Source organism: Arthrobacter sp. 10T425, assembly GCF_056393985.1.
On sequence record NZ_JBFTGZ010000015.1, the window covers coordinates 57,672 to 113,532 of the forward strand.

At 66.6% G+C, this 55,861-nt stretch carries 53 protein-coding genes (2 of these 53 only partly in view); 26 read left to right on the plus strand and 27 right to left on the minus strand.

Annotated features, from left to right (window positions below; translation table 11 throughout):
• A protein-coding gene (locus tag AC1DDH_RS16395) for an alpha-amylase family glycosyl hydrolase (RefSeq protein ID WP_476955852.1) crosses the window boundary here: on the plus strand, positions 1–998 show its 3' portion. It extends 670 nt beyond the left edge of the window; the window shows 998 of its 1,668 coding nt (coding positions 671–1,668); its start codon lies off the left edge, out of view; the stop codon is at positions 996–998.
• Positions 999–1,151: 153 nt separating this feature from the next.
• Here the strand turns inward: AC1DDH_RS16395 and AC1DDH_RS16400 are convergent, their stop codons facing one another.
• Positions 1,152–1,742: a hypothetical protein gene (locus AC1DDH_RS16400; RefSeq protein WP_476955853.1), complete on the minus strand. Its 591-nt coding sequence runs from the start codon at positions 1,740–1,742 to the stop codon at positions 1,152–1,154.
• Between the two features lie 680 nt (positions 1,743–2,422).
• Here AC1DDH_RS16400 and AC1DDH_RS16405 point away from each other — a divergent pair.
• The 4 genes from AC1DDH_RS16405 to AC1DDH_RS16420 all read left to right on the plus strand — a co-directional run bounded on the left by AC1DDH_RS16405 (position 2,423) and on the right by AC1DDH_RS16420 (position 6,979).
• On the plus strand, positions 2,423–3,349 hold the full coding sequence (locus AC1DDH_RS16405) for an Ltp family lipoprotein (protein ID WP_476955854.1): 927 nt from the start codon (positions 2,423–2,425) through the stop codon (positions 3,347–3,349).
• A gap of 64 nt (positions 3,350–3,413) precedes the next feature.
• Complete coding sequence (locus tag AC1DDH_RS16410) at positions 3,414–3,827, plus strand: hypothetical protein (protein WP_476955855.1); 414 nt, start codon at positions 3,414–3,416, stop codon at positions 3,825–3,827.
• Positions 3,828–4,162: 335 nt separating this feature from the next.
• Positions 4,163–5,896, plus strand: a complete 1,734-nt coding sequence (locus tag AC1DDH_RS16415; protein WP_476955856.1) for a hypothetical protein — start codon at positions 4,163–4,165, stop codon at positions 5,894–5,896.
• 189 nt (positions 5,897–6,085) lie between these two features.
• Positions 6,086–6,979 (plus strand): potassium channel family protein, encoded by an 894-nt coding sequence (locus AC1DDH_RS16420; protein WP_476955857.1) that lies wholly within the window; start codon positions 6,086–6,088, stop codon positions 6,977–6,979.
• Positions 6,980–7,153: 174 nt separating this feature from the next.
• Here the strand turns inward: AC1DDH_RS16420 and AC1DDH_RS16425 are convergent, their stop codons facing one another.
• Positions 7,154–7,534, minus strand: a complete 381-nt coding sequence (locus tag AC1DDH_RS16425) for a VOC family protein (RefSeq protein WP_476932125.1) — start codon at positions 7,532–7,534, stop codon at positions 7,154–7,156.
• A 374-nt stretch (positions 7,535–7,908) separates the two neighbouring features.
• On the opposite strand from AC1DDH_RS16425, the gene AC1DDH_RS16430 reads away from it, so the two are divergent.
• From AC1DDH_RS16430 to AC1DDH_RS16440, 3 genes are all read left to right on the plus strand, one after another.
• Positions 7,909–8,391: an SRPBCC family protein gene (locus AC1DDH_RS16430; protein WP_476932126.1), complete on the plus strand. Its 483-nt coding sequence runs from the start codon at positions 7,909–7,911 to the stop codon at positions 8,389–8,391.
• A gap of 209 nt (positions 8,392–8,600) precedes the next feature.
• The gene (locus tag AC1DDH_RS16435; protein WP_476955858.1) at positions 8,601–9,680 is read left to right on the plus strand and encodes a glycerophosphodiester phosphodiesterase family protein; all 1,080 of its coding nucleotides are present in this window, start codon (positions 8,601–8,603) and stop codon (positions 9,678–9,680) included.
• 169 nt (positions 9,681–9,849) lie between these two features.
• Entirely contained in the window at positions 9,850–11,094 is a 1,245-nt protein-coding gene (locus AC1DDH_RS16440) for a flavin-containing monooxygenase (protein WP_476857457.1), read from the plus strand.
• Between the two features lie 111 nt (positions 11,095–11,205).
• Here the strand turns inward: AC1DDH_RS16440 and AC1DDH_RS16445 are convergent, their stop codons facing one another.
• On the minus strand, positions 11,206–11,625 hold the full coding sequence (locus AC1DDH_RS16445) for an ester cyclase (RefSeq protein ID WP_476955859.1): 420 nt from the start codon (positions 11,623–11,625) through the stop codon (positions 11,206–11,208).
• Positions 11,626–12,112: 487 nt separating this feature from the next.
• On the opposite strand from AC1DDH_RS16445, the gene AC1DDH_RS16450 reads away from it, so the two are divergent.
• From AC1DDH_RS16450 to AC1DDH_RS16470, 5 genes are all read left to right on the plus strand, one after another.
• Positions 12,113–13,522, plus strand: a complete 1,410-nt coding sequence (locus AC1DDH_RS16450; RefSeq protein WP_476955860.1) for an MFS transporter — start codon at positions 12,113–12,115, stop codon at positions 13,520–13,522.
• Positions 13,523–13,628: 106 nt separating this feature from the next.
• Positions 13,629–14,333, plus strand: coding sequence for a FadR/GntR family transcriptional regulator (locus tag AC1DDH_RS16455; protein WP_476955861.1), 705 nt, complete (start codon positions 13,629–13,631; stop codon positions 14,331–14,333).
• A 52-nt stretch (positions 14,334–14,385) separates the two neighbouring features.
• Positions 14,386–15,531: an acetamidase/formamidase family protein gene (locus AC1DDH_RS16460; RefSeq protein ID WP_476955862.1), complete on the plus strand. Its 1,146-nt coding sequence runs from the start codon at positions 14,386–14,388 to the stop codon at positions 15,529–15,531.
• Positions 15,528–16,796: an amidase gene (locus tag AC1DDH_RS16465; protein WP_476955863.1), complete on the plus strand. Its 1,269-nt coding sequence runs from the start codon at positions 15,528–15,530 to the stop codon at positions 16,794–16,796. The genes AC1DDH_RS16460 and AC1DDH_RS16465 overlap by 4 nt, the downstream gene beginning before the upstream one ends.
• Positions 16,789–17,517, plus strand: coding sequence for a YoaK family protein (locus tag AC1DDH_RS16470; RefSeq protein WP_476955864.1), 729 nt, complete (start codon positions 16,789–16,791; stop codon positions 17,515–17,517). Before AC1DDH_RS16465 ends, AC1DDH_RS16470 begins: the two co-directional genes overlap by 8 nt.
• Before the next feature lie 78 nt (positions 17,518–17,595).
• Here AC1DDH_RS16470 and AC1DDH_RS16475 read toward each other — a convergent pair whose 3' ends face one another.
• Positions 17,596–18,006, minus strand: a complete 411-nt coding sequence (locus tag AC1DDH_RS16475) for an ester cyclase (RefSeq protein ID WP_476851623.1) — start codon at positions 18,004–18,006, stop codon at positions 17,596–17,598.
• 242 nt (positions 18,007–18,248) lie between these two features.
• Between AC1DDH_RS16475 and AC1DDH_RS16480 the strand changes: the two genes are divergently transcribed.
• On the plus strand, positions 18,249–19,337 hold the full coding sequence (locus AC1DDH_RS16480; RefSeq protein ID WP_476955865.1) for a sigma-70 family RNA polymerase sigma factor: 1,089 nt from the start codon (positions 18,249–18,251) through the stop codon (positions 19,335–19,337).
• 26 nt (positions 19,338–19,363) lie between these two features.
• Here AC1DDH_RS16480 and AC1DDH_RS16485 read toward each other — a convergent pair whose 3' ends face one another.
• The 7 genes from AC1DDH_RS16485 to AC1DDH_RS16515 all read right to left on the minus strand — a co-directional run bounded on the left by AC1DDH_RS16485 (position 19,364) and on the right by AC1DDH_RS16515 (position 26,432).
• Positions 19,364–20,725 (minus strand): MFS transporter, encoded by a 1,362-nt coding sequence (locus AC1DDH_RS16485; protein ID WP_476955866.1) that lies wholly within the window; start codon positions 20,723–20,725, stop codon positions 19,364–19,366.
• Between the two features lie 86 nt (positions 20,726–20,811).
• A complete protein-coding gene (locus AC1DDH_RS16490) occupies positions 20,812–21,621 on the minus strand; it encodes an alpha/beta fold hydrolase (protein ID WP_476955867.1) in 810 nt (269 codons plus the stop codon).
• 220 nt (positions 21,622–21,841) lie between these two features.
• Positions 21,842–22,303, minus strand: a complete 462-nt coding sequence (locus AC1DDH_RS16495) for a class I SAM-dependent methyltransferase (RefSeq protein ID WP_476955868.1) — start codon at positions 22,301–22,303, stop codon at positions 21,842–21,844.
• 83 nt (positions 22,304–22,386) lie between these two features.
• Entirely contained in the window at positions 22,387–23,154 is a 768-nt protein-coding gene (locus AC1DDH_RS16500) for an amino acid ABC transporter ATP-binding protein (RefSeq protein WP_275959779.1), read from the minus strand.
• Positions 23,151–24,170, minus strand: a complete 1,020-nt coding sequence (locus AC1DDH_RS16505) for an amino acid ABC transporter permease (protein WP_476955869.1) — start codon at positions 24,168–24,170, stop codon at positions 23,151–23,153. Before AC1DDH_RS16505 ends, AC1DDH_RS16500 begins: the two co-directional genes overlap by 4 nt.
• 6 nt (positions 24,171–24,176) lie before the next feature.
• Positions 24,177–25,079: an ABC transporter substrate-binding protein gene (locus AC1DDH_RS16510; protein WP_028277463.1), complete on the minus strand. Its 903-nt coding sequence runs from the start codon at positions 25,077–25,079 to the stop codon at positions 24,177–24,179.
• Positions 25,080–25,157: 78 nt separating this feature from the next.
• Positions 25,158–26,432: an alpha-hydroxy acid oxidase gene (locus tag AC1DDH_RS16515; RefSeq protein ID WP_476851628.1), complete on the minus strand. Its 1,275-nt coding sequence runs from the start codon at positions 26,430–26,432 to the stop codon at positions 25,158–25,160.
• Between the two features lie 134 nt (positions 26,433–26,566).
• Here AC1DDH_RS16515 and AC1DDH_RS16520 point away from each other — a divergent pair, with 134 nt between their 5' ends.
• Entirely contained in the window at positions 26,567–28,195 is a 1,629-nt protein-coding gene (locus AC1DDH_RS16520) for a PucR family transcriptional regulator (RefSeq protein WP_476955870.1), read from the plus strand.
• 37 nt (positions 28,196–28,232) lie between these two features.
• On the opposite strand, the gene AC1DDH_RS16525 is transcribed toward AC1DDH_RS16520, so the two are convergent.
• The 3 genes from AC1DDH_RS16525 to AC1DDH_RS16535 all read right to left on the minus strand — a co-directional run bounded on the left by AC1DDH_RS16525 (position 28,233) and on the right by AC1DDH_RS16535 (position 30,430).
• A complete protein-coding gene (locus AC1DDH_RS16525; RefSeq protein ID WP_476851630.1) occupies positions 28,233–29,609 on the minus strand; it encodes a diacylglycerol/lipid kinase family protein in 1,377 nt (458 codons plus the stop codon).
• A 69-nt stretch (positions 29,610–29,678) separates the two neighbouring features.
• Positions 29,679–30,014, minus strand: a complete 336-nt coding sequence (locus AC1DDH_RS16530) for a cupin domain-containing protein (RefSeq protein ID WP_026538519.1) — start codon at positions 30,012–30,014, stop codon at positions 29,679–29,681.
• A 98-nt stretch (positions 30,015–30,112) separates the two neighbouring features.
• A complete protein-coding gene (locus tag AC1DDH_RS16535) occupies positions 30,113–30,430 on the minus strand; it encodes an acylphosphatase (protein WP_043436330.1) in 318 nt (105 codons plus the stop codon).
• Between the two features lie 230 nt (positions 30,431–30,660).
• On the opposite strand from AC1DDH_RS16535, the gene AC1DDH_RS16540 reads away from it, so the two are divergent.
• Positions 30,661–30,936: a YegP family protein gene (locus AC1DDH_RS16540; RefSeq protein ID WP_243182192.1), complete on the plus strand. Its 276-nt coding sequence runs from the start codon at positions 30,661–30,663 to the stop codon at positions 30,934–30,936.
• Between the two features lie 20 nt (positions 30,937–30,956).
• Here the strand turns inward: AC1DDH_RS16540 and AC1DDH_RS16545 are convergent, their stop codons facing one another.
• A complete protein-coding gene (locus AC1DDH_RS16545) occupies positions 30,957–31,895 on the minus strand; it encodes a hypothetical protein (RefSeq protein WP_476955871.1) in 939 nt (312 codons plus the stop codon).
• A gap of 15 nt (positions 31,896–31,910) precedes the next feature.
• The gene (locus AC1DDH_RS16550) at positions 31,911–32,702 is read right to left on the minus strand and encodes a hypothetical protein (RefSeq protein WP_476871886.1); all 792 of its coding nucleotides are present in this window, start codon (positions 32,700–32,702) and stop codon (positions 31,911–31,913) included.
• A 218-nt stretch (positions 32,703–32,920) separates the two neighbouring features.
• Between AC1DDH_RS16550 and AC1DDH_RS16555 the strand changes: the two genes are divergently transcribed.
• Both AC1DDH_RS16555 and AC1DDH_RS16560 read left to right on the plus strand, forming a co-directional pair.
• Positions 32,921–34,168 carry a mechanosensitive ion channel family protein gene (locus tag AC1DDH_RS16555; protein WP_476851634.1) on the plus strand — a complete coding sequence of 416 codons (1,248 nt, stop codon included), beginning with the start codon at positions 32,921–32,923 and terminating at the stop codon, positions 34,166–34,168.
• Between the two features lie 147 nt (positions 34,169–34,315).
• Positions 34,316–36,196, plus strand: a complete 1,881-nt coding sequence (locus tag AC1DDH_RS16560; protein ID WP_476955872.1) for an alpha-glucosidase — start codon at positions 34,316–34,318, stop codon at positions 36,194–36,196.
• Positions 36,197–36,497: 301 nt separating this feature from the next.
• Here the strand turns inward: AC1DDH_RS16560 and AC1DDH_RS16565 are convergent, their stop codons facing one another.
• Together AC1DDH_RS16565 and AC1DDH_RS16570 are read right to left on the minus strand one after the other, a co-directional pair.
• The gene (locus AC1DDH_RS16565; protein ID WP_476955873.1) at positions 36,498–37,295 is read right to left on the minus strand and encodes an alpha/beta fold hydrolase; all 798 of its coding nucleotides are present in this window, start codon (positions 37,293–37,295) and stop codon (positions 36,498–36,500) included.
• Between the two features lie 201 nt (positions 37,296–37,496).
• Positions 37,497–38,414: a pullulanase X25 domain-containing protein gene (locus AC1DDH_RS16570; protein ID WP_476955874.1), complete on the minus strand. Its 918-nt coding sequence runs from the start codon at positions 38,412–38,414 to the stop codon at positions 37,497–37,499.
• A 345-nt stretch (positions 38,415–38,759) separates the two neighbouring features.
• Between AC1DDH_RS16570 and AC1DDH_RS16575 the strand changes: the two genes are divergently transcribed.
• A complete protein-coding gene (locus tag AC1DDH_RS16575) occupies positions 38,760–39,587 on the plus strand; it encodes a CPBP family glutamic-type intramembrane protease (protein WP_476955875.1) in 828 nt (275 codons plus the stop codon).
• Between the two features lie 27 nt (positions 39,588–39,614).
• Here AC1DDH_RS16575 and AC1DDH_RS16580 read toward each other — a convergent pair whose 3' ends face one another.
• From AC1DDH_RS16580 to AC1DDH_RS16590, 3 genes are all read right to left on the minus strand, one after another.
• On the minus strand, positions 39,615–41,345 hold the full coding sequence (locus AC1DDH_RS16580; protein WP_476851639.1) for a SulP family inorganic anion transporter: 1,731 nt from the start codon (positions 41,343–41,345) through the stop codon (positions 39,615–39,617).
• Between the two features lie 227 nt (positions 41,346–41,572).
• Positions 41,573–41,998: a DUF302 domain-containing protein gene (locus AC1DDH_RS16585; RefSeq protein ID WP_476948200.1), complete on the minus strand. Its 426-nt coding sequence runs from the start codon at positions 41,996–41,998 to the stop codon at positions 41,573–41,575.
• Between the two features lie 28 nt (positions 41,999–42,026).
• On the minus strand, positions 42,027–42,284 hold the full coding sequence (locus AC1DDH_RS16590; protein ID WP_476851641.1) for a metal-sensitive transcriptional regulator: 258 nt from the start codon (positions 42,282–42,284) through the stop codon (positions 42,027–42,029).
• 189 nt (positions 42,285–42,473) lie between these two features.
• On the opposite strand from AC1DDH_RS16590, the gene AC1DDH_RS16595 reads away from it, so the two are divergent.
• Positions 42,474–43,883, plus strand: a complete 1,410-nt coding sequence (locus tag AC1DDH_RS16595) for an MBL fold metallo-hydrolase (protein WP_476955876.1) — start codon at positions 42,474–42,476, stop codon at positions 43,881–43,883.
• Positions 43,884–43,979: 96 nt separating this feature from the next.
• The gene (locus tag AC1DDH_RS16600; protein WP_476955877.1) at positions 43,980–45,284 is read left to right on the plus strand and encodes an MFS transporter; all 1,305 of its coding nucleotides are present in this window, start codon (positions 43,980–43,982) and stop codon (positions 45,282–45,284) included.
• Here AC1DDH_RS16600 and AC1DDH_RS16605 read toward each other — a convergent pair.
• The 4 genes from AC1DDH_RS16605 to AC1DDH_RS16620 form a co-directional block, all read right to left on the minus strand.
• Positions 45,281–45,724, minus strand: a complete 444-nt coding sequence (locus AC1DDH_RS16605; protein ID WP_230007318.1) for a universal stress protein — start codon at positions 45,722–45,724, stop codon at positions 45,281–45,283. The two genes, AC1DDH_RS16600 and AC1DDH_RS16605, sit on opposite strands and share 4 nt — an antisense overlap.
• Before the next feature lie 540 nt (positions 45,725–46,264).
• On the minus strand, positions 46,265–47,029 hold the full coding sequence (locus AC1DDH_RS16610; protein WP_476932143.1) for a sulfite exporter TauE/SafE family protein: 765 nt from the start codon (positions 47,027–47,029) through the stop codon (positions 46,265–46,267).
• The gene (locus tag AC1DDH_RS16615) at positions 47,026–47,634 is read right to left on the minus strand and encodes a rhodanese-like domain-containing protein (protein WP_476873556.1); all 609 of its coding nucleotides are present in this window, start codon (positions 47,632–47,634) and stop codon (positions 47,026–47,028) included. The genes AC1DDH_RS16610 and AC1DDH_RS16615 overlap by 4 nt, the downstream gene beginning before the upstream one ends.
• Positions 47,635–47,790: 156 nt before the next feature.
• Complete coding sequence (locus AC1DDH_RS16620) at positions 47,791–48,093, minus strand: rhodanese-like domain-containing protein (protein ID WP_476955886.1); 303 nt, start codon at positions 48,091–48,093, stop codon at positions 47,791–47,793.
• 220 nt (positions 48,094–48,313) lie between these two features.
• On the opposite strand from AC1DDH_RS16620, the gene trxA reads away from it, so the two are divergent.
• Positions 48,314–48,679: a thioredoxin gene (trxA, locus tag AC1DDH_RS16625; RefSeq protein WP_230007315.1), complete on the plus strand. Its 366-nt coding sequence runs from the start codon at positions 48,314–48,316 to the stop codon at positions 48,677–48,679.
• A 303-nt stretch (positions 48,680–48,982) separates the two neighbouring features.
• Entirely contained in the window at positions 48,983–49,957 is a 975-nt protein-coding gene (locus tag AC1DDH_RS16630; RefSeq protein WP_476955878.1) for an aldo/keto reductase, read from the plus strand.
• An 89-nt stretch (positions 49,958–50,046) separates the two neighbouring features.
• On the opposite strand, the gene AC1DDH_RS16635 is transcribed toward AC1DDH_RS16630, so the two are convergent.
• Entirely contained in the window at positions 50,047–51,108 is a 1,062-nt protein-coding gene (locus tag AC1DDH_RS16635; protein ID WP_476955879.1) for an adenosine deaminase, read from the minus strand.
• A gap of 48 nt (positions 51,109–51,156) precedes the next feature.
• Between AC1DDH_RS16635 and uvrA the strand changes: the two genes are divergently transcribed.
• Both uvrA and AC1DDH_RS16645 read left to right on the plus strand, forming a co-directional pair.
• Complete coding sequence (uvrA, locus tag AC1DDH_RS16640) at positions 51,157–53,745, plus strand: excinuclease ABC subunit UvrA (protein ID WP_476955880.1); 2,589 nt, start codon at positions 51,157–51,159, stop codon at positions 53,743–53,745.
• 367 nt (positions 53,746–54,112) lie between these two features.
• Positions 54,113–54,763 carry a transglycosylase family protein gene (locus AC1DDH_RS16645; protein ID WP_476948192.1) on the plus strand — a complete coding sequence of 217 codons (651 nt, stop codon included), beginning with the start codon at positions 54,113–54,115 and terminating at the stop codon, positions 54,761–54,763.
• 119 nt (positions 54,764–54,882) lie between these two features.
• On the opposite strand, the gene AC1DDH_RS16650 is transcribed toward AC1DDH_RS16645, so the two are convergent.
• Positions 54,883–55,410: a hypothetical protein gene (locus AC1DDH_RS16650; protein WP_084476203.1), complete on the minus strand. Its 528-nt coding sequence runs from the start codon at positions 55,408–55,410 to the stop codon at positions 54,883–54,885.
• A 290-nt stretch (positions 55,411–55,700) separates the two neighbouring features.
• On the opposite strand from AC1DDH_RS16650, the gene AC1DDH_RS16655 reads away from it, so the two are divergent.
• Positions 55,701–55,861, plus strand: the start of a protein-coding gene (locus tag AC1DDH_RS16655) for an MSMEG_6728 family protein (protein ID WP_476857480.1). Its footprint extends 736 nt past the window's final position; only the first 161 of its 897 coding nucleotides appear in the window; it begins with the start codon at positions 55,701–55,703; the stop codon falls past the right edge of the window.

The window sequence follows — 55,861 nt, forward strand, 5'->3', positions numbered from 1 at the left end:
TCGACAAGGGTGTGGACGGGCTGCGCATCGACGTCGCGCATGCGCTGTTCAAGGCCGACGGGCTGCCGGACTCGCCCTCCACGGGCGGGGTGGTGGACGGGCTGCGGTCCAACCCGCAGGTCTCGGACCAGGAGGACGTCCACGAGGTCTACCGCCGCTGGCGCACCCTCGCTGAGAAGTACGAGCCGCACCGGCTGCTGGTGGGCGAGGTCAACCTGGAGCCCGCCCGCGCCGCCCGCTACACTCGCGCGGACGAGATGCAACAGGCCTTCGCGTTCGCGTTCGTAAAACTCGGCTGGGATGCAGAGGCATGGGCCGCCGTCGGGAACGATCTCGAGGCCGCCCGGCAGCTCCACGGCGCCGCCCCCACCTGGGCATTGGAAAACCACGACATCGTCCGCACCGTCACGCGGTTCGGCGGCGGCGAGCTGGGTGCTCTTCGCGCGCGGGCGGCCGTCGTGGCTTTGCTCGGACTGCCCGGCGCCGCGTATCTCTACCAGGGCCAGGAGCTCGCGCTGCCCGAGGTCGACGTCCCGGTGGAGGCCCGGGTGGATCCGATGTGGGCCCGCGGCGGTGTCTGCCGCGACGGCGCCCGCGTGCCGCTGCCGTGGACCGACGCCGCGGCGCTGAACCACGGTTTCTCGCTCGCTGAAGCTGCGGGCGAGCCCTGGCTGCCGATCCCCGGGGACTGGGGAATCCACGCCATCGAGCGCCAGCAACAGCACCCAGAGTCCGCCCTGAACTTGACCAAGGCGGCATTGGAGCTGCGCCGACAGCTGTGGACGAACGAGGTGTTCACCGCGGACGACGGCGGCAAGTGGCGGGTCGAGGCGGGAAACCTCCTCGTCTGCGAACGCACCGAGCACTTCCTCGTCGCCGTCGCGATGGGCACCGAGCCCGTCCGGTTGCCGGCTGGCACTGTGCTGCTCAGCGCCGCGCCCCTGGCCGAGGACGGTTGGCTTCAGCCGAACAACGCGGCCTGGGTACTGAAGGGCTGAGCGTGCTGCGCGACTGAATCGGTCTGCCTACGAAAGCGCCGCGACCGGGGCAGCTCGGGGCGTTAGCTTGACGTGTTCTCGAGTCCGCGTGGAGGAATTCGTACGAGCCCCGGGCTGCAGGCCCTCTGTTCCCTTCCACGATCGAATGCCCGACTACTTCGCGGAGGTTATCTTTTCTACTTGGAAGGACGGAACTGTGGTGTTCCCACGCATCTGGGTCTCGTAGCTAACCGAGCCCAGTGACGTGGCCGTAATGCGAACCTCGTCGTCCGCCACGAATCCCTCCAGTGAAGGACAGTCTGAATCTCCATCGCCTCCGCGGAAAATCGAGTTCTCACCGTATTCCCAAGAGTTTTCCATCTTCTTGTGTGAGATGTTGGCTCGGAAAATGCATTTCCCGGTGGCAGCGTCGAACTGCGTAATTCTGGCGTAGATGACCATGGTTTTTCCGGAATGGCTGTCAGGGCTTTTGACTAGAAGCGCCAAATCACGCTCACTAAGCTCTTTCGCTGCGTCGATTTGAGCCTGCGAAACCGGAGACCGGTTCTTCGACTCAAGCTGTGATTCGGTGGACGACGAACGCACGCTCGACCCGATAATTGCGCATCCTGCAAAGAGAGCGAGTACGACGGCCAAGAGAACCAGCCAGACCTTTCGCTTCTTTTTCCTCGGTGGATACGGTGTCGCGGAGAGGGGCGAGGTGAAACCATAGGCGCCGTGAGTTCCAACCGCAGGTTCATCCACCCAGAGCTGCCACCCTTCTGGCGGCGGGCCCCAGGCTGGATCGGGCAGCCACCCAGATGGCGGGACCCAACCCGCAGGAGGTGTCGGCCAGTTTGGCGGCGGGTTGAAGCGTTTATTCATCGTGTGGTTGCGTCCCCTAGATCGAATTTGCCTCGAATGTACCTTGCCAGATCCAGAATCTCGCAGACGAGACGTAATTTTGATCGAGTGTCCCGGATTTGCAAAGGGACTGCGTGTCGAGGGCTGCGGGTCAGTAAAGCAGCCGGACCCCGAGGTGTCCGGCTCGTATCGGCCGTCATCACCTCGGCCCTTCAGAAAGCCGCGGCCGCCCGCGGTGACGGGGAAGCCCTTCCCGCTGGCGCTGAGCGTGACCGGGGTGCCTTTGTCCGGGGGTAATCATGTTGCCAAAAGCCTCCGCCGGCACTCTCGAAAATGCCCGAGATGACATTTTCCAATGTGTTTGCATTCGATTTCGTGGATGCAATGTAACATCCGTTATGCGGGTATACGCCCGCGACGCTATTGGGGGAAGCGAACATGCTTGTGACTGTTGGCTGGCGTGATGCACTACCTCTGCGACCCGCGTTCCAGGCCGGCCTCCCCCCTATCTGCGTCCATCACCGCACCCACTCCGCACGCTCGCATCGCACGTCGGTCAGGTGTCCTATGAAAGGACTCTCATGAGCCAACCCCCGAACCTCGCCCCCTATCCCCCGGCTTACGGATATGGACAGGCAAAACAGAGCAATAAGTCTTTCCTCGTGACATGGCTGTTCTCCCTCCTCCTCGGCGTTTTCGGCGTGGACCGTTTCTATCTGGGCAAAGTCGGAACCGGTATCCTCAAGCTGGTCACCTTCGGTGGCCTGGGCATCTGGGCCCTGGTTGATCTCATCCTCGTACTGGCGAACAAAACCCGCGATAAGCAAGGTCTTCCGCTGGAGGGCTACGACAAGCACAAGAAAATTGCCCTGATCGTCACCGCTGCCTTCATCCTCCTGAGCATCATCATCAATGTCAGCCGCGCCGGAGCTGCCACATCGTCCGCCTCACCCGCTTCCTCCGTAAATGACGCTACTGCCGCTGCTACTGCTACCCCGACAGCGACCCCAACGCAGGATCCCGCCGTCGCCAAGGCTGAGGCTGACGCTAAGGCCAAGGCTGACGCTGACGCTGCTGCTAAGGCGGCGAAGGCAGAGGCTGACGCTAAAGCCAAGGCTGACGCTGACGCTGCTGCCAAAGCCAAGGCCGACGCTGACGCTGCTGCTAAGGCGGCGAAGGCAGAGGCTGACGCTGCTGCTAAGGCCGCCGCTGAAGCTGGGACGACCAGTCAGCAAAACGCTCTGCGGTCCGCTGGTGACTACCTCGATTACCAAGCCTTCTCGCGCACGGGCCTGATCAAGCAGCTGGAGTTCGAGAAGTATTCGGCACCGGATGCGACCTGGGCCGTTGACCGCGTGACAGTCGACTGGAACGAGCAGGCAGCCAAGTCCGCCAAGAGTTACCTCGAGTACCAGTCCTTCTCCCGTGCCGGACTGAAAGACCAACTGATCTTCGAGGGCTTCAGCCCGGCGCAAGCTGAGTACGGAGTGGGCCAGACGGGCCTCTAGCGCTCCGAATCGATCAAGCCCAGCCGATGGGCTACTAAATCCAGAACAAATGAAAATGGGAATAATGAAGAAAGAACTGGCCCTGACGGGCTTGCTGTGTCTTGCACTATCAGGATGCGCGGGAGCAAATACGCCTAAAGCTGCTCCGACCGTCACCGAGACCGTGACTGTAACGGAAACTGCCACGGCGACTGTAACGGCGACTGTGACAGCAGCTGCGGCGGCTCCAGCCGCCGCAGCTGCCGTACCTGCCGCTCCCGCTCCGGCCGAGACAGCCGTAATTCCGGCCGCAGTTGAAGGCATGAATGCTCAGGCCCTCGACGACGACTTGGCGGCCTTGGGATTCGAGAACATCATCTACAACGCCGATACAGGCAAAACAGTCCTCTTGCTAAGGAACTGGACAGTCACCGGAATCGATAACCCGGGCGCTAAGCAGCCCCTTAGCAAAGCCGTTGTCGTTCACGTAACCAAGTAGGGAGTGCGGCGGGTGTTGATGGCCACGCTCAGCCGTCCGCACCCGCCGTTCGGTGCACCAAGTCCAGATGATGGACCTCTGCCGCAACGAGCGTCCCACTGGCGGTGCGTACCCTCGCCGACGAGATGTACCAGGCCTTCGCCTTCGCGTTCGTGAAGCTCGGCTGGGACCCGCGACGGCACCAAGGCTCGACACTTGAAGGTTCATGTGTATGATTCACGTGTCTGCGGTTCTGTCAGGCATCACTCAGCCTTCTTACAGGCAACACTATGGGGGTTCTCATGCGCGTCTTCAATCGCGTTCGGCCTTTGATGACTTTGATGGTCCTAGTGACCATGTTTACAACAATCGGTGCCACAGTCGCCGCCCCGGCACAGGCATCCGACATGTCAGGTCCCGTGCTCGCAAGCCAGTCGGTCACGTGGACAAACCTCAATCTTTACAAGGGTCCGGCGACCATCAACGTCACCATTCACCTGGTCGACGCCACAGCTGTGCAATCACCGACCATGATTGCCAACTGGGTCGACCCTGACCCGTGGGGCTGGGTCAATGGGGGTGGCCAAAGCCAGGGCTTTGGCGGCATGACACTGGTCTCCGGAACGATGCAGGACGGCATCTGGAAGCACACCATTACTATCCCGCAGGGCGCCGCAACCGGACAGTGGGAGGTGGTGCTTTACCCACTGCGTGACACTTGGGGCAACGGCTCCAGCTTCTTCCAGACACTGAAAACCGTCACGGTCATCGACGAAGCACCTCCGACGGTAGTTTCCCCAGCCGCCGTGACCTTCACTGAGAAGGACGGCACCGCGGGCGACACCTACACGATCCCGGCCACGTCCGGCGTCGATTACCTCGTAGACGGCCAGGTTGCTTCGGCCGGCACGTTCCCCGGAACGGGCACAGTAACAGTAACCGCCAAGGCACGGGCAGGCTATGCGCTGGCCCCCGATGCCGTCTCCTCCTGGTCAACGACGTTCAAGGGTCTTCTGGCCGCATCGACTCCGACCATTTCCGGCACCGGACAAGTCGGGTCCACGCTTTCGGCCACCGCCGGTAGTTGGGGACCTTCCCCGGTCGCCCTCGGATACCAGTGGTTCCGCTCGGGTGCCGCCATCGCCGGCGCCAACGCAGCCACCTACACCGTGATCCCAGCTGACGCGGGGAGTACCGTCACCGTAGGCGTCACCGGTTCCAAAGTCGGCTACTTGCCCGTGACTAAGAAGTCGGCACCGACGGCACAGATTGCCAAGGGCTCCTTTGCAGCCCCGGCACCGACGATCGCCGGAACGCCCCAGGTCGGCCAGACTCTCACGGCGAAGGCGGGCATCTGGGCTCCGTCGCCTGCATCGTTCAGCTACCAGTGGTACCGCGCCGGGGTGCTCATCCCGGGCGCAAGTGCGGTCACTTACACCCCCACCGCCGCTGACGTTGCGGCCACCCTCAGCGTCAAAGTGATCGGGTCCCTGTCCGGCTACAGCACGGTCTCGAAGACGTCCGCCCCGACGGCGGCAGTAGCCAAGGGTTCGCTGACAAGGTCCACCCCCACGATCACGGGCGTTCCCGCCGTCGGGACCACCCTCACGGCCGTCCCCGGAGCGTGGGGTCCCGCCCCGGTTACGCTCCGGTATCAGTGGTACCGATCCGGCGTCGCGATCACCGGCGCCACCTCTGCCACATACACCCCCGTGCCGGAGGACCTGGGAGCAATGCTCACAGTCAAGGTCACCGGGTCCAAGGCGGGCTTTACTACGTTCTCCCGAACCTCCGCCGCCACGGCTGCTGTGGTCAAGGGATCACTGGTCAGGGCCACGCCCACCGTCACCGGGACCGCCAAGGTGGGGTCCACCCTCACCGCTAACTCCGGCGTTTGGGGACCAGCACCAGTCACGCTCCGTTACCAGTGGTACCGAGCCGGCGTTGCAATCACCGGCGCCAACGCCGGTACCTACAAACCCACCACAACAGACGTAGCGAAGACCCTCACCGTCAAGGTGACGGGGTCCAAGCCGGGCTACACAACGTTCTCCCGAACGTCCGTTCCGACTGCCGCCGTGGCTAAATAGCGGGTCATATTCGCCCGACTACGACCACCGCGATCGCAAGGAAACCCCGCCAGCCAAAAGGTACTGGCGGGGTTTCCGTGTATAGATTGAAGCGGCCAGATGCCGGGCCTCCCGTCGGGGGCAATCCTCCGGGTCCGTTGCCCCGACCGTGTGGGTGCTCCTCAAATAATGCCGCCTCTAAGATGAGGCATGGACTTCGAGGACACGCTCTGGACGGTTCTGGGAGCCGGGCTGGTTCTGCTGATGCTCGTCGACGTCTTTCGTACACTCCTTTATCCGCATGGCTCCGGTCCCCTGGGCCGGGCGATCATGCGCGGATTCTGGCTTGTATCGAGAAAACTGCGAGGCCGGGGCTCCTTCATCGCGGCACCCTTGGCGATGGCCGCTGTCATTGGCGCCTGGGCCGGCTTGGCGGCCATCGGCTGGGCTCTGCTATACCTGCCCCATCTGACGGACGGCTTTGTTTACGGAGCCGGAGTTCCAGTGCGGGCCGACTTTGCCGAAGCCCTCTACATCTCCCTGGTCACTCTTTCCACCGTGGGGTTTGGCGATATCGTGGCAACGCAACCACTGCTCCGGCTGGTTGTCGCCCTCGAGGCCGTCACCGGATTCGGCTTGCTGACAGCAACGGTCACTTGGATCCTGCAGACTTTCCCGGCCCTGAACCGCCGCCGGGCCCTGGCCCACCAACTGACCCTGTTCCGGGAGGCTGCAGGTCCGGCAGGTGTCTTGGCCATGGATCCCAGTCACGCTGCCGGGCTGTTGGAGGCAATTGCCGGAAACGTGGCCACGGTGAGCATCGACCTGCTTGCGTTCCACGAAACCTACTACTTCCGTGAAATTGAGCAGCGCGGCTCCCTCCCCGCCACGGTGGCTTACGCCCAGGAGCTGGCATCCCAGGCCCAGCGCAGCGACAACCCTGAACTACAGTTCGCTGGACGGATGCTCCACGCGGCGCTGGAGGGACTCGCGGACGTCCTCCGAGGCAAATTCGGCCATTCCGGAGCCACATCTTCCGACGTGTTCGACAGCTACGAGCTGCACCACCGGCACCGGCGGCCGGGGGAACCGCATACGAAATAGCGTGCTGATAACCGCTACTGCGTACCCTGCCGTGCTGACCGCGCTCTGAGCCCTGTCCGAGCTGGTAACCACGGTCAACCCGGCTCCCGCTTTAGTGGCGGGAGCCGGTTCTCTCCGGCTTCGTAGCCGGCGGCAGCGATGCAATGAGCCGTTGGTCGGGTGCCAGACTCCGGCCTATGCGCGCTGCGAGATGTTGAAGATGTTGTCCTCGCTGTCCAGGAACCAGGCTGCCTTCCCCCAGTCAGCGGTGGCGACGCCGTTCTCCGTCTTCAGGCCGGGAAAATCGTAGTCTTCAAAGACGACGCCGCGGCCCCGCAGTTCTTCCATCTCGCGTTCGAGATTGTCCGTTTCCCAGCCGATCTGGGTGTTCTTCGCGGTCCCGGCATTCTCTGTCTGGTAGACAAGGAAGCGGGTTCCCTGCCCGCAGCTGTACATGACGCTGCCCTCCTCCATGGATTCGGAGGGTTCGATTCCCAGCTTGTCCCGGTAGTACTCCTTCGCCCTGTTGATGTCCTTCGCGGGGAGGACAGCGATGATGTTTGAATCCTTGAGCATGATGATTCCCTTCAGTGCGTTGATGACCGCAGCGATGGCGATGCTCCCCCCGGTTTCGGTCCCCGGAATACCTGTCCGGAGCCCGTGACTGCCCCTGCGCCGAGCCGGGGGCAGCCACCTGGGACTCTTCAACGCCGCGCCACCCATCACCAGCGTGAGGGGTCCCCGAAGTTATGTGGCCATTATGGACCGATTTGGTCTTGCGGAAACAGGGGTGACTGGCATTGAGCTGAAGCGACGCTCTTCGAACAGGGAGCTACAAGGCGCCGGTCCAACAGGGCGTGACGGAAGGCAAGCTGCTGGCGCCTGCGGCGTGACGGGCGGGGGCCGCCGGTCCACTTCCGCCGGTGGCCGCACGATGCCAGAGTTGAAGGATGAATGCGGAGTCCGTTAATGAAGCAACCGGGAATGAGGAAACTGGCGGCCTGGTCCTGAACCTGGAGTGCATGCTCGCTGCTCTTCCGGAAGAAGTCTTCAGGATGCTGACGGAATCGGCCGAACTGGTGAAGTGGTGGGGTCCGCACGGCTTCATCATCCCTGCAGCCGAACTCAATCTCACCGAAGGCGGCCGCTACCGCTTCGCCATGACACCACCGGACGGCGAACCGTTCCACCTCTCCGGCGAGTTCCTGGAGATCGATCCCCCTTGGCGCCTGGTGTACACCTTCCGCTGGGAGGAACCGGCGCCGGATGACCGGGAGACCGTCGTCGACCTTTCACTCGGGAGTACCGGCACAGGCACGCGCCTGGTGCTCTCGCAGGGACCGTTCCTGACGGACGAACGCCTCGAACTGCACCGCAACGGATGGACCGAGTCGTTCGTGAAATTGCAGGCGGTCCTGGGTGGCGGCACCTAGGGAAGCCTCACCCGCCGCGGAGTTCCTGCAGGGTCATGATCCGTCCGGAAAACGAACGGTTTTTCGCGTCTCCAGTCCGGTCACCCTGCCCGGTTTCCTCGTGTTCACTCCCGGTCCAGCTCCCCGCACACAACAGTCCATCTCACCTCCCTACGGTGGTCGGGTCGCCGGCACGACGCCGGTAACGTCACCCGGGAGGAACCATCACCATGCGCACACCCCTGACTGCCGTGGCCACCGCCGCGCTCATCGCCTCGCTCGCGAGCCCCGCCGTCGCCGCTTCAAACCCCGAAGCCGGCTCGCCGTCGTCGAACGCCGCCACAACAAAGGCTGCAGAGGCAACAACGGCGATCAAGACCAACGAGAGCAACGGCTCCTTTGACCTGCAGGCGCACCGCGGCGGCCGCGGCGAGTGGACCGAGGAATCCCTGGCCGCGTTCGCCAACTCGCTGAAGCTCGGCGTGTCCACGCTGGAGCTGGACACCCACCTGACTACCGACGGCAAGGTGATCGTCTGGCATGACGACACCATCCAGGCGGACAAGTGCCGCGACTCCGCTCCGGCGACTCCCGGCGACGCACAGTACCCCTATGTCGGCGACCGGGTGGCCGAGCTGTCGCTCGCGCAGATCAAGACCCTGGACTGCGGGTTCACCCAGCTCAAGGGGTTCCCGGAGCAGGACGTGGTGAAGGACAACCGGATCGCCGAGCTCAAGGACGTCTTCCAGCTGGTCCGCGACGCCGACGCCAAGAAGGTCCGCTTCAACATCGAGACCAAGGTGGAGGACGGGAAGTCCGGCGGCGAGGGCATGGTGGCCCTGACCAAGGCCGTGGTCACGGAGATCTACACCGCCGGGATGGCCGGGCGCAGCACCGTGCAGTCGTTCGACTGGTCCTCGCTGAACCTGACCAAGAAGATCGCCCCGCAACTGCCGCTCGTCGCCTTGTCCAGCGGCGACGCCTGGCTCGAGGTCGGCAAGCCCGGCGCCAGCCCCAACCTCGGCGGCATCGACATCGACACCTACGGCGGCTCGCTCGCCAAAGCAGCGGCAGCCCAGGGCTACGACGTCATCTCCCCCACCTTCGCCTCCGTCACCCCGGGCATGATCAAGGAAGCCCACGAGCTCGGCCTGCCGGTCATCCCCTGGACCGTCAACACCACGGCGGACATGACGCGCCTGATGGACCTCGGCGTGGACGGCATCATCAGCGATTACCCCACCCGCCTGCGCACCCTCATGGAACAGCGCGGGCTGAAGCTCCCCAAGGCCTACCCGGCTATGAGCTAGCACCTCGATAGGCGGGGCGGCCACAGAAGTGGCCGCCCCGCCGTCGTCTTAACCCCTACGCCTGGTCCCAGACCCGGCGTAAGCTCCTCGCATGGAGACCTCCGCGGGGCAGGATTTTCCCGGGATCGCGCTCCTCGCGCATGTGCACTGATCGAGGTGGTGGGCGGAGATGGACGCTGAAGTGGACACGCTCGTTGTGGGCGGAGGCCAAGCGGGTCTGGCCATGAGCTACTGGCTCGACCTGGCCGGCGTCGCGCATCACGTCCTGGAACGGCGCGCCGCCCTGGGCGGTGCCTGGCAGGACCGGTGGGATGGGTTCTACCTGAACACCCCGAATTTCTCGCTGTCGCTGCCGGGCATGCCCTTCTCCGGTCCGGACCCGGACGTCTTTATGCCGCGCGATGCCGTGGTGGACTATTTCCGGCACTACGCGGAGGCCATCGGCGCGCCGGTCCGCACCGGCACGGACGTCACACGCATCGCCGCCGCGGACAGCGGTGCCTTCGACGTGGAAACAACCCAGGGCAGCTGGCGGGCGCGCAACGTGGTGCTGGCCACCGGCGGCTTCCAGAAAGCGAAAATCCCTGCGTTGTCCGCACGGTTGCCGGGGCACATCGTGCAACTCCACACCGACGAGTACTGCAACCCGGGCCAACTGCGGGACGGCGCTGTGCTGATTGTGGGCACCGGCCAGTCGGGCGGCCAGATCGCCGAGGAGCTGCTGGCGGCCGGCCGCGACGTCCATCTGGCGGTGTCCACCTGCCCGGAGGCGCCGCGCCGGTACCGCGGCAAGGACACCTTCTACTGGATGATGCAGCTTGGACTGCACGGCCCCGAGCACGGGCTGAACGGACTTTCCGTGGAGCGGCTGCCCTCACCCGCGGCTCGGTTTGCCTGCAACCCGCTGTTGTCCGGCGCCGACGGCGGCCATGACATCCACCTACGGGATTTGGGCCGCCGCGGAATCCGGCTGCACGGCCACCTGGACGCAGCCGACGACGGCGACCTCGTCTTCAGCGATGACCTCGCCGAACGCCTCGCCACCATTGAGGCCGGCTTCAGCCAGCGCCTCCGACCGATGCTCGATGCGTACATTGCCGCTGCTGGGATCGAAGCGCCGGAGGCTGAACTCCGGCCGACCGACGACTGGGTTCCCTCAGAGCCGGCGCGGCTGAACCTGGCAGCGGAGGGCGTTACGTCCGTCCTGTGGGCCACCGGATACCGGCTCGACTTCGGCTTCCTCGACATCCCCGTACTGGACGAATGGAACTACCCGCGCCACAGCCGCGGCGTCACGGACTACCCGGGCCTCTACGCCGTGGGCCTGCCGTGGCTCACCGGGCACAGCTCGGCGGTCGTGGCCGGTGTGGGACGCGATGCCGAGTACATTGCCGGGCACATCGCCGGGCGCTGACAGCCCCTCTGATCGAACCGCCGTCGACGTCGAACGGCTGTCCGCGTTTCCCTGTGGGGAACGTGGACAGCCACTCTTGTTGCGCGCCGGCCCTGTTGTTTGTCGCCTGGTTCAGGCAACGGCCACGGCACCAATCTGCTGCATGAGGCCCAGGTTGTCCGTCGTGCCCCAGTGCTCGGCCACTTTTCCGTCCTCGACACGGATGATGTCAGTGCAATCGAACTCGACGCTCTTGCCCGTTGCCGGGATGCCGGCCAGTTCCCCGCGATGCGTACCCGTGAGAATCACATGGCATGCCTCCAGGTTTCCGGCCACCACCTTGGGCTCGATCTCTTTGACCTTGATGTCCGGGAAAGCCGACCGCATCGTGTTCACGAAGAACTTGACGCCGTCCTTGCCCGGCGGTTGCCCGGGCAGGGCCTCTTCGTGATCCACATAGCTGTCCGCGGCCAACTCATCAACGAGGGCGAGGTTTCCGCTCTCAATGACGTCTCTGTAAAACCGCTCAATCAATCCAACACCTTCAGACATTTCCGACTCCTTGTGGGCGCGAGACCGAATTTTGATCCCCCCAGCGCAGTGCCCCGGCAGCATGCGCAGACCACCCCGGAGGGACCCCCCGTTTTGACTCAGCAGGCAGGTCTGGCTCCGCAGGCAGGCATCAGCGATCTGCGTAGAGCGCCGAGCAACAGTGTGAAAATTCGAGTGAGGAACGGGCGAAACGCCTCGTTAAGGCAGAACATATTCCGGTGCTTCGAGGGTGTCAAGATGCCTGGGCTGCCGCCGCTCGCGCCACAACAGCCCCCGCACGTCAGCCTTTCGCGACGCTCACAGCGTGCTTCACACACGTCCCTGACGCAACGGAACCGACTCATAAATGGTCCAGTGAGTCCGCCAAAAATCATCCGTGTAACCGGCAGGTTAAACCCCGTTTCGCACCCGTTAAATGCTCCTAACCCCTAGAAAATCAAGGGTTCTTGCCCCTGCTGACCCCCTAGCTTGGTACTTGGTTCGACCAATGAACCAATCAGCCAAGAGCCTCCAGGAGCATCCCTTGAACGTTTCCACCGCAGAAAAGCCGGCCACCGCCGGCGTCATGCCGGCGGGGTCTGGTGCCACCCCGCCCGCCGCCGGCCGCCGGCTGCTGCCCGTCAGCGGTAAACGCCCCGGCCCTGTCGCCGTCACCGTCCTGTTTTCACTGGGCTGGGTCTTCATGTACGCGGACCGCAATATCCTCTCCCCCGTGATGAGTGTCATCCAGGAACAGTGGGGTCTGAACAAGGGCCAGCTCGGCCTGATGTCCACGGTGTTCTTCCTGACCTACGCCCTGATGCAGATCCCCACCGGCTACCTCGCGGACAGGATCGGCCGCGTCAAAGTGGTGGTCGCCGGCTACGTGATCTTCGGCATCGGCACCATCCTCAGCGGCTTCGCCCCCGGCTTCATGATCTTCCTGCTGATGCGCGCCTTCACCGGGATCGGCGAAGGAACGTTCTACAGCCCGGTCTACGGCATCTCCTCCAGCTACATCTCCGACAAATGGCGCGGGGTATCCGCTGCGCTCATCAACAGCGGCATGGCCGTGGGCATCTCGCTCGGCTTCATCGGTTCCAGCTACTTCACCTTCACGCTCGGCCTGCCATGGCACGCATCATTCCTCATCTTCGGTGCCGCCACCCTGCTTGTCGCCTTCCTGATCAACTACTTCCTCGCCCCGATCGACGCGGAGCACAAGGCCCAGGCCGCCAGGACCGCCGAATCAGAACGGAACGGAGCGGCCCCGGCCGCCAAGGAATCGAACAAGGCGCTCTTCACCCGCAACCACATCCTCACCTACGTGCTGATCTTCTGCTCCCTCTACGGCTTCTTCTCGATGCTGACCTGGCTGCCCACCTACCTCCAGCAGGCCCGTGACGTCGCTCCCTCCCAGACCGGCATCATCGCCTCGCTGGTCCCCTGGGCTTCCATCCCCGGCGCCATCCTGCTGAGCATGCTGGCCCGGCGCCTGAGCAACACGCGCCCGCTGATTGTTCTGCTGGCCGTCCTCGGCGGCGCGTGCCAGATCCTGGTCCCGTTGACCGGCGAATACTCCCTCATGATCGTGGGCCTGGTGGTGTACGGCCTGGTCGGCAAACTCGCCCTGGACCCGATCCTGATCGCCTTCCTGGCCGACAACACCCCGCGCTCCATGTACTCCCGCGCCTACGGCTACTTCAACTTCGCCGGGATGCTGTCCTCCATCTTCGCCCCCTACATCACTGGCGCCCTCGCCGACGCGACCGGGGCCCTGGAGGCCGGTTTCTACCTCTCCGCCGTCCTGCTCCTGGTCGGTGCGGCCGCCTTCTGCTTCACCAAGCCGGCGGCAGTGCTTGAGCCCGCCGTCACCTCCGACGTCGAGCCCGAACCGGCCCTTCAAGGCGGCAAGTAGCGCCCGACGTCGGCCCCCACCTGAGCGTTTTCCCGCGCCACCGCTACCACCGTCTCCCCACCAAGAGTCGTCCGAACCACAGCGTTTCCCACTGAAAGGCCGCACCGTGACCCCGACTACCGAGCCCCGCCCCACCCTTCGGCGGAGCGCCCCGATTGGCGCGGAAGTGGCTGCCTACCTCGAACGTGAAATTGCGTCCCGGGGCCTGCTCCCGGGCGACAAGCTTCCCACTGAGCGCGAACTGGCAGCCAAACTCTCGGTATCGCGGGGCACGGTGCGTGCTGCCCTGCAGGATCTTGAAAGCAAGCATTTGCTGGAGCGGGCCCCCGGCCGGGGCACCCGTGTGGCAGCTCCGCCTGCTCCTGTCAGCGAGCTCTATGCCCGCCTCGCCGGCGTCGACCAGGCGCAGCAGGACGTGGCGGAACTGCGCGGCTCAATGGAACCGCTGGTGGCCGAACTTGCCGCCCTGCGTTCCAGCGCCGCGGACCTAATCCAGCTCCAGGACGTCCTCAACGCCTCCAACGAACATCTCTCCCCCGAAGAGGCCCTGCGCCTGGACATCCAGTTCCACACCCTCCTGGCTCAAGCCGCCCGCAACCAGCTCATGGCCACGGTCCTCACGCTGACCGCCTCGTGGACCACCGAGGTCCGGCTCCGCTCGCACTCCACCCCCGCGGGCCGGCGGAGTTCCATCGAAGGTCACCGCCACATCCTCGAGGCCATCCAGACCAAGGACGCCACCGGCGCGGGCATCGCCATGCGCGACCACCTGGCGGACGTCGCCATCCTCATCCGCGGCCACCAGCACTGACCACACCCCGGCCACCAGCCTTGACATCGAAGAACCCGACCGGAGACCAACTGTGACCACATCCCTCATCCCGCCCGTCCCCGCAGCCACGCCGTCCACTTCCCCACAGTCCGCCGGCGCCGGGGTCCTGCAGCCGTGGGACGGCATCCGGGACGGGACGCATTACCTTCCCTCCGCCAAGGAGAACGTCCTCTGGGGAGCCCTCCCCTGCGCCGGCGACCGCCCGGTCCTCAGCATCGACCCCGGCGCCGAGGTCACCATCGACACCATCAGCCACGAAGGAATCCTCGAAGACCAGGGCCGGGACCCCCTCGCCTTCTTCGGTTCGCTCGGGGTCGGCAGGCATCAGGTCCTGGCGGACGCCGTCGACCTCGCCGCCTCGGGCATTCAGCGGCTTCCAGGCGGCCTGGGCCCGCACGTCGTGACCGGCCCCATCGCCGTCAAGGGCGCCCGCCCGGGCGACCTCCTGAAGATCACGGTGCTGGAAACCACCCCGCGGGTGCCGTACGGAGTGATCTCCAGCCGCCACGGCAGGGGATCGCTGAGCGGCGAATTCCCGCTCGGCCCCGATACCTACAGCGCCTTCGCCACCGTCCGGGGCACCGACGATGGAACGCCGTCCGGCTGGCTGCCCCTGCGTCCCGGCGGCGAACCGACCGTACATTTTCCGCTCAAGCCGTTCCTGGGCATCATGGGGGTCGCGGTGGACAGCGCGCGCCGGCCGCACTCTGTCCCGCCCGGTGCCCATGGCGGCAACATCGACATCAACCTCCTCACCACCGGCAGCTCCCTCTACCTGCCGGTCCAGGTGGCCGACGCCCTGGCCTATGTGGGCGATCCCCACTTCGCCCAAGGCGACGGGGAGGTCTCCCTGACCGCGATGGAGGCCTCGCTCCGGGTCAAGCTCCGGTTCGACGTCGTCCCGCAGGACGAGGCTGTCCGGAACTTCGGCGTCTTGGCCGGGCCGATGGCGCAGACCCCGGAGTTCCTGGTTCCCACTGGCATGGACGAGGACCTCGACACCGCGGTGCAGAACTGTGTCCGCGCCGCCGTGGCCCTGCTCCAGGCCCGCTACGGCATGGACGCCAGCCTCGCCTACGCCTACCTCAGCGCCGCCACGGACTTCAACATCTCCCAGGTTGTCGACGTCGTCAAAGGCGCGCACGCGCGCATCCGGGTTGAGGACTTCCGCCCGTGACGGCGCAGAGCCCGGCACTGCGCCCGACGTCGCCGCAACCGGCCGACCCGACCGTGTGGCGTGAAGTGGGTGATCCCCTCCTGCCCGCCACCGGAACCGGGCCGCTGACGGGCATGTCCGTCGCGGTCAAGGACCTGTTCGCGCTGGAAGGACATCCCGTCGGCGCCGGCAACGAGGAATGGCTCGCCCAGAGATCGCCGGAAACCACGACGGCGCCCGCGGCCGCTGCACTAATGGCGGCCGGCGCCGCAGTCGCCGGCATCGCCCGCACCGATGAGTTCGCGTACAGCCTGGCCGGCACGAACGCGCACTATGGCACCCCGCCGAACCCAAAGGCACCGGATCGGATCAGCGGCGGCTCCTCGTCCGGGTCCGCGAGCGCCGTCGCTTTGGGCCAGGCCACCATTGGTCTGGGAACGGATACCGGCGGGTCCATCCGGGTGCCGTCCGCGTACCAGGGGCTCTTCGGCATCCGCACCACCCACGGGGCGGTGTCGACAGCGGGTCTCCTTCCGCTGGCGCCGTCCTTCGATGCCGTTGGCTGGATGACCCGCGACGCCGCCACGCTGGCCGCCGTCGGAAGCGTCCTGCTGCCGCCGCAAGAGCCCACCGTACCGCTTAGCGATGGACCGTTTGCCGGGGCGCTGTTTGCGCCGGGCCTCCTTGCCCTGGCGGAGCCTGACGTCGTCCGCGCCGTGGAGGATTCCATCGATGCCTGGGCCGGATCAGCGGTCCTCCCTGCCTTGGACTGGGCCGGCCTGCGGACGGACGAGCTCCCGGCCTGGCTCGCGGCGTTCCAGACCGTGCAGGGGTACGAGGCCTGGCAGCAGCACGGTCCGTGGATCAGGCGGCACTGGAGCGCACTCGGCGCCGACGTGGCCGCCCGGTTCAGGACCGCCTCCCAGGTCGAGCGGCACCAGGCCGAGGCCGCGCGGGACGTCCTTCGGGCGGCCCGGCAACACATCCGGTCCGTGGTGGGCGGCGCGCTGTTGGTGCTGCCGTCGGCGTCGTCCGTGGCGCCGCTGCTGGCCGAGGCGTCGCTCGGCGGCGAGGCCATCGAGCGGGTGCGCCGGTCCACCATGCAGCTGACGTGCATCGCGGGGATCGCAGGGCTTCCTGCGGTAAACGTGCCGCTATCCACCGATGCCGGCCTGCCCTGTGGCGTGAGTATCGTTGGTCCTGCCCACCGCGACGCCGAGCTCATCACCGTGGCGATCCGCCTCAGCGAGTCGCTCCTCCCTCACCGAAAGAGGTCGAATGCTTAACCGCCTCAAGTCCGCCGAGCCCGCCCGGCTCCACTTGGTCCTCATGCTCGTGTTGACGTTCTCCACCGGCGTCATCGACGCCGTCGGTTACCTGGGCCTCGACCGGGTCTTCACCGGCAACATGACCGGCAACGTCGTGATCCTTGGCATGGCGCTGATCGGCGCGGACAATCTGCCCGTCATCGGCCCGTCCATAGCCCTGGCCGGGTTCGTGCTCGGCGCCATCATTGCCGGGCGGGTCCTCAAGCCCGAGGCCGCTGGCTGGAGTAAGCGGACCACGGCCCTGCTCACCGCCGTCGGCATCACCATGGCGGCCGTCGCCGTCGTACTGTTTGCCCATGCCCCGCACGCCGGCGACCCTGTCACCTTGATCATTACCGGAGCCCTGGCCATCGCGATGGGCATGCAGGCAGCCACGGCGCGTCACCTGAGCGTCAAGGACGTGACCACCGTGGTGGTGACGTCCACGCTCACGGGCCTGGCCGCGGATTCACGCCTGGGTGGAGGCGCGGGGGCCCATTGGGGCAGGAGGCTGGGCGCCGTCGTCCTCATCTTGGCCGGTGCCACTGCTGGCGCCGCGCTGCTCCACGTGCATGCCGGTCTTGGTGTCCTGCTGACAGCCGCGCTCACCCTGGTGGTAGCAGCAACGGGCGGGTTCGCCCGGGCCTGGACCCAGGCTGGAGATCCCGCCGCATCAGAACCAGCTGCTTCACACCGCTAACCGCAGCCAAGTATGCGCACACCCGGAAAATACTCGGCGCCTAATCGTCCCGGGCCAGCGAGAACATGGCGCCGGCTGTTATTCCGGCAGGGCTCCGATCTGCTGCATGAGGCTCATGGTGTCCGTGCTACCCCAGTGCTCGGCGATCTTACCGTCCTGGACGCGGACGATGTCGGTCCCGCCGAATTCGACCGTTTTGCCGGTCGCCGCAATACCCATCAGGTCGCCCTTGTGGGTGCCGGTCATCACAACATGGGCAGCCTCAAGGTTTCCATCGGAGAGAGTCGGTTCGGCTTCCTTGACCGAGATGTCGGGGAATGCGTTTCGGATGGCACTGGCGAAGAACCGTGCGCCCTCTTTGCCGGGCGGCTGTCCGGGGAACGCCGGTTCATGGTCGATGAAGTCGTCCGTGATCATTTCATCGACGAGGGCGAGGTTGCCGCCGGCGAGAACTTCCGAGTAGAAGCGATTGATCAACGTGCTGGACATTGTGGGCTCCTTCAGGTGCAAGAGACCGTTGTGGCTGTCCGCCGGCACTATCCATGGGCCCCGGCAGATGCGCCCGGGCTGAGCGCTGAAATTGATGGGAAACGGGGCGAATTGCCTCGTTAAGGCAGAAGATATTCCGAGGCTTCAAGGGTGTCAAGATGCGCTGATTACCCCCGTTTGTTGTGCCCGCCCCAGCCCCGCCGAATATTGTCACACCGGCCACGTAGTCTGCCTTCACGAGCATGAACCGTCCGGCAGGGGATGACATGGCTGACCCAATCCACGAGGCAATCGGCAGGGCACCGTCCCTGCCCGCGGCAGGTGCTTGGGTCCCCGAAGCGTTCGATTCGGATGACGCTGGCCGGGCGCAACATCCGCAAGCCGGTGGCGGGTTGACCGATGACGCCGTCGCTGACTACCTGCGCCGCCTGGGCCAATACGATTTGCTCACCGCCGAGCAGGAAGTGGAACTGGCGCAAGAAATCGAGGCGGGGCTATTCGCGGAACGGCTCTTGGCGGATGGCACATCGCGGCCCGGCCAGGATACAGCCGACCTTCTGACCATCGTCCTTCGGGGCCAGCGTGCCGCCGACACGTTGTTCCACGCCAACCTCCGGCTCGTCGTGTCGATCGCCAAGCGCTACACCCACCGGGGCCTCGACTTTGAGGACTTGATCCAGGAAGGAAACCTGGGACTCCATACGGCTGTCTGCAAGTTCGACTTCACCAAGGGTTTCAGATTCTCCACCCACGCCACATTCTGCATCCGCGGCGGCATCCTCAAGGCGCTGGCTGAACAGGCACGCCTGATCCGGCTGCCGGGCAACGTCGTCGACCAGCTGCAGAAGATACGGTCAGCGCAACGGACGGCCGCCATGACAGGGACCGTCTGCAACAAGGAAGATCTCAGCCAACTGACCGGAATTCCAACCGGAAAGGTTGAGTGTCTGCTTTCCGTGGACCGGCCGGCCTGTTCCTTGGACTCGTCGGTGCCCGACGGCCGGGGCGGGACCGAAGCCCTCGCCGAACAGCTGTTGGTTTCCTCCGACCACGACGCAACCGATGCGCTCTTCCATCAACAGATGAATACACAAGTACATGCCGCACTCAGCACGCTCGAGGTCCGGGAAGCCCAGGTCATTGCGATGCGCTTCGGCATCACGGGCGGCGGAGCGAAAACCTTAGCCGCGGTAGCGGAAACCTACGGCATGACCCGAGAAAGCATCCGCCAGATCGAGGTCACCGCGATGGAGAAGCTCAGACACCCGTCCCGGTCCGACGCCCTGCGGCAGTATCGGATTGACAGACAGGGCCCATCCGGCGGGGAGTAGACCTTGGCGCCGAACGCGGCCGGACCTCAGGCCCGCCGCTCCCGCCACTGCAGCGACACGACAAGCACCACCGCGCCCAGCCCCAGCATCACGAACACCATCAGCCCCCAGTTCGCCTGCGTCACGCCGCTCCCATAGAAGATGCCGATCAGCACGGTCGCCGTGATCGCGCCGAGGTAGCGGCAGGTCTGGAAGATCCCGGCGGCCACCCCCCGCTCCTCCGGCCGGGTGGACACGTACATGCCCTGGCTCGAGGAAATGGCGACCACGCAATACGGCACACCCAGCAGGGCGGTCAGCGCGAGCACCAGCGGGGCTGCGAGGGACACCGTCAGCAGCCACATCGCCGCAGACGCGACGAGGAGCAGCACGACGCCGGCGATCAGCACCCGCCGCACGCCGAACCGGTCGATCGCGCGGACCGCGAACGGCGTCCCGACCACGGAGATCGCGGCGAGCGGCAGCATCAGCAGGCCCACGACGCCGGGATTGTAGCCGCCCGCGGTCTGCAGCAGCTGCGGCAGCCCGAAGAACGCGAAGTAGTAGACGCCGTTGAACAGCGCAAAACCCAGGTAGACCAGCAGCAGCGGCCGGTTGCGGCCCAGCAGCCGCAGGTCAAGGAAGGGCGGGCTGAACCGCAGCTCCCGCCACGCGAACAGCGCCGCAAGGACCAGCCCGCCGCCCAGCAGCCACCACCGGTAGTCGGGCAGCACATTCAGCATCGCCATCATCACCAGCACCAGGGCACCGATGAAGGCCCCAATCCCGGGCAGGTCAGAGTCGCGCACCAGTTCCGACACCCGGCCGCGTTCCCGGGCACCGTCGGCCGGGGCAAAGCGCCGGACCACAAGGATCGCCAGCAGCGAGAGCGGGACGTTGATCAGGAACAACGCCTGCCAGCCCACCAGGCTCACCAGCAGGCCGCCCACCACGGGCCCGACGGCGGCCGCCGACGTGTTCGCCATCTGGATCCGGCCCAGCGGCCGGGTGGACTTCACGTTCGCCTCCCGCGCCAGCGCGGCGACCATGACGACGGCGCTCGGGTACGCCGTCGCGGTGCCGAGGGCCATGAACGCCCGCGCTACGCAGAGCAGCGCGAAGTTGGGCGCAAAGGGCGCGAGCGCGCAGGTCACGGCTACCAGGGCCATGCCCAGCAGGAACAGCCGCCGCGGGCCGAAGCGGTCCGCCAGCCGGCCCATCAGCGGCTGGCCGGCCGCGGAGGTGAGGTAGAACGCCGTGATCACCCAGGTGACCGTGGCGACGTCGAGCCCGAAGTCCTCGCGCAGCACCACCAGGGCGACAGCGATCATCGACGAATTCAACGGGTTCAGCGACGTGCCGAGGCTGAGTCCGGCGACGGCCAGGCCTGCACGGGGAGAGTTGCTCACGGCAACAGTCTGTCCTACGACGCCGGCCGAAATCGAACCGGACGACGCGTGCCGCCGTCGTCGTCGCCCTGGCGTCAACTCCCTGCCTAGCCGTTGTTCCCCGCGCTGACCGCCGATGTGATGAATGACGTGACCATGCTGATGACCGGGCCGGCGGGAACCAAGGTCTGCCCGTGGTTGCGGCCAGGCAGGGCCTGGAATTGGGCCCTGGGCATGAGCTGGGCCGCCCGTTCCGAGTCCGCATACCGAAGCGGGTCGTCCGTGCCGGCGAGCAGCAAGGTGGGGGTGTCCATTTTCCGAAGAACCGCCTCCGGGATTCCGGGTTCGTCCTCACTCCGCCGGAAGTAGGCGCGCAAGGCCGCGGGGTCGTTGGCCAGCAGCGCGGCGGCCGTCTGCGGATCAAGGTCACGGCCCGTGGCGATACTCCATTGACGCAGAAATTCCGGCATGCCGCCCCGGTCCAGGGCCTGGTCATATCCGGGGAAAAAGATCGATTCGATTTGCCCGGCCGGGGAGCGGTACGTGCCGCCCGCAGCCGTAAACGTCTTGACACGCTCGGGACTGCTGGCCAGCAGTGAGAATCCGACTCGCGAGCCGGCAGAATACCCCACGTAATGCGCTGCCTGCGCGCCGGCGGCGTCCAGGACTGCCACAACATCCCCGACGAGCAGGTCCATGCCGTAGGCGTCTTCGTGCTGCGGCTTGTCACTGCGGCCGTGTCCCCGCAGATCCAGAGTCACCACGTGAAAGCGCTCCTGCAAGGCCTTCGTGTAGCCCAGTCCCCGCCAAATGGCACGGGACAGCCCCGAACCGTGCACCAGAACGATAGTGGGGCCGGCGCCCTGCTCCTGAAAGGAAATTCGGACGCCGTCCACGGCGTTGAAGGCATCACCCATAACGTACTGCTCCTCTCGGAGACCTCTTCGGTCGATGAGGTCGGGCGGAAGTCCTGCCGGATAAGGGTCTTGCCCGGCGTCAGGGTTTCCGGGCGATGACGTCGAAAATGTGCCAGTGCTTGGGACCGCGGAAGGATTGGCCGTCGGCATCGTAGATCTCGAACGTGAGGATATCCAGTCCCTCGAACAAGGCCCTGGCCTCAGCTTCGGTGTGGAAGTTTCATTCGGGAATGGCGGCCCAGGAGTCCCGCTCGCCGAACAGATTCACGGCAATGACGCCGGAAGGGCCCAGCGCCCCCAGCAGCATCCGCCAAAGGCGGGCGAAGTTTTGGGGGTGGACGAAGGGCAGCGAATAGCTGGCCAGGATGAGCCCCGCCTCCGGGAGCGGCGGAAGGTCCTCGAACGGGCTTAGCTCGACGTCCAGCTGTTCGGCGAGCGCCGCGGGCGCAGTTGCGAGCAGCTTGTCCCGGGTGTCCGGCTGTGAATCGACGGCGAGGACCCGCCAGCCGCCGTCGAGCATCGCCAGTGTTTCCTTGCCCGCGCCGCAGCCCAGATCTATGGCGCGGCGGCCGTTCCCCGGGCCGGCGAAGGCCATGGCGTCGAGGCACAGCGTGCGCACCCCGCGGGTTGCCTGGGCGGCGTTGTAGTCCGCCCAGATCCTGCTGTCCGCGGGGCTGTCCACGGATTCAGTGTTGCACTGGCGCGGCGGTGATGCCACTGCCCCCGAGAGGCCAGGGCTCACCGCCGCGCCGTCAACCCTCGGCGTCACAGCACCTTGGAGAGGAACGCCTTGGTCCGGTCGTGCTGGGGATCGCTCAGGATCTGGCGGGGAGCCCCGGCCTCCACCACCACGCCGTCGTCCATGAAGACCAGGGTGTCGGCCACCTCGCGGGCGAACCCCATCTCGTGGGTCACCACAATCATGGTCATGCCGCTCTTGGCCAGTCCCTTCATGACATCGAGGACCTCTCCCACCAGCTCCGGGTCCAAGGCACTGGTCGGTTCGTCGAAGAGCATCAGTTTGGGGTCCATGGCCAAGGCACGGGCAATGGCCACCCGCTGCTGCTGGCCGCCCGAAAGGTGCGCCGGATAGGCGTCGCCCTTGTCCCCCAGCCCCACGCGCTCCAGCAATTCCATGGCCCTTGCCGTGGCAGCGGCCTTGGAAATCTTCTTCACCCGCATGGGAGCAAGAATGATGTTCTCCACCGCGGTCAGGTGCGGGAACAGGTTGAACCGCTGGAACACCATTCCGATTTCCTGGCGCTGGAAAGCAGCTTCCTTGAGCTTGAGTTCGTAGAGCTTCTCGCCTTTTTGGCGGTAGCCGACCAGCTGTCCGTCGACCGAAAGCCGGCCGCCGTCAACCACTTCCAAGTGGTTGATACACCGCAGGAAGGTCGACTTACCGGAACCGCTGGGCCCCACGATGCAGAGGACTTCCCCGGGGTCGACCTCCAGGCTGATCCCACGCAGGACTCTGTTGGATCCGAAATTCTTGGAAACCTTCTCCGCAAGAACCATTGGCACGCCCGTCATCCCTTACCTCCAAAGTCTGTGCCGAGCGGTGCACCCGGCGCGCCAGGTCCGGCCGTCGGCGCCGGTTCGGGCGCGGCGGGTGCCTTGCCTGTCTTGATCCGTCCGGTTCCGCGGGAGAACCGCTTTTCGATGAAGTGCTGCCCGACCATGAGTACGGAGGTGAAGAGCAGGTACCAGAGCGAAGCAACAATCAGCAGCGGGACGGGGGTGAACGTCACGGCTGAAATGCCACGGGACACCCCGTAGAGGTCGATGCTCAATGGGATCGCGGCCACCAGGGAGGTAGTCTTGAGCATTGAAATCACTTCGTTGCCGGTCGGCGGAATGATGATTTTCATGGCCTGCGGAACCACGACATACCGCATGGTCTGGCCCCAGGACATGGCCAGGGCCGTGGAAGCCTCCGCCTGGCCCTCGTCCACGGACAGCAGGCCGGCACGCACGATTTCAGACATGTAGGCGGCCTCGTTCAAGGCCAGACCGATCACGGCGGTAATGAACAGGTTTGTGAAGATCTCGTTCGGGACGGTGACCCACGGCGTCGTGAACGGAATCCCCAGCGTGAACACCGGGTAGATCAGGGCCACGATGCCCCAGAACACCAACTGCACGTAGACCGGGGTGCCGCGGAAGATCCAGATGTACAGCCAGGCAATGCTCTTGAGCACCGGGTTTGGTGAGAGCCGCATGATGGCCAGCAGCAGGCCGATGACGATCGCGCCGATCATCGAGTAGATGGTCAGCCACAACGTCACCCACGCGGCCTGACTGATCCGGCGGTCAAAAATGTACTTCCCCACATCCGGCCAGCCATAGTCCGAGCGCTGGGCGGCGTCCAGGACAAATACCGCCAACCCCAGCAGCAGAACCACGGCAATCACGATCCGCCACGGGTGCCGCAGCGGGATCGCCACGATCGCCTCCGCCGGCGAGGTGTCCATGTCCTGCCCACCCCGGGCCCGCAGCTTCCTGTCAGGCTCCGACTCAATCATCCTGTCGGATTCCGGCTCGCTCATTTGCTATCACCCTTTGGCTGCCACGTTGAGAGTTGCTGTCTTGACGCCACCGGACTCGACGCCCCACTTGGACAGGATCTTGTTGTACGTACCGTCGTCGATCAGTGCCTGCAACGCCTTCTGCAGGACCGGGGTAAATTCGCTGCCCTTGGCCACGGGCATCCCGTACGGCGCCACCTCAAAGGCGTCGCCGGCGGTCTGCAGCTTGTCCTTGGTCTTGGAGATCGCATACAGAGTCACGGGCGAATCGGCGCTCATAGCATCGACCTGCCCCACCACGAGGGCGTTGGTTGCCTGGTCCTGCGCGTCGTACTTGAAAATGGTGATCGCCGGCTTGCCTGCATCCGTGCAGGCCTTCGACTTGGCCGGCACCTCATGCGTGTCCTCATAGGTGGTGGCCTGGACGGCGACTTTAAGCCCGCAGGCGTTGTTCGGGTCCACATTCTTGCCCTTGGGCGACGCCCACTGGATGCCGGCTGAGTAGTAGTTCACGAAATCCACCTGCTTTTCGCGTTCCAGCGTGTCGGAGAACGACGACATTCCCATGTCATCCTTCCCTGCCTTCACCGCCGGCAGAATGTTATCGAAGGTGCCGATGTCGAAGTTGACCTTCAACCCCATAACCTTGCCCAAGGCGTTGGTGAGGTCCACGGACCAGCCTGCCGGTTCGCCGTTATCGTCCTTGAACTCGTTGGGCGGGTAGTTGTTGGCCATGCCGACGTTGAGCACGCCGGAGCTCTTCATTTTTTCCGGGAGCGAGGCGGCAATGGAGTCATTCTTTTGCACGTCGATGGCGTCAGCGGTACCGGATGCCGAGCCGGTGGCGGCGGGTTCGCTGTTGTTGACACAGCCCGAGAGCGAGAGCGCCGTGGCTATGGTCAGAACGGGAAGAAGGTATCGGGTGCGCATGGCTTCCTTAGCTGTTCAGGGATTCTCTAGGCTCCCGCAACGCTGCGGGAGGGCACTGCATGACTGCTTATTCAAAACTCAAGAATTTGTGTTTTCCGACGCTCTTGTCTCAAGAAGTTCTCCGGAATGACGAATATCCCGAAGAATTTCCCCGCCCCGGGCCTTCAACTCGGAAATACTGGAGACGCCCACTAACGTCATCGTACGCCGCAGTTCATCCCCGAAGATGTCGATGATGCGTCCGACGCCCGGTGAGCCGGCCGCCACCAATCCGTACAGGTAGGCCCGGCCGATCGAACAGGCATCGGCCCCCAGCGCCAGCGCCTTGAGGATGTCGCTCCCCCGGCGGATGCCGGAGTCCACGTAGATCTCGATCGAATCGCCCACCCGTTGCCGCGATTCCTGGAGGACGTCCATGGGGCTCAGCATGTGATCGAGCTGGCGGCCGCCATGATTACTCAACTGGACGGCGTCCAGGCCAATCCGGGAGGCCTTCGCGACGTCGGCCGGGTTGACGCAGCCCTTGAGTACGATTTTGCCGTGCCAGGCCTGCCGCAGGGCCTCAAGTTCCTTCCAGCCGCTGCTGGCATCCGAGTGGCCCAGGATGTGCTGCCACATGGTCGGGGTCACCACGGAGGAGGCGGCGGGGCTCTGCGGATCCAGGTTCGGGAAGCTGATGCCGTCCGACTTCAAAAAGTTGACCCACCAGGAAGGGCGCCGGGCGATGTCCGCGATGGTTGACAGCGTGAGCGCGGGAGGGGCGGTGAATCCGTTGTGGAGGTCCCGTTCCCTGGAACCCAGTGCCCGCGTGTCGACGCCGACAATCAGGGTGTTGAATCCGGCTGCCTTGCAGCGGGCCAGTTTGTTCTTCATCGCCTGGGCGTCGGAGGTGAGGCCAAAGTTGAACCAGCGGTCAAGGGACGGGTGGTGCTCTGCGATGGTTTCCATGGGCACGGTGCTCAGCCCGGCCAGCCCATAGGGGATGCGGGCCCGGTCCGCGGCGGCCGCGACGGCAAGTTCGCCCTCGGGATGGAACAGCCGGGTCGCCCCGGTGGGGGTCAAGGTCAGCGGCAGCGCGCTTTCTTCTCCGAGCAGGGTCGTCGTCGTGTCGGGTCCGGACACCGGGCCCCAGCTGGGCATGAGGGCCCAGGCGTCGAAGACGGCCCGGTTGCGGCGGAGCGTCACTTCGTCTTCGGATCCGCCGTCGAGATAGTCGAAAATCCCGGCCGGCAGGACCTTGCGTGCCGCTTTCCGGAATTCCTCGACGTTGTAGGCGCCCGCCAGCACGCGCCGTTGGCGGGACAGGACGGGGGCCTTCACCTGGACGAGTTGCCTGGCTTCGCTGATTTTCAATGACGGCCTTCCGTTGAACTGTGCTGCGTTATGGTTCAGCGTAGGAAATGAAGCTCCGCATCACCATGGAGTTATCGACAAATTGAAGGGCCAATCATTAGTAGCGAATACCAAACAGCTTCTTGGGTGTCCCGGTGACGGCATCGGAGGTGAAGACGCACGCGCTGCCTACCCTGGCCGACGTCGCCCGCTCGGCGGGCTCGGAAATTCTCAGCCTCGTGGAAATGCCGTCAGATGACCGGCAGATTGTCGCCGGCTCGGTTCTCTACGACTCGACGGCGCGGCCCGCCAAGTTCCCGGGTGCCGTTGCCCTGGCCATTGGTTTGTCACTTTCCGGGAAGCGTCTGGGCGCGAAAGTGCGGGAACTCAGCGACGCCGGGTACGTGGCGATCGTCTACAAATCCAACGGCACCTCGGACGAAGTCCTGCGGGCAGCCGCCCGGGACAACGGGATGGCGCTGTTCCGGGCCTCCGACTCGGTGCCCTGGAACCAGCTCGCGGAGATCATGGACGCGGCAGTGGTCCCGCACCGGCAATCGGGCCGGACCCTCGTGGACATCCGGCCCGGAGACCTGTTCGACCTCGCCAACACGGTGGCGGCCCAGGCCGGCGGTGCCATCGCGATCGCCGATCCCGAGCAGACGATCCTGGCGTATTCCACCCTCCCGGACCAGCCCATTGACGAGACGCGCCGGAGCTCCATCCTGAGCCTGCAGGTGCCGCATTCGGTGGAAACGGACAACGATTACCGCCGTGTCCATGCCGCCACCGATGCGCTGGATGTGGCCACGCAGGATCCCTCGCTCCGGCGCACGGCCATCGCGATCCGGGCCGGCGACTCCGTTCTGGGCTCGCTCTGGCTCCTTGAACTGGCGGACCACCACAACGAGGACGCCAACCGGATCCTGCGCGAAGCCGCCAACGTGGCAGCGCTCCACATCCTGCACAAACGGACCACCTACGTCTCGAACCTGACCCGCCAGATCGATCTGGTCCAGCCGCTGCTGTTCGATCCGAAACGCGCCGAACTGGCCGCCATCAGGCTCGGGATATCGGCGCCGTCGATCCGGGTTGCGGCCCTGGGCGTCTGGCCGTCCGAGGCCATCGCGGCCGAAACGCTGCAGTCCCGCCTCCGGCTCTTCGACACCATCCGGACCGCCTGCGCCATCCGGCTGCCCTCGGCCGTCTGCGGGCTCTCGGACAACATCGTGTACATCGTCCTGCCGCAAACCACCGAAACCTCACGCCACTTCCAGCGCACCGCGCTTCTGAAAATTGTGCAGAATGCGCGGCGGCTGCTCGCACGCCCGGTCCTGGCCGCGCTCGGCGCCGCGGCGACGATCGACCGGCTGGAGGACTCCAGGGTCAACGCGGAACTGGTCTTGTCCGAACTTGTGCGCAACGTCGCGGAGGGGCGCATCGCCGCGGATTCGGATGACATCGTGGCCGACGACGACTCCCTCGGCTCGCGTCTGCTGCTGCGTCAGTTCGTCTCGGCGCTGACGGCCGCCGGCCAACTGCCCGGGGCGCATGCGCTGAGCATCGCGGCGTACGACGAACAGCATAGGAAGTCCTTCGAGGAGACCATTTACGCCTACCTCAGCTGCGGCGGAAACGCGATCGACGCCGCCAAGTCGCTGGATGTGCACGTCAACACGGTCCGGTACCGATTGTCCCGGGTGGAGCCGCTCTTCGGCATAGACCTCGACGACGCCGAAACGCGCCTGCTCGTGTGGCTGCAGTTGTGGGCACGGCACAACTAGTCGCCGTCATACACGGTTCAGGCCAGATCTGCCGAGGCTACGATCCCCCGCCGGCGTGCGGAGGAACGGCGGACGACGGCGCAGACGGCGCAGACACGTGCCGGCCCCATGCCAGCTCGCGGAGCCGGACCAGATCCAGCGCCGGTTGGGCCGGCGGGACGCCCGGACGGTTCCGCGGAACCAGTACCCGCAGTGCGCGGGGTTCGATGGTGCACCGTACCGGTGTGCTCATCAGCAGAGCCTCACCGTCCACTCCGACGGGGATATCGGGCACGTCGGCGTCGACCACCACCTCCGCCGCGGTGCGTTGGATCAGGCCGCGCTTCGTGGCACGGCGCAGCAGGCCGACCGCTTCCCGGGTGTTGGCGGCGGAAATCGCCACCGCGCCGAGCACGCCGCGGTCCAGCCGGGTTCGGCGGCCCAGGCCGGCGAGGTCATTGCTGCCGTACGGACCGTTGCTCACCAGCACCGCCTGCGGGCCGTCCACCGTCTCCCCGTCAGCCTGCGCCCGCAGCCGCGCACCCTTATCGCCCCTGATCAGGTCCGGAAGCATCTCCAGCACGGTACCGGCCTTGTCGTCCCGGTACGCAGGGCTCTGCACCACCTCGGCGTACACCCCGAAGGATGCGTTGTTGACGAAGGTGCGGCCGTTGATCTTGCCGAGGTCGACGTGAAGCTCCACCCCGTCCCGGAGGGCATCGAGGCAGCCTGTCGGGTCCTCGCGGTCCAGCCCGAGATCCAGGGCGAAATGGTTGCGCGTGCCGGCACTGATCACCAGGAACGGAAGGTTGTGCTCGGCCGCAATGCCGGCCACCAGCGCCTGGGTTCCGTCCCCACCGGCGACGCCGAGCAGATCGGCCCCGCGCTCCACGGCCTGCCGGGCCAACGCGTCGACGTCGACCGGCCCCGGTCCCTCAAGAAGCGCCACCTCGGCGCCGAGTTCTTCCGCCTTCCGCTGGAGGTCGAACTTCACCACCTTGCCCCCGCCGGAACGCGGATTCATCACCAGGAAAGCATGCTGCCAGGCAGGGGCGGGGTGCTCGGGCATGGCTTTGCCCTCACTCCTTTCCCGGAGCGCGGCGCGGGCACAGACCAGGGCAACGAATGCCAGCGCAACGGCAATCGCCACCTCCCGGAGCAGGCTCCCCTGGATGTAGAGGGCCACGACCACAAGGGGTGCGAGTACCGCCAGCGCCAGCGCAAACCAGCGCAGAAGACCGCGGCTGATGAGGAACCAGTAGATCGCTGCCACGGCCACCAACACGGCGCCCAGGCCGGTCGTGACCAGCGCAATAGTGCCTGCCAAACCCGCCGCCACCAACGGGACAGCCACCGCGAGGACAACTGCGGCGAAGGCCCCCCTGGCCCACCACCGCCGGGTCTTTGGGACCTCGTCGAAAGGGATGACAGTCATGTCCTGCTCCTTGCGGTAATCCGGCCCCTGGAGTGGCTTCGACCGGTCTCGCCGCCTGCGGCTGGGCCGTCAGGTCTTGATTTTCGCCACGGTCATGAGGATCGCCGAATCTTCCTCGGCCTCCAGGCTGTGCAGCCCCTCGGGCACGATCAGCAGATCGCCGGTCTTGCCCTGCCACGATTCGTTGCCGGCCCGCAGGCGCACACAGCCGCGGAGCACAAACACGGTCGCCTCGCCGGGGTTCTGGTGCTCGCTCAGCTGCGTCCCCGCCCTGAACGCCATGACGGTCTGGCGCAAGACTTTCTCATGCCCGCCAAACGCAGTGTCCGCAGCCCGTCCGCTGGGTGCCGCAACCGCGGCAGCCAGCTGCTGCCGGGCAAGGGCATCGAGCGATATCTTCTGCATGGGGCCACCCTACTCAGAAACCGGGCCCCTGCCGAGGGTCCTTCGCCCCGGACCGGCCCCGGACCGGCCACGATACCGGCCACCGGAAAGCTGCAGCCCTAGTAGGCCACGTCGAATCCGCCGAACTCCCCCGTCGCGGCCGAGACCGATTCTTCGACGTCCTCCACCCGGCCGGGCGCCTCCGGCGAGCGCAGCCAGCGCCGCAGTTCCAGCACCACGGACTGCGGCCCCTCGGCCACGATGCCCACGGAGCCGTCGGTGTTGTTCCGGACCGTGCCGCTGAGCCCCAGTTCCTCGGCCTTCCGGACCGTCCAGTAGCGGAAGCCGACCGCCTGGACCACACCGGACACCCGCGCGTTCAGCCGCACCGGCTCGCCGGAATCCGCCGGAAACTGCACAGGATGTTTGCCCGCCATGTTCCCAATGTAGCGCCCATCCGGGCGCCCGGTTTCGGCACACAGGACTTGGTACTGCCGGCCCAGTCTCATCCGCCAGACACCAAGGGACCTTTGCCTCTTTCCCGGGGACGCCGTCCACGAAAGGGTGGCTACCGGCACTGCAGCGATTTGTCGAAGACCCGGCAACAGCACAAAGAAGTGCTCTTACCCTCCACCGGCGGTCACCACCGCTAGACAAGGACAAGACAATGGCTGGACAGTTCGAAATCTTCACCGACGCGGAATCCAATGTACGGTTCCGGCTCCTTGCCGCCGACGGGACCGTGTTGGCGATTTCCACAGCATTCGACGACAAGCGCCAGGCGGCGGACGGCATCATGGCCGTGCGCGAGTGCGCCGGCACCGGGCTGATCCGGGAGGTCAGCAGCAACCCGTGGACCGGGCAGCGCGGCGGCAGGAACGCCTCGCCGACACCTGCGGTCCGCGAACACCGTCACCGCCACCGGCACCTGCCTGCTGTCTAACCCAGCGTCGTCTAACGCAGCTACTTCGCCGGTTCCGTCGCGGCGCCAGTCCCCGTGCCCGTGGCCGCGCCGTTGCCCGCCGGACGCAGCGACGTGATCATCTTCCGGACGTCCTGGTACTCCGCCGTGCTGGCGTAGAGCTTCGCCTTCTCCAGGTACGGCAGCCCGGGGTCCCCCGGCGTCGTGTTTTTCCCGGGGTCATACGCCTGCCCGAACAGCGCGCCGCTGGGCGGCCAGAGGAAGAGCTGAAACATCGGACACGACGTGGGCCCGGTCTCCTCCGGCATCATGGTGATGCCGTACGACGCGTAGGTGGGCGGCGAAGCCTCCGCCGCCCCGAAGTCGCCCCGGGCCTCGAAGACGTAGCGCGGCGGGCTCTGGTCCGCCGCACCGGGTTCGGCGAGCGCCTGCATCGGCTGAGAGTCGATGAGCAAGTAGGGCTGTTGATCGCCGCATTCGGCGCCCGTGACGATGTTCGTGCGCAGCGCGGCCATCTGCTTCCCGGCGGCGTTCACAACGTCCACGAACTCACCGCCCAGCGGCGCCTCCCCTGCAGGGTCCCGGATCTCCCACTCGGCCGGGTAGTCGAAACTCAGCGTCCCGTCCGACGTCGTGAACGTCTTCCAGCCGGACGACGACGGCGGGAGGGCCGACGTCGTCGGGGTTGCCGCCGCGGTGCTCCCCGGAGCCGTTCCCGATGCTGTGTCCGTGGCTGACTCCGACGGCGTGGTTCCCTGTGTCCCCTGCGAAGAGTCTCCCGACTGGGTGTTTCCCGGCTGGTCATTTCCCGGCTGGGTGCCTCCGGCAGGCGGACCTGCGGACGTTGCCTCCGGCGCAGCGCCGGATGTCGCAGGGGGCGCCGCCGGTGAGCCGCAGCCGGCCAGCAGCAGAGCCGCGAGCACCAGCGCCGAAACAAACGGAGCCGGAACCGCAGCCGCTGTGAGCCGTCGCCTCGCCATGAGCCCGGGCCGGCCCTACTGCCCCGCCGGGCGCAGCGAGGTGATCATCTTCCTGATGTCCTGGTATTCGGAGGTCTCCAGATAGGCCTCCGGGGTGTCGACAAAGGGCTCGTTGCCCGGGGTGGTGTCGAAGGGGTTATAGACGCCCCCGAACGACGCTCCGCTGGGCGGCCAGGTGAAGAACTGGAAAATCGGGCAGGCATCGGGCCCGGACGGCTTGGGCGCGGAACTGATGCCGTAGGCCATGACGTTGGCCTTCGTGGGGTCCTTCTCGGCCGGATACAGCCGCAACTCAAAGATGAAGTGCGGCGTGACGCCCTGCTGGGCCAGGGCCGGAACCTGCACCAGATCGAGCACCTGGTAGGGGATCCGCTGCGTGCATTCCGCGCCCGGGGCGACGTTGGTCTTCAAGGTGGCCAGCGACTTGCCGCCCGCGTTCAGGACCTCCAGGAACACGCCGCCGGGTGCCGCCTCGGCGCCGCGGTCCTTGACGGTCCACTCGGCGGGGTGATCGAACTCGAGCTTCCCGTCCGGGGTCTTGAGGCTCTGCCAATCCGCCGCCGTCGGCGCCGGAGTGCCCGGCGCCGACGGCGGCTCGGTCGGCGGGACATCGACGGCGCCGCTGCTGGCCGGCGCGGACGTCAGCGGCGGCACGGTGGGCATCGACGGCGACGTCGGCCCCGGGCCCGCGGGCGCACCGCAGGCGCCCAGCAGCGCCGCAACCAAGAAACCGGCCGACGCTGCCGTGCCGAACGCCGCGAGTCGACGCATGTCACCCTCCCCCTGGGATTCAAGTGGTTCGACCATTGTGGAGCGTCCGTCGGCAAAATCAAGAGGCAAAAGTCCCGGAGTGGCGGGCCGAACTCTGTCCGGGCCCGCGGCCGGACTGCGCTGGACTGCGATGGTCCGCGCCGGAACCTGCCGAAGACTTGCCGTGCCCGCCGGCTCCTGCAGCGGCGTGAGGAGACCCACGTTGACATCCCGGCGATTTCAGTTGCCCGTGGAAGCTTGCTAGAGCTTAAGTAATGCAAGAGTTCCTCACCCAAGCAATGCCGTTCCTGGCCATGGCCCTCGCCGTGGTTGCCGGGCTCGTCCTGTCCTGGCTGGTGCGCAAGATTGTGCTCCGGCTCAACCGCAGCAAGCCCGAACTGCGCGAGACCTCCCGCGTGGCCCGGCTGCCGTTGCGCTTGTCGCTGTGCCTGATCGCCGTCCGGATCGCGCTCGCCACGAGCGGCGGGGATCTTGAATGGCGCCACGGCCTGGACCATTTGCTGCTGATTGCGCTCATCGGTTCGCTGGCCTGGCTGGCCATCGCCATGCTGCTCATCATCGAGGCCATGGTGCTGACCCGGTACCGGGTGGATGTCGCGGACAACCGGCGCGCCCGGCGGCTGCGCACCCAGGTGATCCTGGCCCGGCGGATCGGCGTCGCACTGATTGCGGTGGTGGCCCTGGGCAGCATGATGCTGACGTTCCCCGCGATCCAGGCGCTCGGCGCCGGGCTCCTGGCTTCCGCAGGCGTGATCTCGATTGTCGCGGGCCTCGCCGCGCAGACCTCGCTGGTCAACGTCTTCGCCGGCATCCAACTCGCCTTCACGGACGCGATCCGGGTGGACGACGTGGTGGTGGTCCAGAAGGAATGGGGCCGGATCGAGGAGATCACCCTGACCTACGTGGTGGTCCACATCTGGGACGACCGCCGGCTGATCCTGCCCTCGACGTACTTCACCACCACCCCCTTCGAGAACTGGACCCGGCGGCAGTCCGAGGTTATGGGCACTGTGGAGTTCGACCTCGACTGGCGCGCTCCCGTCGAGGCAATGCGCGGCGAGCTGAAGAAGGTCCTGGCCGATACGCCGTTGTGGGACAAGCGTGTGGGGATCCTGCAGATCACGGACGCCACCGCCGGCTTTGTCCGCGTGCGCATCCTGGTCAGCGCCGCGGACAGCGCCTCCCTGTTCGACCTCCGCTGCCTGATCCGCGAGGAACTGGTGCTGTTCCTGCAGCAGGACCACCCGACGGCGCTCCCCCACGTCCGCCTCGAATCGCTGCCGTCGGCACTGGCGGCGTCCACTTCCGGCAACGCGTCCGACGCCGTCACGGGCTCCAAGCGCCCCGGCAAGGCTACGGCCGAGCACCACCGGCACCCGGATCCCCACGACTCCCAGCTGTTCACCGGATCCATCGAGGCGATCCAGCGCTCCAAGGCCTTCTCCGGACCGGGCGAGGACGTCTTCGAGGACCGCGACAACGCCATCGCCTCGCAGAACTAGCCGGGCCGGGCGGCCGCGCCTGGACAGCACGACAGCACAGCCGGACCGGGCAGGTCTTCCCAGCCCCCGCCAACTGGTCAATAATCAGACGTTGGCGGGTCAGCAACGCGCTGCCCCCTTGTCTGCCGGACCAGCTGAGGAGTCCCCATGACGGTCGAAGAAGCCCCCACGGAAACACCCAAGGCGACTGCCGGCGACTGGTTCCAACGCGCCGTCGTCTATCAGATCTATCCGCGCAGCTTTGCCGACTCCAACGGCGACGGCATCGGCGACCTCCGCGGAATCATCGGCAGGCTGGACTACCTCCAGCGGCTGGGGGTCGACGTCGTCTGGCTCTCCCCGATCTACACCTCCCCGCAGGACGACAACGGCTACGACATCAGCGACTACCGGAACGTGGACCCGCTGTTCGGTACCCTCGAGGAGCTCCGGGAACTGACCGACGGGCTGCACGCGCGCGGCATGAAGCTGGTGATGGACCTGGTGGTCAACCACACCTCGGACGAGCACCCCTGGTTCGTGGAATCCCGGTCCTCGAAGGGGAACCCGAAGCGCGACTGGTACTGGTGGCGGCAGCCGCGGGACGTCGACGCCGGCGCCTCCCCGCGGCGCAAGGCGGCGGAGCCGACCAACTGGGGCTCGGCGTTCTCCGGGCCCGCGTGGGAGTTCGACCAGGCCACCGGGGAGTACTACCTGCACATCTTTTCGAAGAAGCAGCCGGACCTGAATTGGGAGAATCCGGAGGTCCGCGCCGCGGTCTACGAGATGATGAACTGGTGGCTGGACCGGGGCGTGGACGGGTTCCGGATGGACGTCATCAACTTCATCTCCAAGGACACCTCGCTCCCGGACGGCCCGGTGGCCGACGGCAAGCTCTTTGGTGACGGCTCCCCGTTCTACATCGACGGCCCCCGCATGCACGAGTTCCTGCAAGAGATGCACCGGGAAGTCTTCGCGAAGCGCACCGGCGAACTGCTCACCGTCGGCGAAATGCCCGGCGTGACCGTGGACGACGCCATCCTGTACACCGACCCAGCCCGGGCCGAGGTGGACATGGTGTTCCAGTTCGAGCACGTGGCGCTGGACCAGGAGGACGGCGACAAGTGGCGGCCCAAGAAACTCCTGCTCACCGAGCTGAAGCGGACCCTGGGCCGCTGGCAGGACGGGCTGGCCGAGACGGGCTGGAACAGCCTGTACTGGGGCAACCACGACCAGGCCCGCGCCGTGTCCCGCTTCGGCGACGACAGCCCCCGGTACCGCGAGCTCTCCGCCAAAATGCTGGCCGGCGTCCTGCACCTGCACCGCGGCACGCCCTACGTCTACCAGGGTGAAGAACTGGGCATGACCAACATGACGTTCGGCGCGATCAGCGATTACCGCGACATCGAGGTCCTCAACCACCACCGCGAAGCCACCACGCACCTGGGCCACACCGACGCCGAGGTCCTCGCCGCCCTCGCGCCGCTGAACCGGGACAACGCGCGGACCCCGGTCCAGTGGGACGCCTCCCGGCATGCCGGCTTCACCACCGGGGCACCCTGGATCGCGGTGAACCCGAATGCCAACCACATCAACGCCGCCGCCCAGGTGGATGATCCGGATTCGGTCTACAGCTTCTACCGCCAGGTGATAGCGCTGCGGCATGCGGAACCGGTGGTCTCGCACGGGAACTTCACCATGCTGCTGCCGGATGACCCGCACGTCTATGCGTTCACCCGGGCCCTGACCGGGCCCGGTTCAGCCGTTTCTTCCGGCAGTCCCGCAGACGGTCCCACGGACGGCGCCGGGATTCCGGAGCTGCTGGTGCTGGGCAACTTCTCCGGCGAGGTGCGCGACGCGGACCTCGGGGACGAGGCCTGGGGTGACGCGGAGCTGGTCCTGGGCAACTATCCGGCCGACGCCGACGCCTCCGACGGCGGCTCCGGCCCGGGTTCAGCCGCGGGTGCGGTGCGGGAGGGCCTTTCCGCGGGCGCGGTGCGCCTGCGGCCCTGGGAACTGCAGGTGTTGCGCCTGCGCCGCGGCGCCTGATCGACGATCCTGAACGCCAGCCCACGAAAGGAAGCCACGCATGACTATTCCACCACCCCCCGGCCCCGATCCGTTTCCGCCAGAACCCGGCCCCACGACGCCGCCGGAGCCCGGAGACCCATTTCCGCCGGAACCCGGTCCGGTCACGCCACCGCCGGTTCCGGGGCCCGAGCCGGTACCCGGTCCCGCGCCCACTCCGTCACCGGAACCGGGTCCGTTCCCGACGCCGCCCGGCCCCCTCCCGATTCCGGATCCCGGCCCGGTGCCGCCGCGGCCGGACCCGACCCGGTTCTAGCGGGCGTCACCGCGCGGAGAGTCCGTGCAGGAACCGGCGTACCTCGGCGTTGAAGGCAGCCGGCGCTTCGACGGCTGCCATGTGCCCGACGTCGGGAATCATCACCAGCGTCGCGCCAGGGATCCGCCGGTTCATCTCGCGGGCCACGTTTTGCGGCGAGCGAACGTCGTCCGTGCCGTACAGCAGCAGGGTGGGCACCGCGATGGTGGGCAGCACGTCGCGGTAGTCGGCGTGGGCGTTCGCGTTCAGCAGTGCCCGCATGCCGCCCGGGTGGAAGTCGGCCATGATGGCGCTGGTTTCCTGCACCGCCGCCGGATCAGCGTGTTCCGTGAACAGCGTGGGCAGCCATACGGGGATGAATTGTTCCGCCGGCTGATCGAGTTCGGCGAGCACCTGCGCATAGCGGCGCTCGACTTCCTCGGGCGGCAAAGATCCGGCCCAACCGGCGTACGCCGAGACCAGCAGCAGCGACGCGGGCACTGACGGGTGTGCCCGGTAGAGCTCCAGTGCAATGCCGGAGCCCATGGACAGCCCGAGGACGTGCGGCCGACCGGGAACCGCTTCCCGCAGAAAACCTGCCAGGGCGTCGCCCAAGTCCTGTCCGGTGAAGTCCGGCGGCGGATCGTCCGAGCCGCCGCACCCGGGTGCATCCCAGGCGAAAACCGTGAAGTCAGCCGACAAATCCTCGAGCTGCCGCCGCCAGATGCGGCTGTCTTCGTAGGCGCCGTGCAGCAGGACCAGCGGCGGACCCTGGCCCGCGCGCCGGTACCGGATGCGCAGGCCCGCAACCTCGACGGTCTCCATGAGGCAATGCTAGGGCGGCGCGCCGCCGCTCGGCAGGGTCAGGCGGGTCAGACCCAGGCTTGGCGGACTCAGGGGGCAGGGTCAGGCGGGGCAGGCTCAGGACGCGCAAACCCGCCCGCGGCGCGCAAATGACCCTGCGAACACCCGATTTCGGGTGTCGCAGGGTCATTTGCGCGTCGGCAGGACGGTTGCGCGTCGGTGCTACGGCTGGACGATGTCCCGGGTGCGGTGATCGTACTGGATGACCAGGAGGCCGCCGCCGTGGTGGACTTCGTGGTTGGGTCCGTCGAAGACGCCAAATGCACCGTAGTTTTCGTCCCAGGACCGGTTGAGGGCGATCTTGAAGGAGTAGAAGCCGGCAGGAATGTCCGCGGCGATCTTCCAAAGCTGATCCACCTGGTCCAGTTCCATCTGGACTTCGTCGTACTGCGGCGCCCAGTTGGCGGGCGCGCCCAGCAGAATGCTGAAGTCGCCGGCAACCGCGACGGCGTCCGGCTGCTCGATGGTGTCGACGCTGACAGCAGAGGCCGCCGCCGCCGGGGCTTCTGCCGACGCTGCTGCCGCAGGCTGTGCGGCCTTCGCTGCGGGCTTGCGCTTGCGCACCGCCTTGGCCACGGGGGCCACGGCCTCCTCGATGAGCTTGGCGGCCTTGCCGGCAACCTTGGAAGTGGTCGACGGCGCTTCCCCGGCCGTGGCGGTCGGCGCCGCTTCTGCCTTTGCTGCCTTCTCCGGCTTCGCCGGCTTTGCCGCGGGAGCAGTCGGAAGCGGCGTGCCCGCCGGAACGGGAGTGCCGGCGTCGAGCGCTGCAGCGAAGATGGCAGGCTCGGCGAAAGCCACCGTGGCGCGCTGGCCGTCGTCGGTGATGGACCAGCCGGAGCGGCCCTTGACCAGCCAGCCGGCCTTGACCAGCTTGGCCGTGGCGGTGGTCAGGGTCTTGTGGCCGCGGGGAATGCCGCCACTGAGGAGTTCGCGTTCGTGGTCGTTGAGCGGCACCCGTGCGATTGCCTCGCCCAGCACGGCTCCGGCGTTCAGCTTCTCGCCCGTCCATACCTCCTCTGCCAGAACATCCAGCACGGCCTTAAGCCGAAGGTTGGTGTTTTCCGCGGTGTTCGCGCCCATGGGTCTCCTTTAGAAGCAATTGATCCACCTGCATTTTGCCAAGGAAACGATGGTTTTTGCGAGCGGATCCGGTTAACTCTGTGTGTCGTGACCCACTATGACAGGGCCGGACGGGGGTCGCGAGGGACCAACGCGGCCCTACCCGCGAGTAGAAAAACAACGCGGGGTCACTTACGGCCCATCGAAGCGCCTCGGACCGGCCGTAAGTGACCCCGCGTTGTTCTCGTGATGCCAGCGGAACGCCGGCTGCGGTCCGCGGAGGGTGCCCGTTTCGGCATTGCTGGATTCGGGGGCGCCCGCGGGCGGACAATGAGCCGTATCCGTCCCTGCTCCCCAGGAGCCGTCATGCCGCGTTTCAAGGTCTGGCTGCAGCGTCACCGCCTCCCGGCGTTCTTTGTCCTGGCGTTCGCGATCTCCTGGTGCTCCTGGCCGCTCTATGCGGCCGGGCTGATGCCGCAGTTCGAATTCCTGCCGATCGGTCCGCTGGCTGCGGCCCTGATGGTCATTGGGCTCGCCGAGGGCAGGGCCGGCTTCCGGGCGTGGGGCCGGCGGCTCATCCGGTGGCGGGTGGGCTGGGTCTGGTACGCCGTGGCCCTCTTCCTCCCGCCGTTGATGGCCTTGGTCACCGGATTCGCGAACATGGCACTCGGCGCCCCTGCACCGGGGCTGGCCCAGGTGACGTGGTCCGGGCTCCTGGCCGTTTTTGCCGTGCGCCTGGTCAATCCGCTGGACGGACCTCTGGGAGAGGAACCCGGTTTCCGCGGGTATGCCCTGCCGCTGCACCAGGCGAGGTGGGCGCCGCTGCGGTCCGCGGCACTCCTGGGCGTTGTGGTGGCTTTCTGGCACGTTCCACTGGTCGTGTTCGGGCAGCTCAGCCTGATCGGGCTGCCCACCACCTTCGCCATCACCTTCCTCTACGTGTGGCTGTTCAACCGCACCGGCGGAAGCGTGCTGCTCACCTACCTCTTCCACGACGCCCAGGGCACGTTTACGGTGGGTTCCTTCGGTTTCTCCGGTGCCGAGGCTGGCCGGGCGGAACTGATCTACTTCGCCGTCGTGGTTCTGGCAGTCCTGACCACCGTTGTCCTGGACCGGGGCGCCTGGCGCGCGGCGCCTGCCTCCGCCGTCGACTCCGTGCTGCTCACTTCAGGGTCAGATCGTATTCACCGCTAAGGAGGAACCACGTCTGCTCCCCTGCCGTTACTCTTCGGCGCTCCATTGGGCGCCGGTCTGGGCCATGTAGGCGGCAACCGCTGCTTCGGTGGTGGGATAGAAATGCTCCGGCTCGATTTCGCGGGTCAATCCGTACTTTTCGATCTTCTCCCGGGTCCTGTGCTTGACCTCGGCGAACACCAGGGAGATACCCTGCGCGTTCAGTTCGACATCCAGATCGAGCAAGACGTCCGCGGCGGTGGTGTCAACGTCCGTGATCGGCTCGGCCGCGATGACGATCCACCGCGGTTTGGGTTCCGTTCGTGCCAGGTGCCGGATGTTGTCGCGGAACGGCCGGACGTTGGCGAAGAACAACGGGGCGTCCCACCGGTAGATCACCAGGCCGGGCAGGTGCTTCGCATCCGGGTGGACGCGGATGTCGTGAAACCCCTCATAGCCGGGCACCCGCCCGATCACGGTCTCGTACGGCCACCACGCCCGGCGGAAGATGTTCAGGATGGACAGCCCCACCGCAATGCCGATGCCGGGCAGGACGCCCAGGAACGCGACCCCAAGGAAGGCGGCCATGCACAGGTAGAACTCGGTGCGTCTCTGGTGCCAGAGCCGAACCGTTCCGGGAATGTCGGCGAGGGAGATCGACGCCGTCATCACCACGGCCGCCAGTGCCGGCTGTGGCAGGTTCCGGAACAGCCCCGGCAAAAACACCAGCATGAGGAGAATCAGCACGGCGCCCGTCACGCCCGTGAGCTGCGACTTCGAGCCGGAACGTTCAGCGACGGCGGTCCGGGATCCGCTGGTGCTGACCGGGAAGCCCTGGAAGAGGCCCGCGGCCAGGTTCGCGGCACCGATCCCGATCATCTCCTGGTTGCCGCGGATTTCCTGCCCGGTGCGTGCGGCGAACGCCGTCGACGTCGAGATCGTGTCCGTCAAGGACACCAGCGCAATACCGAGGGCCCCGGCGAACATCAGCCCGAGGTCCGCGAAGTCCACCTGGGGAATGGTGAACGGCGGGAATCCCCGCGGGAGTTCCCCGACCAGCGAGACGCCCTTTGCGGCCAGATCGAAGACCGCCGTGGCCGCGATCGCGGCGACCACCATGACGAGTACCGCCGGGACCTTGGGCAGCCACCGCTGCAGAACCAGTATCAGCACAATCCCGCCGATGCCGACCGCCGCCGCGGCGACCACTGTCTCGCCATTGGCCACGCCCTCGACGAATCCGACCAGGTCGCCAATGAAGTTTTCGCTTTCGATCTTGAACCCGAAGAGCTTCGGGAGCTGGCCCACCAGGATGGTGATCGCGAGACCATTCATGTAGCCGATCATCGTCGGCTTGGAGATGAGGTCGGCGATGAAGCCGAGCTTGGCCACGGACGCCAAGACCATGATGGCGCCGACCATGAGGGCAAGCATCGACGCGAGCGCGATCGCCTTCTGCGGGTCGCCGTCGGACGCGACAAGGGGCAGGACCGTCGCGGCGATCATGGGCCCGAGGGCAGAGTCGGGCCCCAGGACCAGGATGCGGGACGGGCCAAAGACCGCGTAGGCGAGCAGGCAGAGGATGCTCGTGTACAGCCCGGTGATCGGCGGCAGCCCCGCCAGCTCGGCATAGGCCATGCCCTGCGGAACGAGCAACGTCGTCAGGACAACCCCGGCAACGATGTCCTTGCCGAACCAGTCCTTATGGTACGTAGCCACGGCATTGAGTCCGGGCGCCGCCTGGCGCAGCCAGCCCTTGCGCTCGCGGGTCTTCGTCATATCTGCACTCTGCCGCCCGCCCCCGCCCCGCGCATCCCCCGGCAAGGGTGAGCCGGGGCCAGCCGTGGCGGCGTCTACTGACAACGCGGGCGTGCACGCACAACTCATCTACCCTCGGATCCCCCCGGAACAACTCCTGAGGCTGACATCCAAACGGTAGTGTTGATGCCTCAGCACCGGCCGGCGGCCCGGCCGGGCATCTTGATGCCGTCGAGGTAGGGAGTGCTTCAGTTCCCCGGGATTTCTGCGCCGCTGAGTGTGCGCAGAGCTGCCCGGAGCCGTGCGTCGGCGTCGTTGGCGACGTCGCGGACGGCCGGGCTGTTGCTGAGCTTGACCATGGTTTGCGGGTCGATGGCCTGGATGGTGGTCTCGGCGGCGTCCTTGCCCCGGCGGACGACGACGTTGCAGGGCAGCAGCGCGCCCATGTCCGGTTCTGCGGAGAGTGCCCGACTGGCCAGGGCCGGGTTGCAGGCGCCCAGGATCATGTAGTCGCCGAGCTCCTCGGCGGCACCGGCGCCGAGTTTGGCCTCAAACGTGGCTCGGACGTCGATCTCCGAGAGAATGCCGAAGCCTTGTCCGGCGAGGGCCTCGCGGGTGCGCTGTACAGCCTCTTCCCAGGTCAGCGGGACCGTGACGGTATGCGTATAGCTCATGGCTGCTCCTGCGGTAATAGTGGCGGCATCAGGCAAGGGACAGGAAGAGCTTTTCCAGATCCTTGGTATCCATGCTCGTGTCCCCGCGGAGAAGGCACTGCTCGAGGCCGGTCGCGATGATGGCGAAGCCTGCCCGGTCCAAAGCCTTCGAGACAGCGGCGAGCTGGGTGACGATGTCCTTGCAGTCCTTCCCCTCCTCGAGCATGCGCGTGACGCCGGCGAGCTGTCCCTGGGCGCGCTTGAGCCGGTTGATGATCGGGGTGAGTTCGGTCGAATCAAGTTCCATGGCGGGCTCCAAAGGTGGGCGGTACTTTGCCAATTGTATACCCCGGCGGGTATATCGGCCAGCAGTGGGAAGCCGGCAGCCAGCCTGCCGCATGCCGGTTGCAAGATACCCCCAGGGGTATTATCGTTGTGGGTAGACCGACGGAGAATCCCCTCCCGGAAACTCCCCCGCCCAGCGAAAGAGAGCCCCATGCTTATCGAGCGTATTTACGACGAAGACCTCGCCCAGGCCAGCTATTTCATCGGCTGCCAGGCCAAGGGTGAGGCGGTCGTTGTTGACCCGCGCCGCGACATCGCCGTGTACCGCTCCCTGGCCGCGGCCAACGGGATGAAGATCGTGGCCGTCACCGAGACCCACATCCACGCGGACTTCCTGTCCGGCACCCGCGAACTCGCCGCCGCGACCGGCGCCACCGCCTACGTCTCCGGCGAGGGCGGGGACGACTGGCAGTACGGCTTCCAGGCCGAACGCCTCAACGACGACGACGTGATCACCTTGGGCAACATCACCGTCAAGGCCCTGCACACTCCGGGCCACACCCCGGAACACCTGTCCTTTCTGATCACCGACGGCGCGTTCGCCGACACCCCCGGCTATCTGCTCTCCGGTGACTTTGTCTTCTCCGGGGACCTGGGGCGCCCGGACCTGCTGGACGAGGCCGCGGGCGGCATCGACACCCGCTTCGCCGGCGCCAAGCAGCTGTTCGCCAGCCTGCGCGATAAGTTCCTGACCCTGCCCGACCACGTCCAGGTGCACCCCGGCCACGGGGCCGGCAGCGCCTGCGGCAAGGCCCTCGGCGCCATCCCCTCCAGCACGGTCGGCTACGAACGGCTCTACGCCTGGTGGGGCCCCTACCTGGCCGCCAACGACGAGGAGGGCTTCATCGCCGAGCTCCTCGACGGCCAGCCCGACGCGCACGCCTACTTCGGCCGGATGAAGCGCGAGAACCGGGAGGGCCCAGCAGTGATGGGCGAACGCGCCCCCCTGAGCGAACTCGCCACCGAAACTGTTGCCCAGGGCCTCGCCGCTGACGCCATCACGTTCGTGGACACCCGCTCGAACGCCGAAGTCCACGAAGGCACCGTCACCGGCTCCCTGAACATCCCCTTCGGCAAGTCCACCGCCAGTTTCGGCGCCTGGGTGGTCAACCCCGAAACCGACAAGAACCCGCTCGTACTCCTGGCCCCCAGCCAGGCCGCCGCGCAGGAAATGTGGGACCACCTGGTCCGCGTCGGCATCGACGACGTCGCCGGCTACGTCACAGGCCTCGAAGGCCTGCCCGCCAGCACCCCCAAGCTCATCCAGCCTGAAGAACTGGGTGGCTTTGAGGCCGCGATGGTCCTCGACGTCCGCAACCGCACCGAACACGCCGCAGGACACATCCCCGGCTCCCACCAGCTCAGCGGCGGCCGCGTGATGTGGAACCTGGACCAGCTCCCCTCCGAAGGCACCATCGTGTCCTACTGCCAGAGCGGGGTCCGGAACTCCGTCGCGGCCAGCGCCCTGCGCCGGGCCGGCTACGACGTCGTCGAACTCGACGGCAGCTACGCCGGATGGGCCGCCTGGCAGCAGGCTCGGGAATCTGTTTCCAGCAACTGATCGCGGCACGACCCGAAGTAATTAATTGACAGCGTTGGCGGCGGCCGGGACACCCGGCCGCCGTCGACGCATGTCCCGGACAACTGGAGTTCAGAGATGACGCCCGGCAACACCCCGTCACCTCAAGGCCGCGCAGTCCGGCGGGAACGCCCACAGCGCACCGGCATCACCCTGGGCCTGCGTCAGAACCTGGCCCAGTTCATACTCCTGGTCGCCGTCAATGCCCTAGTCGGCGGCACCCTCGGCCAGGAACGCACCGTGCTGCCGCTGCTGGCGGACCAGGTCTTCCACCTTGACCTCTACACGTCCGCCCTGACCTATATCGTGGCCTTCGGACTCGCCAAGGCCGGCACCAATTACTTCGCCGGCACGCTCTCGGACCGATACGGCCGGAAACCCGTCCTTGTGACCGGCTGGCTCATCGCCATCCCCGTGCCGCTACTGCTGATCTTGGGAACCTCCTGGGGCTGGATCGTTGCCGCCAATGTGATCCTCGGCATCAGCCAGGGCCTCACCTGGTCCACCACTGTGGTCATGAAGATGGACCTCGTCGGACCCTCCCGGCGCGGCCTGGCGATGGGCCTGAACGAGGCTGCCGGCTACCTCGGCGTCGCCGGGACCGCCCTGGCCACCGGCTACATCGCCACCAACTACGGGCTCCGCCCTGGGCCGTTCCTGCTCGGCGCCGCCTACATCGCCCTGGGACTGGGCCTGTCCGTTCTGGCCGTGAAGGAAACCCGAGGCTACGCCAGAGTGGAGGCCGCCAACCACACGGCCGCCCACGCTGCCGCCCACGGGGAACTAAGCAACCGGGAGATCTTTACCCTCACCAGTTTCCGGGACAAGTCCCTGTCCTCGGTCAGCCAGGCCGGCATGGTCAACAACCTCAACGACGGCCTCGCCTGGGGCCTGTTTCCGCTCCTTTTTGCCGCCGCCGGGCTGAGCATCGAGAAGATCGGCATCCTGGCCGCCGTCTACCCTGCCGTCTGGGGCGCCGCGCAGCTCGTCACCGGAGCCATGTCGGACAAATACGGCCGTAAAAGGCTGATCGTCGGGGGCATGCTACTCCAGGCCGTAGCGCTCGGCATCGTTGCCCTCGGCACCGGCTTCGGGGTCTGGTTCGCCGCCGCCGCTCTCCTCGGTCTCGGAACAGCCATGGTCTACCCCACCCTGCTCGCCGCCATCGGCGACGTCGCCCATCCGCAGTGGCGCGCACGCTCGGTGGGAATCTACCGGCTCTGGCGCGACGGCGGCTTCGCCGTCGGCGCCCTGCTCTCCGGCATTCTCGCGGACGCCTACGGCATCCCCGCTGCCGTCGCCGTCGTCGCGGCGCTCACCGCGTTGTCGGGAATCCTCGTGGTCGTCCGGATGCGCGGCACCGACCACAAACCTGCAATCTAAGGAACCGCCCTGGCACCGGTACGGACCACCAGCACAGGACAATGGGCATGGTGCACCGCATGGCTCGATACCGACCCCAGTCGCATTTCGGCGAAGCCGCCACGACCCCGCGATCCGACCACCAGGAGATCGGCCCCGGCCGCAGCCTTCAGGAGCACCTCCGCGGTATGCCCCTCCTTCACTTCACCGGTGACCGCAACACCGGACCCGGATGCCCGCCGCAGCGCATCAGCGTGCACATTCCGGGCGTTGTCGCCGAAGGCTTCATGGTCCTCAGCCTTGCCAGCGGCATCCCCGAGGAGGGGGTAGTGCCATGCTGTGACAACGTGAACCTGCCCGGCTCTCAGCCGGGCTTCCTGAAGGGCCCATTCCAGAGCTGCCAGTGACGAGTCCGACCCGTCGACCCCAACAACAACCCGGAAGACCGCCTCTGCCGCCATCGAGCCTCCCGCTACGCGTCTGCCTGGCACAACGTCGTGCCGCACGGCCCACGATCCTCCCGCTGCGCAGTGGAATCAAGGGGATAACTCGGCTGGAGCCGGACGCGGTGGCGATGCTGCGCCCAGACCGTTGGCGGCCTCAAAAACACTCCCTCGAAGGCTGCCTTGGCGCCGGCCCGCGGGGCTGCCGCTCTATCTCGCGGTGAAGTCGTCAGCCGCATAAATACCCTAGGGGGTATACTGATGAGACTATCCACCTATGCAAGGGAGCAACCAGATGTGCCGTGCGGTGACATGTAAGAAATGCCAGAAGACCACATGGGCAGGCTGCGGCCAGCACGTCGACCAGGTCATGCGCGGGGTTCCGAGCTCCCAGCGTTGCCGCGGGCACGAGCAGGAAAAGTCGACGGGCAAGGGCTTCTTCGCGAAGCTGTTCGGGCGGTAGGTCGACCCTGCCGGCGCCCAAGCACAGGCGTTGAGGAAGGGAAGGCGCCGGAGGACATGTCCTCCGGCGCCTTTTTTCACGTTCCCTGGCGCCCCTCAGGACAGGAGCGCCTGCACAGCGACGTAGGCGGCGATCACCAGCACCAGGATTCCAAAGCCACGCTTGAGGATCCTGTCCGGGATGCCGGTGCCGATCCGCCCTGCCGCGAGTGAGGCGGCCATCGCGGTGACGGCGAAGGCCGCCGTGACGGCCCAGTCGATCTGCAGATCACCCAGATGGGCGGCGAAGCCGGCGGCCGAGTTGATCACGATGATCACGAGGGAAGTTCCAACAGTCAGCGCCATCGGGAGTCCGAGAGCCAGGGTGAGTGCCGGGACGATCAGGAAGCCGCCCCCGACGCCGAGTAGACCGGTCAGGAACCCGACGACGGCGCCGGTGGCGATCGCCTTGGGCAGGCAGCTGCGCCAGTTGACGCCGCCGCCGGGCAGCGCGCAGGCGCCGCCGACGGATGTCGACGGCATCAGCATCCGGATGCCGGCGAAGACCATGATCGCGGCAAAAGCCAGCAGCAGGACCTTCGGGTCCAGCAACCTGTTGACCATCGCGCCGAGGTAGGCCGTCACGGTGCCTGCGGCGCCGATGATCAGCGCCAGTCTCCAGTTCACCCCATTCCGCAGCCGGGGCAGCACCGCGACGGCGGAGGATGCGCCGACGACGACCAGCGACGTCGGGATCGCCGCCGCAAGCGGCAGCCCCACGCCATAGACCAGGGCGGGCACGGCGAGGATGGATCCGCCGCCTCCGACCAGGCCCAGCAGGCCACCGACGATCAGCCCGAACGCCGCCGCGGAAATGATCATGCCTTCGCGTCCAGGCTCTTTAGGGCCTGGTGCGCGGTGGGCTCGTTCGCGGAGCGGTTCCACGGCATCTTGGAGAGCACCTGACCCATGGCACAGCTGTTAGTGGCTGCGGAGAACGTCAGGCCGGCACCGATGCCGCCGGCAATCAGGCCCAGTTTGGGCGAGATGAACTTGCTGCCGAGCATGCCGGCAAGGACAAGGGAGCCGGCGGTCATCCGGACCTGGCGTTCCATGGCCCAGGTGCCACGGCCGCGGATGACGTTCCCGCCGGCGGCCGCGTAGGCGGGGACCCCGCCAGACAGAACGCTGGCACTGGCAAGGCCTACGGCGTCCAGGTGCTTGCGGGCCTGCTCGGCCCGGTTACCGGATTGGCAGACGAGGACCACGCGGGTACCCATTTTTGCCGCGAATTCTTCCGCGTGTTCGCTGAGCATGGACAGCGGCACATGGTACGAGCCATTGATGTGCATGGCATCGAACTCTGCGCCGCTGCGCACATCAATGACCATGAGATCGTCGTGGTTATCCTCCCAGGCCTTCAGGGTCGAGGCATCGATGGACTTGGGAGCGCTGTGAACAGGAGTGGTCGTATTCAAGGAATTCATGATCTCTTTCGGTATTTCTTGGAGCATTTCTTGTGGCGGCCCGCTACTGGGCGAGGCCGCCCTCCACCGCCCGGTTCGCCACATCAGGGACACGGTCCGGGCAAATGGAAGCCCGGGCGGCGCTTGGGGGCGTGCCGCCCGGGCAGTCTGGTGGGGTCAGGCGGTCGGGAATCCCGCGGCAGTCCAATCAAGCATTCCGCCGGGCACGGTGTAAGCCGTGTAGCCTGCGGCCGCCAGCTGGTCAGCCGCTGCCGCACTGCGGCGTCCGCTGCGGCACACGGCGATGACCGGACGGGACTTGTCCAGGTAGCTGAGGCGGCCGGCCAGTTCGCCCAAGGCAATGTGCGTGGCACCGGGGATCATGCCTTCGGCGATTTCAGCCGGTTCGCGCACATCCACGATCTGGGCATCGCTGCCGGCCTTGAGCTGTTCCGCGAGCTGCTGCGGGGTGATTTCCATGTGCTGGACCTTTCGGTAGGACTGGCCTGTTGAGCGGAAAAATGTTGAGCGGCAGAATACGGGGGAAAGACCCGCGCCGGCGTAGGTCAGGCGCAGGAAAAGTGTGCGGATATCCTCCAGGGCGGGCATCTTTCCCTCTCCATCATGATACCCCCTGGGGTATAAATGCAAACCCGGCGCAACGCTCGCTGATATACCCCCGGGGGTATAATATTTTGCCATGGCAACCATCGACATTTCCGAGAAAACCTTCAACGACACCATCACCGGCAACGGCATCGTGCTGGTGGACTTTTGGGCAGCCTGGTGCGGCCCGTGCCGGATGTTCGCCCCCACGTTCAGCAAGGCGTCCGACAACCACACGGACGTCGTCTTCGCGAAGGTGGACACGGAGGCCGAGCCCGGCCTCTCCGCCGCCGCCCGCATCACCTCCATCCCCACCCTGATGGCCTTTAGGGACGGGATCCTCGTCTTCTCACAGCCCGGGGCAATGAACGCGGCCGGGCTGGAACAGCTCATCACCGCCATCAAGGACCTGGACATGGACGAGGTCCGGGCGAAAATGGCAGCCGCCCCGGCGTCGTAGGGATCAAGCGGCCCCCCAGCCATTGCCTGGGCGATCGCCCTCGCATGCTCGTACTGACGATCCGCGGGTCTGGAGGTCTGCAGCCGTTCTGGCTGGGTCCGATGGCATACGCCGTTTTCGCTCCCGGGCCGGACCGGCATTACGCGAGCCAGGGAGCACCGAGCCAAAGCAGACCTCCCGTTGTGTCCCCGGCCCGATGGGCCTAGAGTTGCGGTCTGCCCACCGCGCGCCGTCCCGCCGCTGAACATGCGCCGGATCAGGTGCCGGACAGGGCGTCCAACCGTTCCCGTTGAGGAGATATCTATGGAAACCCGCACGCTCGGTACACTCACCGTCTCGGCCCTGGGGTTGGGCTGCATGGGCATGAGCGAGTTCTACGGCCACGGCGAGGATAACGAGTCCGTCGCCACCATCCAGGCGTTTCTCGACGCCGGCGGAAGCCTGCTCGACACCGCGGACATGTACGGCCCATTCACCAATGAGGAGCTGGTGGGCCGGGCCATCGCAAGCCGGCGCGACGACGTCGTCCTGGCCACCAAATTCGGCAACGAACGGCGGCCCGACGGATCCTGGGTGGGCATCAACGGCTCCCCCGATTACGTGCGGGCCGCTTGCGATGCAAGCCTGCAGCGGCTGGGCGTGGACCACATCGACCTGTACTACCAGCACCGGGTGGACAAGACCGTCCCGATCGAGGAAACCGTCGGGGCCATGGCTGAGCTGGTCCAGGCCGGCAAAGTCCGGCACCTTGGCCTGTCCGAGGCCAGCGCCGACACCGTGCGCCGGGCCCACGCGGTGCACCCCATCACCGCCCTGCAGACCGAATACTCGCTATGGGAGCGCGAGCCGGAGACCAAGGTCTTCCCGGTCCTCGCCGAGCTCGGCATTGGCTTTGTGCCCTACAGCCCGCTGGGCCGTGGATTCCTGACCGGCCAGTTCCGCAGCCCCGAGGACTTTGCCCCGGACGATTTCCGCCGGCACTCCCCGCGCTTCCAGGGCGAGAACTTTGACCGGAACCTGCAGCTCGTGGACCGGGTCAAGGAGTTGGCGGACGCGAAGGGCTGCACCCCGGGGCAACTGGCACTGGCCTGGCTGCTGGCCCAGGGCGAGCACATCGTTCCCATCCCCGGCACCAAGAAGGTCAACCGCCTGCGGGAAAACCTGGGCGCTGCCGACGTCGAACTCTCCGCCGAGGACCTGGCCCGCCTGGACGAACTGGCTCCCGCCGGGGTGGCAGCCGGGGCGCGCTACCCGCACATGGACTCGATCGACGTCTAAACCGGCCGTTCGACAGCCAACGCGGGGTCACTTACGGCCCGTCCGGGGCCTCCGGATGGGCGCGTAGTGACCCCGCGTTGCTTTTGTGGTTAGTGTCCGGACGCGGCGAGCTCGGCCAGCAGCTCGGCCTTGCGCTCCTCGCTCGCGAAGGAGGACCGGATCGAATTCGCGGCCATCCGGACGCAGTCGAACTCGGACAGGCCGATCACCGATTTCAGCTGCGCGAAGTTGTCATCCACGTACCCGCCGAAATACGCCGGGTCGTCCGAGTTCACGCAGACGTTCAGCCCCGCCGCGAGCATCGCCGGCAGCGGGTGCCCGGTCAGGGTGTCCACCGCGCGGAGCCTGACGTTGGACAGCGGGCACACGGTCAGCGGCATGAGCTCGTCCACCAGCCGTTCCACGAGCTCCGGGTCCTCCATGCAGCGGATGCCGTGATCGATCCGCTCCACGTCGAGGAGGTCCAGCGCGTCGATGATGTACGACGGCGGGCCCTCCTCGCCGGCGTGCGCGATCCGGTGCAGCCCGGCGTCCTTGGCCCGGGCGAAGAGCCGCTCGAATTTGGCCGGCGGGTTGCCCACCTCGGCGGAATCGAGCCCGATGCCGGCGATCGGGGCGCCCATGGCGAGCAGCTGCTCCAGCACCTCGAGGGCGGAGTCCTCGGTGAGGTCGCGCAGGAAGGCCGCGATCAGGAGGGTGGAGATGCCGAACTCTTCGCGGGATCCGGCCAGCACCGAGGCCACGCCGTTGACGCACGTCGCCAGCGGTATCCCGCGGGACAGGTGGGCCTGCGGGTCCAGCATGATCTCGGCGTGCCGGACCCCGGCGAGCGCCGCCCGGGCCAGGTAGGCGCGGGTCATGTCGGCGAAGTCCTGCTCCGTCTGCAGCACGGCCATGTTGGCGTAGTACAGGTCCAAAAAGGACTGCAGGTCAGTGAATTCGTAGCGCGAACGCAACTCGTCCAGGTCCGCATAGGGCAGTGCGATCCCGTTGCGTTCCGCCAGCGCGAAGATCAGCTCCGGTTCCAGCGTTCCCTCGATATGCAGGTGCAGCTCGGCGACCGGGAGCGGGAGCGGTTCGCCCGCCTCCGGCTCTTCCGGTTCTTCCGGCTGTTCCGCTGTCAACTGGGCATCGCCGTCGTGTGTTTCCATCCGGTAAGGATATGCCCGGCGCTCCCCGGAGCGGATAGAGTCGAACCAATGCAAAGTAAACAGCATGCTTCCCATTTGCCGCGCCCGGCCGGCCGGGACCTCATTCCTGATCTCGCTCCAGGCAATCCGACGGACGGTTTTGTCCGGGTGCGCGGCGCCCGTGAGAACAACCTGCGCAACGTGGACGTGGACGTGCCCCGCGACGCAATTGTCGCCTTCACCGGCGTCTCCGGCTCGGGCAAGTCCTCCCTCGCGTTCGGCACCATCTATGCCGAGGCGCAGCGCCGCTACTTCGAATCCGTGGCCCCCTACGCCCGCCGGCTCATCCAGCAGGGCCACAACCCCAAGGTGGAAATGATCACCGGGCTGCCGCCCGCCGTCGCGCTCCAGCAGCGCCGCGGGACGCCGAGTTCGCGCTCCACGGTGGGCACCCTCACCACGCTGTCCAACTCTTTGCGCATGCTCTTCTCCCGCGCCGGCAGCTACCCCGACGGCGCCGCCCCGCTGGACTCGGACGCTTTTTCCCCGAACACGGCCGCCGGCGCGTGCCCGGAGTGCCACGGCCTGGGGATCGCGCACACCGTCACCGAGTCCTCCCTGGTCCCGGACACTTCGCTGAGCATCCGCGACGGCGCCATCGCCGCCTGGCCCAGGGCCTGGCAGGGCAAGAACCTGCGCGACATCCTCACCCACCTGGGCCACGACGTCGACACCCCCTGGCGGAAGCTGCCCAAAAAGGACCGCGACTGGATCCTGTTCACCGAGGAACAACCCGTGGTGGAGGTGACGCCCCAGCGCGACCGCGTGGCCAAGCCGTACAAGGGCCGGTTCTGGAGCGCCAGGAGCTATGTGCTGCATACGCTCGCCGATTCCAAGAGCACCACAATGCGCGAGAAGGTGCTGCGCTTCATGGAAACCGGCCCGTGCCCGGTCTGCAGCGGCAGCGGCCTGACCCCGGCCGCGCTCGCCGTCACCTTCGCCGGGCACACCATCGCCGAGCTCAACGCCGTCCCCATGACCGAACTGGCGGACATCATCCGCCCCACCACCGAACTCACTGAGGCCGGCACCGCCTCCCGGAAGCAGTCATCCGGCGAGGGCAACGAGGTGGCCGTCGCCATCACCCGCGACCTCCTGCAGCGCGTCACCGTGCTGCTGGACCTCGGCCTGGGCTACCTGGCGCTGGGCCGGTCCACGCCCACGCTCTCCCCCGGGGAAATGCAACGGCTCCGGATCGCCACCCAGCTCCGCTCGGGGCTGTTCGGCGTGATCTACGTGCTGGACGAGCCCTCCGCCGGACTGCACCCCGCCGACGCCGAGCCCCTCCTCGCAGTCCTGGACCAGCTCAAGTCCTCCGGCAACTCGGTGTTCGTGGTGGAGCACAACATGGACATCGTCCGCCGCGCCGACTGGCTGGTGGATGTCGGTCCCCGCGCCGGTGAAGGCGGCGGTGAGGTGCTCTACAGCGGCCCCGTGGCCGGCCTCGCCGAGGTGGACGCGTCCGTGACCCGGCCGTTCCTGTTCCCGGACGGTTCGGCGGGTTCGGACGACGGCGGCCGTTCCGCCGCCAGCGGTACCCGGCGGGAAGCGGCCGGCTGGCTGGAACTGCGCGACATCAGCCGCCACAACCTGCGCAAACTCGACGCCGACTTCCCGCTCGGCGTGCTGACCGCGGTCACGGGCGTCTCCGGCTCCGGCAAATCCACGCTGGTCAGCCAGGTCCTGGCCGAGGTGGTCGGCGCCAGGCTGCACCCGGAGCCAGACGCTGCCAAGGCCCCCGAGGACCTGGAGGCCGACGCCGGTGAGTCCACCGGGCCGCTCAGTGTCGGACCGGTCTCAGGCCTGGACCAGCTGGACCGGCTCGTCAAGGTGGACCAGAAACCGATCGGCCGCACTCCGCGCTCCAACCTCGCCACTTACACCGGCCTCTTCGATGCGGTCCGCAAGGAGTTCGCGGCCACGGACGAGGCCAGGGCGCGGGGCTTTGGTGCCGGCCGCTTCTCCTTCAACGTTGCCGGCGGCCGCTGCGAGACCTGCCAGGGCGAGGGCTTCGTCGCCGTCGAACTGCTGTTCCTGCCCGGCAGCTACGGCCCCTGCCCCGAGTGCCATGGCTCGCGCTATAACCCGGAAACCCTTGAAGTGACGTATAAGGGCAAAAACGTGGCGGAGGTGCTGGGCCTGACGGTCAATGCCGCCGCAGAGTTCCTCGAAGGGGTACCGGCAGCGGCGCGCAGCCTGCAAACACTGCGCGAGGTGGGCCTGGGCTATCTCCGCCTCGGCCAGCCGGCAACCGAGCTCTCCGGCGGCGAGGCCCAGCGCATCAAACTCGCCACCGAACTGCAGCGTGCCCAGCGCGGCCACTCCCTCTACCTGCTGGACGAGCCCACCACCGGCCTGCACCCGGCCGATGTCCAGCTCCTCATGGCCCAACTGCACCGGCTCGTGGACGCCGGCAACACCGTCATCGTGGTGGAACACGACATGGATGTGGTGGCCGCAGCGGACTGGGTGATCGACCTCGGCCCGGCCGGTGGCGACGCGGGCGGCGAGATCGTGGCGATCGGGACCCCGGCCGCCGTCGCGGGCTCCACGGAGAGCCGGACGGCTCCGTACCTGGCCGCAATGCTCGGAAGCTGATCCACGCGGGGCGCGGGCGTTGGCGTCGATGCGGCCAGCGGGCCCTGGGGACGCGGGGGCGGCGTCAACGCGGCCGGCGGGGCGCGGGCGGCGGAGTCAATGCGGGCAGCGGGTCACGGACGTCGGCGCCACTGCGGGCCGGATGATAACGGCAGAAGCAGGGAAAGTAACGTCTTGATAACGGCGCGGGGCTGACTTAGCCTAGTGTCCATGCCCGGCAACCGGGTATTGCATGCCCGGTGCTACCACCACCAGATACTGCCCGACCGGTAGACACCGCTATGACCTCTATTGTCAGGGGCGGGCAGTGGCGTAAAAACGTCCGGGGACGGACCGAGCGCTGGTGGGCCTCAGGAGCATCTAAACCATGAAGAAATCAACCTATGGCACTGCCGCGCGCCGCGGCGTCACTTTTGCGGCCGTCTCAATTGCAGGCGTGGCCCTGTCCGCCTCGGCCGCGAACGCGGCCGTACCGGCCACAGCCCCTGCCTCCACGTGGGACTCGCTGGCCCAATGCGAAAGTGGCGGGAACTGGGCCACCAACACAGGAAACGGATACGCGGGCGGGCTGCAATTCAGCGCCAGCACGTGGGCGGCCCATGGCGGCACGGGATCTCCGGCCAATGCCAGCCGTGCGCAACAGATCGCCGTCGCCGAGAAAGTGCAGGCCAGCCAAGGCTGGGGCGCGTGGCCAGCCTGCGCCGCCAAGCTGGGACTGCGCGGCGGCGCCGCAGCTCCGCAGAGTGCAGCCACATCACAGCGGCCCGCCGCGATTCCCGTCGCAGCCAAGGCCCCCGCCAGATACGCCCCTAAGACAGCCGTGCCGGCACCCCGCCACGTTGCACCGGTAGCCGTAAGCGGCCAGACCTACACCATCCGGAGCGGCGAAACCCTGAGCACGATCGCCGGGAAGCTCAACATCGCCGGAGGCTGGCACGCGCTGGCCGACGCCAACACGGCGACCATCAGCAACCCCCATCTGGTGTTCCCGGGCCAAGTGCTGCAGCTGCCCGCATAGGGCGGTTACAGCACTTGGCGTACAGCACGACACACAGCACGACGCCGGAGCGATCCCGCAAAGGGGACGCTCCGGCGTCGTGGTGCTTCAGTGAGCCGTGCTGGCTCAGCCGTGCGGGCTCAGGCGGCCTGTGGGATTTCGCGGATAATCCGCACTTTCCAGGCGGCGTCGTCGCTCGTGTCCAGCAGGGCCACCGTGCCCATGGCCAGATGCAGCGCTACCCGTTTCGCGGCGAGGAGCTCAAGGTAAAGGCTTTCGTTCATCCGGGCCGGGGCGTCAATAACGTACTTCACAGCGTCGCGGACTTTGCGGTAGTTGGCGCTCCGCTCCCGGTGAAGGTGCAATTCCAGCATCCGGCGCTGCTTGATCCTGGGCTCGTGGCGGTTCAGCCAGGACACCGCGGCGTGGACGGCTACCACCAGGGTCAGTGAGATGACGTAGATCTCCCAGCCGCTCGAGAGCAGGAACAGGGGCAGGTTGGCGATCGCCACCGCGGCGATGAAGAGGCGGAGGGCCACCAGGCGCCGCATGGTGAGGGCCACGCCAGCCATAGCCGCGCGGAATCCGCGCTGCTCGTCGCGGGCGGCAACCGGATCCAGCGTGAATTCCTCCAGCACCACTATCCCGTGGGCGTCGGGGCTGAGCATTTGTCCGTACCTGGGCACGAACGGCGCCGGTGCCACACTTACTGTTGGTGGCTCTGCTGTAAAGGGCAGCGCAGTAATGGGCTCCGCTGACTTAGGCTCTGCTAGAGATGGTTCTGCTGAATAAGGCTCTGCTGAATAAGGCATGGGCGTGTCTTCCGTGGCGGCGGGAGTGGTTCATGTTATTTTAGCGGCTCCCCAGCACGCCTGTCTGCCCTGTTCCGTCATGTGAGCACCCTCACCGCCGCGCGCCAGCAATTGGCGCATTTGGTCCGTGGCCTCAAACTGGAGAGATGCAGACTTTCCTCCCCTTCCCTGATTTCCAGCAGAGCGCCGCGGTTTTGGACCGTGTGCGGCTCGGCAAGCAGCGCGTCGAAGCGCTGCAGATCCTGCGTGCGCTGGTGATCCCGGAGTACGGCTGGCAGTCGCACCCGGCGATCAGGATGTGGATGGG

What these genes read in the sequence shown, in the direction of transcription:
- AC1DDH_RS16405 (WP_476955854.1), top strand. Translation starts at nt 2,423, where the DNA reads ATGAGCCAACCCCCGAACCTCGCCCCCTATCCCCCGGCTTACGGATAT.
- AC1DDH_RS16410 (WP_476955855.1), top strand. Translation starts at nt 3,414, where the DNA reads ATGAAGAAAGAACTGGCCCTGACGGGCTTGCTGTGTCTTGCACTATCA.
- AC1DDH_RS16415 (WP_476955856.1), top strand. Translation starts at nt 4,163, where the DNA reads ATGTTTACAACAATCGGTGCCACAGTCGCCGCCCCGGCACAGGCATCC.
- AC1DDH_RS16420 (WP_476955857.1), top strand. Translation starts at nt 6,086, where the DNA reads ATGGACTTCGAGGACACGCTCTGGACGGTTCTGGGAGCCGGGCTGGTT.
- AC1DDH_RS16425 (WP_476932125.1), bottom strand. Translation starts at nt 7,534, where the DNA reads ATGCTCAAGGATTCAAACATCATCGCTGTCCTCCCCGCGAAGGACATC.
- AC1DDH_RS16430 (WP_476932126.1), top strand. Translation starts at nt 7,909, where the DNA reads ATGAATGCGGAGTCCGTTAATGAAGCAACCGGGAATGAGGAAACTGGC.
- AC1DDH_RS16435 (WP_476955858.1), top strand. Translation starts at nt 8,601, where the DNA reads ATGCGCACACCCCTGACTGCCGTGGCCACCGCCGCGCTCATCGCCTCG.
- AC1DDH_RS16440 (WP_476857457.1), top strand. Translation starts at nt 9,850, where the DNA reads ATGGACGCTGAAGTGGACACGCTCGTTGTGGGCGGAGGCCAAGCGGGT.
- AC1DDH_RS16445 (WP_476955859.1), bottom strand. Translation starts at nt 11,625, where the DNA reads ATGTCTGAAGGTGTTGGATTGATTGAGCGGTTTTACAGAGACGTCATT.
- AC1DDH_RS16450 (WP_476955860.1), top strand. Translation starts at nt 12,113, where the DNA reads ATGAACCAATCAGCCAAGAGCCTCCAGGAGCATCCCTTGAACGTTTCC.
- AC1DDH_RS16470 (WP_476955864.1), top strand. Translation starts at nt 16,789, where the DNA reads ATGCTTAACCGCCTCAAGTCCGCCGAGCCCGCCCGGCTCCACTTGGTC.
- AC1DDH_RS16475 (WP_476851623.1), bottom strand. Translation starts at nt 18,006, where the DNA reads ATGTCCAGCACGTTGATCAATCGCTTCTACTCGGAAGTTCTCGCCGGC.
- AC1DDH_RS16480 (WP_476955865.1), top strand. Translation starts at nt 18,249, where the DNA reads ATGAACCGTCCGGCAGGGGATGACATGGCTGACCCAATCCACGAGGCA.
- AC1DDH_RS16490 (WP_476955867.1), bottom strand. Translation starts at nt 21,621, where the DNA reads ATGGGTGATGCCTTCAACGCCGTGGACGGCGTCCGAATTTCCTTTCAG.
- AC1DDH_RS16500 (WP_275959779.1), bottom strand. Translation starts at nt 23,154, where the DNA reads ATGACGGGCGTGCCAATGGTTCTTGCGGAGAAGGTTTCCAAGAATTTC.
- AC1DDH_RS16505 (WP_476955869.1), bottom strand. Translation starts at nt 24,170, where the DNA reads ATGAGCGAGCCGGAATCCGACAGGATGATTGAGTCGGAGCCTGACAGG.
- AC1DDH_RS16510 (WP_028277463.1), bottom strand. Translation starts at nt 25,079, where the DNA reads ATGCGCACCCGATACCTTCTTCCCGTTCTGACCATAGCCACGGCGCTC.
- AC1DDH_RS16525 (WP_476851630.1), bottom strand. Translation starts at nt 29,609, where the DNA reads ATGACTGTCATCCCTTTCGACGAGGTCCCAAAGACCCGGCGGTGGTGG.
- AC1DDH_RS16530 (WP_026538519.1), bottom strand. Translation starts at nt 30,014, where the DNA reads ATGCAGAAGATATCGCTCGATGCCCTTGCCCGGCAGCAGCTGGCTGCC.
- AC1DDH_RS16535 (WP_043436330.1), bottom strand. Translation starts at nt 30,430, where the DNA reads ATGGCGGGCAAACATCCTGTGCAGTTTCCGGCGGATTCCGGCGAGCCG.
- AC1DDH_RS16540 (WP_243182192.1), top strand. Translation starts at nt 30,661, where the DNA reads ATGGCTGGACAGTTCGAAATCTTCACCGACGCGGAATCCAATGTACGG.
- AC1DDH_RS16545 (WP_476955871.1), bottom strand. Translation starts at nt 31,895, where the DNA reads ATGGCGAGGCGACGGCTCACAGCGGCTGCGGTTCCGGCTCCGTTTGTT.
- AC1DDH_RS16550 (WP_476871886.1), bottom strand. Translation starts at nt 32,702, where the DNA reads ATGGTCGAACCACTTGAATCCCAGGGGGAGGGTGACATGCGTCGACTC.
- AC1DDH_RS16555 (WP_476851634.1), top strand. Translation starts at nt 32,921, where the DNA reads ATGCAAGAGTTCCTCACCCAAGCAATGCCGTTCCTGGCCATGGCCCTC.
- AC1DDH_RS16560 (WP_476955872.1), top strand. Translation starts at nt 34,316, where the DNA reads ATGACGGTCGAAGAAGCCCCCACGGAAACACCCAAGGCGACTGCCGGC.
- AC1DDH_RS16565 (WP_476955873.1), bottom strand. Translation starts at nt 37,295, where the DNA reads ATGGAGACCGTCGAGGTTGCGGGCCTGCGCATCCGGTACCGGCGCGCG.
- AC1DDH_RS16570 (WP_476955874.1), bottom strand. Translation starts at nt 38,414, where the DNA reads ATGGGCGCGAACACCGCGGAAAACACCAACCTTCGGCTTAAGGCCGTG.
- AC1DDH_RS16575 (WP_476955875.1), top strand. Translation starts at nt 38,760, where the DNA reads ATGCCGCGTTTCAAGGTCTGGCTGCAGCGTCACCGCCTCCCGGCGTTC.
- AC1DDH_RS16580 (WP_476851639.1), bottom strand. Translation starts at nt 41,345, where the DNA reads ATGACGAAGACCCGCGAGCGCAAGGGCTGGCTGCGCCAGGCGGCGCCC.
- AC1DDH_RS16585 (WP_476948200.1), bottom strand. Translation starts at nt 41,998, where the DNA reads ATGAGCTATACGCATACCGTCACGGTCCCGCTGACCTGGGAAGAGGCT.
- AC1DDH_RS16590 (WP_476851641.1), bottom strand. Translation starts at nt 42,284, where the DNA reads ATGGAACTTGATTCGACCGAACTCACCCCGATCATCAACCGGCTCAAG.
- AC1DDH_RS16595 (WP_476955876.1), top strand. Translation starts at nt 42,474, where the DNA reads ATGCTTATCGAGCGTATTTACGACGAAGACCTCGCCCAGGCCAGCTAT.
- AC1DDH_RS16600 (WP_476955877.1), top strand. Translation starts at nt 43,980, where the DNA reads ATGACGCCCGGCAACACCCCGTCACCTCAAGGCCGCGCAGTCCGGCGG.
- AC1DDH_RS16605 (WP_230007318.1), bottom strand. Translation starts at nt 45,724, where the DNA reads ATGGCGGCAGAGGCGGTCTTCCGGGTTGTTGTTGGGGTCGACGGGTCG.
- AC1DDH_RS16610 (WP_476932143.1), bottom strand. Translation starts at nt 47,029, where the DNA reads ATGATCATTTCCGCGGCGGCGTTCGGGCTGATCGTCGGTGGCCTGCTG.
- AC1DDH_RS16615 (WP_476873556.1), bottom strand. Translation starts at nt 47,634, where the DNA reads ATGAATTCCTTGAATACGACCACTCCTGTTCACAGCGCTCCCAAGTCC.
- AC1DDH_RS16620 (WP_476955886.1), bottom strand. Translation starts at nt 48,093, where the DNA reads ATGGAAATCACCCCGCAGCAGCTCGCGGAACAGCTCAAGGCCGGCAGC.
- trxA (WP_230007315.1), top strand. Translation starts at nt 48,314, where the DNA reads ATGGCAACCATCGACATTTCCGAGAAAACCTTCAACGACACCATCACC.
- AC1DDH_RS16630 (WP_476955878.1), top strand. Translation starts at nt 48,983, where the DNA reads ATGGAAACCCGCACGCTCGGTACACTCACCGTCTCGGCCCTGGGGTTG.
- AC1DDH_RS16635 (WP_476955879.1), bottom strand. Translation starts at nt 51,108, where the DNA reads ATGGAAACACACGACGGCGATGCCCAGTTGACAGCGGAACAGCCGGAA.
- uvrA (WP_476955880.1), top strand. Translation starts at nt 51,157, where the DNA reads ATGCAAAGTAAACAGCATGCTTCCCATTTGCCGCGCCCGGCCGGCCGG.
- AC1DDH_RS16645 (WP_476948192.1), top strand. Translation starts at nt 54,113, where the DNA reads ATGAAGAAATCAACCTATGGCACTGCCGCGCGCCGCGGCGTCACTTTT.
- AC1DDH_RS16650 (WP_084476203.1), bottom strand. Translation starts at nt 55,410, where the DNA reads ATGCTCAGCCCCGACGCCCACGGGATAGTGGTGCTGGAGGAATTCACG.